The sequence below is a fragment of the Pseudomonas sp. P1_F1_2 genome, from assembly GCF_056405815.1.
Genome location: NZ_JBFUBK010000044.1, coordinates 1 through 56,483 on the forward strand (window position 1 = coordinate 1; position 56,483 = coordinate 56,483).

At 57.9% G+C, this 56,483-nt stretch carries 52 protein-coding genes (1 of these 52 running past the window's edge); 27 read left to right on the top strand and 25 right to left on the bottom strand.

Going from position 1 to position 56,483, the window contains the following annotated elements; all coding sequences use genetic code 11:
* Nucleotides 1-60 precede the first annotated feature (60 nt).
* Complete coding sequence (gene sfnG / locus AC1D2P_RS14870) at nt 61-1,155, bottom strand: dimethylsulfone monooxygenase SfnG (RefSeq protein WP_109784790.1); 1,095 nt, start codon at nt 1,153-1,155, stop codon at nt 61-63.
* A 268-nt stretch (nt 1,156-1,423) separates the two neighbouring features.
* Between sfnG and AC1D2P_RS14875 the strand changes: the two genes are divergently transcribed.
* The gene (locus tag AC1D2P_RS14875; protein ID WP_477757305.1) at nt 1,424-2,203 is read left to right on the top strand and encodes a TSUP family transporter; all 780 of its coding nucleotides are present in this window, start codon (nt 1,424-1,426) and stop codon (nt 2,201-2,203) included.
* Here AC1D2P_RS14875 and nudC read toward each other — a convergent pair.
* The 3 genes from nudC to AC1D2P_RS14890 form a co-directional block, all read right to left on the bottom strand.
* On the bottom strand, nt 2,171-3,001 hold the full coding sequence (gene nudC / locus AC1D2P_RS14880) for an NAD(+) diphosphatase (protein ID WP_477757304.1): 831 nt from the start codon (nt 2,999-3,001) through the stop codon (nt 2,171-2,173). The genes AC1D2P_RS14875 and nudC overlap by 33 nt on opposite strands.
* Nucleotides 3,002-3,007: 6 nt before the next feature.
* A complete protein-coding gene (locus AC1D2P_RS14885) occupies nt 3,008-3,820 on the bottom strand; it encodes a crotonase/enoyl-CoA hydratase family protein (RefSeq protein WP_223525294.1) in 813 nt (270 codons plus the stop codon).
* Nucleotides 3,821-3,980: 160 nt separating this feature from the next.
* The gene (locus AC1D2P_RS14890) at nt 3,981-4,751 is read right to left on the bottom strand and encodes a class I SAM-dependent methyltransferase (protein WP_477757303.1); all 771 of its coding nucleotides are present in this window, start codon (nt 4,749-4,751) and stop codon (nt 3,981-3,983) included.
* A gap of 159 nt (nt 4,752-4,910) precedes the next feature.
* Here AC1D2P_RS14890 and AC1D2P_RS14895 point away from each other — a divergent pair, with 159 nt between their 5' ends.
* The 3 genes from AC1D2P_RS14895 (at nt 4,911) to AC1D2P_RS14905 (ending at nt 6,769) form a co-directional block, all read left to right on the top strand.
* Nucleotides 4,911-5,453, top strand: coding sequence for a tetratricopeptide repeat protein (locus AC1D2P_RS14895; protein WP_046027345.1), 543 nt, complete (start codon nt 4,911-4,913; stop codon nt 5,451-5,453).
* A gap of 66 nt (nt 5,454-5,519) precedes the next feature.
* Nucleotides 5,520-6,005 carry a sigma-70 family RNA polymerase sigma factor gene (locus AC1D2P_RS14900; RefSeq protein ID WP_080942989.1) on the top strand — a complete coding sequence of 162 codons (486 nt, stop codon included), beginning with the start codon at nt 5,520-5,522 and terminating at the stop codon, nt 6,003-6,005.
* Nucleotides 6,002-6,769 (top strand): anti-sigma factor family protein, encoded by a 768-nt coding sequence (locus tag AC1D2P_RS14905; RefSeq protein WP_109784785.1) that lies wholly within the window; start codon nt 6,002-6,004, stop codon nt 6,767-6,769. Before AC1D2P_RS14900 ends, AC1D2P_RS14905 begins: the two co-directional genes overlap by 4 nt.
* A 298-nt stretch (nt 6,770-7,067) precedes the next feature.
* Here the strand turns inward: AC1D2P_RS14905 and AC1D2P_RS14910 are convergent, their stop codons facing one another.
* Nucleotides 7,068-8,369 carry an ATP-binding protein gene (locus AC1D2P_RS14910; RefSeq protein WP_046027347.1) on the bottom strand — a complete coding sequence of 434 codons (1,302 nt, stop codon included), beginning with the start codon at nt 8,367-8,369 and terminating at the stop codon, nt 7,068-7,070.
* Nucleotides 8,370-8,373: 4 nt separating this feature from the next.
* On the bottom strand, nt 8,374-9,075 hold the full coding sequence (locus AC1D2P_RS14915) for a response regulator (RefSeq protein WP_109784784.1): 702 nt from the start codon (nt 9,073-9,075) through the stop codon (nt 8,374-8,376).
* Between the two features lie 293 nt (nt 9,076-9,368).
* Between AC1D2P_RS14915 and AC1D2P_RS14920 the strand changes: the two genes are divergently transcribed.
* The 6 genes from AC1D2P_RS14920 (at nt 9,369) to AC1D2P_RS14945 (ending at nt 16,900) form a co-directional block, all read left to right on the top strand.
* Nucleotides 9,369-10,526: an efflux RND transporter periplasmic adaptor subunit gene (locus AC1D2P_RS14920; protein ID WP_477757302.1), complete on the top strand. Its 1,158-nt coding sequence runs from the start codon at nt 9,369-9,371 to the stop codon at nt 10,524-10,526.
* A 15-nt stretch (nt 10,527-10,541) separates the two neighbouring features.
* Nucleotides 10,542-13,631 (top strand): efflux RND transporter permease subunit, encoded by a 3,090-nt coding sequence (locus AC1D2P_RS14925; RefSeq protein WP_109784782.1) that lies wholly within the window; start codon nt 10,542-10,544, stop codon nt 13,629-13,631.
* Nucleotides 13,632-13,975: 344 nt separating this feature from the next.
* Nucleotides 13,976-14,611: a DUF1345 domain-containing protein gene (locus tag AC1D2P_RS14930; RefSeq protein ID WP_477757301.1), complete on the top strand. Its 636-nt coding sequence runs from the start codon at nt 13,976-13,978 to the stop codon at nt 14,609-14,611.
* Between the two features lie 76 nt (nt 14,612-14,687).
* Nucleotides 14,688-15,527, top strand: a complete 840-nt coding sequence (locus tag AC1D2P_RS14935) for an AraC family transcriptional regulator (RefSeq protein ID WP_109784779.1) — start codon at nt 14,688-14,690, stop codon at nt 15,525-15,527.
* A 51-nt stretch (nt 15,528-15,578) separates the two neighbouring features.
* Nucleotides 15,579-16,196 (top strand): LysE family translocator, encoded by a 618-nt coding sequence (locus AC1D2P_RS14940; RefSeq protein ID WP_109784778.1) that lies wholly within the window; start codon nt 15,579-15,581, stop codon nt 16,194-16,196.
* Between the two features lie 212 nt (nt 16,197-16,408).
* On the top strand, nt 16,409-16,900 hold the full coding sequence (locus AC1D2P_RS14945; protein ID WP_146206144.1) for a hypothetical protein: 492 nt from the start codon (nt 16,409-16,411) through the stop codon (nt 16,898-16,900).
* Nucleotides 16,901-17,176: 276 nt separating this feature from the next.
* Here AC1D2P_RS14945 and AC1D2P_RS14950 read toward each other — a convergent pair whose 3' ends face one another.
* The 7 genes from AC1D2P_RS14950 to AC1D2P_RS14980 form a co-directional block, all read right to left on the bottom strand.
* Nucleotides 17,177-19,420, bottom strand: a complete 2,244-nt coding sequence (locus AC1D2P_RS14950; RefSeq protein ID WP_109784777.1) for an autotransporter outer membrane beta-barrel domain-containing protein — start codon at nt 19,418-19,420, stop codon at nt 17,177-17,179.
* Between the two features lie 228 nt (nt 19,421-19,648).
* Nucleotides 19,649-21,640 carry a hypothetical protein gene (locus AC1D2P_RS14955; protein WP_477757300.1) on the bottom strand — a complete coding sequence of 664 codons (1,992 nt, stop codon included), beginning with the start codon at nt 21,638-21,640 and terminating at the stop codon, nt 19,649-19,651.
* 176 nt (nt 21,641-21,816) lie between these two features.
* Nucleotides 21,817-22,548, bottom strand: a complete 732-nt coding sequence (locus AC1D2P_RS14960) for a hypothetical protein (protein ID WP_477757299.1) — start codon at nt 22,546-22,548, stop codon at nt 21,817-21,819.
* Nucleotides 22,549-22,992: 444 nt separating this feature from the next.
* Nucleotides 22,993-24,180, bottom strand: coding sequence for a pyridoxal phosphate-dependent aminotransferase (locus tag AC1D2P_RS14965; RefSeq protein WP_477757298.1), 1,188 nt, complete (start codon nt 24,178-24,180; stop codon nt 22,993-22,995).
* A 43-nt stretch (nt 24,181-24,223) separates the two neighbouring features.
* Nucleotides 24,224-25,849, bottom strand: coding sequence for a methyl-accepting chemotaxis protein (locus AC1D2P_RS14970; protein ID WP_477757297.1), 1,626 nt, complete (start codon nt 25,847-25,849; stop codon nt 24,224-24,226).
* Nucleotides 25,850-26,389: 540 nt separating this feature from the next.
* On the bottom strand, nt 26,390-27,526 hold the full coding sequence (locus AC1D2P_RS14975) for a glycerate kinase (protein WP_109784772.1): 1,137 nt from the start codon (nt 27,524-27,526) through the stop codon (nt 26,390-26,392).
* A 279-nt stretch (nt 27,527-27,805) separates the two neighbouring features.
* A complete protein-coding gene (locus AC1D2P_RS14980; RefSeq protein ID WP_477757296.1) occupies nt 27,806-28,918 on the bottom strand; it encodes a sugar diacid recognition domain-containing protein in 1,113 nt (370 codons plus the stop codon).
* 168 nt (nt 28,919-29,086) lie between these two features.
* On the opposite strand from AC1D2P_RS14980, the gene AC1D2P_RS14985 reads away from it, so the two are divergent.
* The gene (locus AC1D2P_RS14985) at nt 29,087-30,397 is read left to right on the top strand and encodes an MFS transporter (RefSeq protein ID WP_077430212.1); all 1,311 of its coding nucleotides are present in this window, start codon (nt 29,087-29,089) and stop codon (nt 30,395-30,397) included.
* A 142-nt stretch (nt 30,398-30,539) separates the two neighbouring features.
* Here the strand turns inward: AC1D2P_RS14985 and AC1D2P_RS14990 are convergent, their stop codons facing one another.
* Nucleotides 30,540-30,905 (bottom strand): DUF6124 family protein, encoded by a 366-nt coding sequence (locus AC1D2P_RS14990; protein WP_223525285.1) that lies wholly within the window; start codon nt 30,903-30,905, stop codon nt 30,540-30,542.
* Between the two features lie 457 nt (nt 30,906-31,362).
* Here AC1D2P_RS14990 and AC1D2P_RS14995 point away from each other — a divergent pair, with 457 nt between their 5' ends.
* Together AC1D2P_RS14995 and rarD are read left to right on the top strand one after the other, a co-directional pair.
* On the top strand, nt 31,363-32,376 hold the full coding sequence (locus tag AC1D2P_RS14995; RefSeq protein WP_223525284.1) for an aldo/keto reductase: 1,014 nt from the start codon (nt 31,363-31,365) through the stop codon (nt 32,374-32,376).
* Between the two features lie 194 nt (nt 32,377-32,570).
* Nucleotides 32,571-33,458: an EamA family transporter RarD gene (rarD, locus tag AC1D2P_RS15000; RefSeq protein ID WP_109784766.1), complete on the top strand. Its 888-nt coding sequence runs from the start codon at nt 32,571-32,573 to the stop codon at nt 33,456-33,458.
* Nucleotides 33,459-33,511: 53 nt separating this feature from the next.
* Here rarD and hppD read toward each other — a convergent pair whose 3' ends face one another.
* Nucleotides 33,512-34,588, bottom strand: coding sequence for a 4-hydroxyphenylpyruvate dioxygenase (gene hppD / locus AC1D2P_RS15005; protein ID WP_477757295.1), 1,077 nt, complete (start codon nt 34,586-34,588; stop codon nt 33,512-33,514).
* Between the two features lie 249 nt (nt 34,589-34,837).
* Nucleotides 34,838-35,776, bottom strand: a complete 939-nt coding sequence (locus AC1D2P_RS15010) for a DMT family transporter (RefSeq protein WP_477757294.1) — start codon at nt 35,774-35,776, stop codon at nt 34,838-34,840.
* Between the two features lie 77 nt (nt 35,777-35,853).
* On the opposite strand from AC1D2P_RS15010, the gene AC1D2P_RS15015 reads away from it, so the two are divergent.
* The 3 genes from AC1D2P_RS15015 (at nt 35,854) to AC1D2P_RS15025 (ending at nt 38,977) form a co-directional block, all read left to right on the top strand.
* Nucleotides 35,854-36,726 carry a LysR family transcriptional regulator gene (locus AC1D2P_RS15015; protein ID WP_258668271.1) on the top strand — a complete coding sequence of 291 codons (873 nt, stop codon included), beginning with the start codon at nt 35,854-35,856 and terminating at the stop codon, nt 36,724-36,726.
* Between the two features lie 115 nt (nt 36,727-36,841).
* Nucleotides 36,842-38,377 carry an EAL domain-containing protein gene (locus tag AC1D2P_RS15020; protein WP_109784763.1) on the top strand — a complete coding sequence of 512 codons (1,536 nt, stop codon included), beginning with the start codon at nt 36,842-36,844 and terminating at the stop codon, nt 38,375-38,377.
* 234 nt (nt 38,378-38,611) lie between these two features.
* On the top strand, nt 38,612-38,977 hold the full coding sequence (locus AC1D2P_RS15025) for a histone-like nucleoid-structuring protein, MvaT/MvaU family (protein WP_046027370.1): 366 nt from the start codon (nt 38,612-38,614) through the stop codon (nt 38,975-38,977).
* A 176-nt stretch (nt 38,978-39,153) separates the two neighbouring features.
* Here AC1D2P_RS15025 and AC1D2P_RS15030 read toward each other — a convergent pair whose 3' ends face one another.
* Complete coding sequence (locus tag AC1D2P_RS15030) at nt 39,154-39,678, bottom strand: DUF4946 domain-containing protein (protein ID WP_109784762.1); 525 nt, start codon at nt 39,676-39,678, stop codon at nt 39,154-39,156.
* A 146-nt stretch (nt 39,679-39,824) separates the two neighbouring features.
* On the opposite strand from AC1D2P_RS15030, the gene gloA reads away from it, so the two are divergent.
* Nucleotides 39,825-40,346, top strand: coding sequence for a lactoylglutathione lyase (gene gloA, locus AC1D2P_RS15035; RefSeq protein WP_223525279.1), 522 nt, complete (start codon nt 39,825-39,827; stop codon nt 40,344-40,346).
* A 71-nt stretch (nt 40,347-40,417) separates the two neighbouring features.
* On the opposite strand, the gene ahpF is transcribed toward gloA, so the two are convergent.
* From ahpF to AC1D2P_RS15050, 3 genes are all read right to left on the bottom strand, one after another.
* Nucleotides 40,418-41,983: an alkyl hydroperoxide reductase subunit F gene (ahpF, locus tag AC1D2P_RS15040; protein ID WP_223525278.1), complete on the bottom strand. Its 1,566-nt coding sequence runs from the start codon at nt 41,981-41,983 to the stop codon at nt 40,418-40,420.
* Nucleotides 41,984-42,122: 139 nt separating this feature from the next.
* Nucleotides 42,123-42,686, bottom strand: a complete 564-nt coding sequence (gene ahpC, locus AC1D2P_RS15045; RefSeq protein ID WP_007975937.1) for an alkyl hydroperoxide reductase subunit C — start codon at nt 42,684-42,686, stop codon at nt 42,123-42,125.
* Between the two features lie 150 nt (nt 42,687-42,836).
* The gene (locus tag AC1D2P_RS15050; RefSeq protein WP_109784759.1) at nt 42,837-43,775 is read right to left on the bottom strand and encodes a site-specific integrase; all 939 of its coding nucleotides are present in this window, start codon (nt 43,773-43,775) and stop codon (nt 42,837-42,839) included.
* Nucleotides 43,776-43,952: 177 nt separating this feature from the next.
* Here AC1D2P_RS15050 and AC1D2P_RS15055 point away from each other — a divergent pair, with 177 nt between their 5' ends.
* On the top strand, nt 43,953-44,963 hold the full coding sequence (locus AC1D2P_RS15055) for a DNA-binding protein (RefSeq protein ID WP_109784758.1): 1,011 nt from the start codon (nt 43,953-43,955) through the stop codon (nt 44,961-44,963).
* Here AC1D2P_RS15055 and gorA read toward each other — a convergent pair.
* Both gorA and galU read right to left on the bottom strand, forming a co-directional pair.
* Nucleotides 44,960-46,318 carry a glutathione-disulfide reductase gene (gene gorA, locus AC1D2P_RS15060; RefSeq protein ID WP_223525277.1) on the bottom strand — a complete coding sequence of 453 codons (1,359 nt, stop codon included), beginning with the start codon at nt 46,316-46,318 and terminating at the stop codon, nt 44,960-44,962. The genes AC1D2P_RS15055 and gorA overlap by 4 nt on opposite strands.
* Before the next feature lie 130 nt (nt 46,319-46,448).
* Nucleotides 46,449-47,288, bottom strand: coding sequence for a UTP--glucose-1-phosphate uridylyltransferase GalU (gene galU, locus AC1D2P_RS15065; protein WP_046027377.1), 840 nt, complete (start codon nt 47,286-47,288; stop codon nt 46,449-46,451).
* Nucleotides 47,289-47,569: 281 nt separating this feature from the next.
* Here galU and AC1D2P_RS15070 point away from each other — a divergent pair, with 281 nt between their 5' ends.
* Both AC1D2P_RS15070 and AC1D2P_RS15075 read left to right on the top strand, forming a co-directional pair.
* Entirely contained in the window at nt 47,570-47,761 is a 192-nt protein-coding gene (locus tag AC1D2P_RS15070) for a hypothetical protein (protein WP_109784756.1), read from the top strand.
* A gap of 139 nt (nt 47,762-47,900) precedes the next feature.
* Nucleotides 47,901-48,182, top strand: a complete 282-nt coding sequence (locus tag AC1D2P_RS15075; protein WP_109784755.1) for a hypothetical protein — start codon at nt 47,901-47,903, stop codon at nt 48,180-48,182.
* Nucleotides 48,183-48,192: 10 nt separating this feature from the next.
* On the opposite strand, the gene AC1D2P_RS15080 is transcribed toward AC1D2P_RS15075, so the two are convergent.
* Nucleotides 48,193-48,423, bottom strand: a complete 231-nt coding sequence (locus tag AC1D2P_RS15080; protein ID WP_046027380.1) for a hypothetical protein — start codon at nt 48,421-48,423, stop codon at nt 48,193-48,195.
* A gap of 75 nt (nt 48,424-48,498) precedes the next feature.
* Nucleotides 48,499-48,855: a hypothetical protein gene (locus AC1D2P_RS15085; RefSeq protein ID WP_109784754.1), complete on the bottom strand. Its 357-nt coding sequence runs from the start codon at nt 48,853-48,855 to the stop codon at nt 48,499-48,501.
* A gap of 212 nt (nt 48,856-49,067) precedes the next feature.
* Here AC1D2P_RS15085 and AC1D2P_RS15090 point away from each other — a divergent pair, with 212 nt between their 5' ends.
* The 5 genes from AC1D2P_RS15090 (at nt 49,068) to ada (ending at nt 52,192) form a co-directional block, all read left to right on the top strand.
* Nucleotides 49,068-49,370 (top strand): DUF1883 domain-containing protein, encoded by a 303-nt coding sequence (locus AC1D2P_RS15090; protein ID WP_008065357.1) that lies wholly within the window; start codon nt 49,068-49,070, stop codon nt 49,368-49,370.
* Nucleotides 49,371-49,399: 29 nt separating this feature from the next.
* Nucleotides 49,400-49,576, top strand: a complete 177-nt coding sequence (locus AC1D2P_RS15095) for a hypothetical protein (protein WP_158283912.1) — start codon at nt 49,400-49,402, stop codon at nt 49,574-49,576.
* 126 nt (nt 49,577-49,702) lie between these two features.
* Nucleotides 49,703-50,371: a 2OG-Fe(II) oxygenase gene (locus tag AC1D2P_RS15100; protein ID WP_477757293.1), complete on the top strand. Its 669-nt coding sequence runs from the start codon at nt 49,703-49,705 to the stop codon at nt 50,369-50,371.
* A gap of 3 nt (nt 50,372-50,374) precedes the next feature.
* Nucleotides 50,375-51,040, top strand: coding sequence for a DNA oxidative demethylase AlkB (gene alkB / locus AC1D2P_RS15105; RefSeq protein WP_258668266.1), 666 nt, complete (start codon nt 50,375-50,377; stop codon nt 51,038-51,040).
* An 87-nt stretch (nt 51,041-51,127) separates the two neighbouring features.
* Nucleotides 51,128-52,192 carry a bifunctional DNA-binding transcriptional regulator/O6-methylguanine-DNA methyltransferase Ada gene (gene ada, locus AC1D2P_RS15110; protein WP_477757292.1) on the top strand — a complete coding sequence of 355 codons (1,065 nt, stop codon included), beginning with the start codon at nt 51,128-51,130 and terminating at the stop codon, nt 52,190-52,192.
* Here the strand turns inward: ada and acuI are convergent, their stop codons facing one another.
* Complete coding sequence (gene acuI, locus AC1D2P_RS15115) at nt 52,193-53,176, bottom strand: acrylyl-CoA reductase (NADPH) (RefSeq protein WP_109784750.1); 984 nt, start codon at nt 53,174-53,176, stop codon at nt 52,193-52,195.
* Nucleotides 53,177-53,352: 176 nt separating this feature from the next.
* Here acuI and AC1D2P_RS15120 point away from each other — a divergent pair, with 176 nt between their 5' ends.
* Together AC1D2P_RS15120 and AC1D2P_RS15125 are read left to right on the top strand one after the other, a co-directional pair.
* The gene (locus AC1D2P_RS15120) at nt 53,353-55,803 is read left to right on the top strand and encodes an autotransporter (RefSeq protein WP_477757291.1); all 2,451 of its coding nucleotides are present in this window, start codon (nt 53,353-53,355) and stop codon (nt 55,801-55,803) included.
* Between the two features lie 111 nt (nt 55,804-55,914).
* A protein-coding gene (locus AC1D2P_RS15125; RefSeq protein ID WP_258668263.1) for an NAD(P)H-dependent flavin oxidoreductase crosses the window boundary here: on the top strand, nt 55,915-56,483 show its 5' portion. It continues 496 nt past the right edge of the window; the window shows 569 of its 1,065 coding nt (coding positions 1-569); its start codon is at nt 55,915-55,917; the stop codon falls past the right edge of the window.

Here is a 56,483-nt window from a genome sequence, read left to right on the forward strand (position 1 = left end):
CAACTGAAGTGTTGAATGTGATGCCGCCATCGCGGGCAAGCCCGGCTCCTACAGGGGGAATTATGCGGCTGCGGTGGCTGGCCTGGATTGGGCCTTGGCTTCTAGCTCGCGCACCAACGGCAACACGCGCTGGCCGAAATATTCCACCTCTTCCTGAAAATGTAGAAACGCCGCCAGCACAAGATCCACCCCGACCGCCTTCAATGCCACAATCCGCTCGGCAATCTGCTGCGGTGTGCCGATCAGATTGGTCTTGAAGCCATCGTTGTACTGCACCAGATCCTCGAACGTCGACTTCGCCCAATTGCCCTCGCCTTCCGGCGATGCCCTGCCCGCTTGTTTCGCCGCATCGCCAAAGGCGTTCACCGCGTCTGGATCAGCCTGATCGATGATCTGCGCCAGCACTGCTCGCGCTTCTTCTTCCGTGTCCCGGGCGATGACAAACGCATTGACTCCGATTTTTACCGAATGGTGGTTGGCGGTGGCTTTGGCCCGGATATCGTCTACTTGGGCCTTGATGCCTTCCGGCGTATTACCGTTGGTGAAGTACCAGTCCGAGACCCGCGCAGCCATGTCTCGCGCCGCGCGAGAACTGCCGCCCTGGAAGATTTCCGGTTGGCCCAAGGGCTTGGGTTTGAGGCTGTAGTTGTCGAAACGGTAGAAATCCCCGCGAAAGGTGAAATTGTCCTGGCTCCAGATGCCCTTGAGCGAGCGGATGAACTCTTCGGAACGGCGATAACGCTCATCGTGCTCCAGCCAGTGTTCGCCTATCGCTTGAAACTCACCTTTGAACCAACCGCTGACGATGTTCACCGCGACTCGCCCATGGGTCAGTTGATCGATTGTGGCCAACTGCTTGGCCGCCAGCGCCGGTTGCCAGGGACCTGGCAGGATTGCAGCGATCACTTTCAATGTGGTGGTGGCCGCGAGCAGCGCATGGCTGAAGGCGACCGACTCATGCTGGTATTCGGCGCCGTAACCGGCAGTAAAGCGAATCTGGGTGAGCGCGTATTCGAACCCGGCTGACTCGGCCAATTGCGCGAGTTTGCGGTTGTAGTCGATGCCCCAGTGGGTGCGTTGTTCGATTTTACTGACCACCAGCCCGCCGCTGACGTTCGGTACCCAGTAGGCAAATTTGACGGCTTGCTGACTCATTGGCGTGTCCTCGGGATTCAGGGATGTCCCATGGACAGAGCAGCAAGCGTGCCAGGGCTGAAATCGCGGGTTTGTCGGGATATTCGGGGGGATTTTACTGTTAGTCCACATCCTGTTTGTCGGCGGGCTGTTGGCTGAGCAACAGTTTTAGTGGCTGTAGCGCCTGCTAACGAAGCGGCCTGACGGCTCGCCGCTAAGTCCGGATATGGGTAAGATACCGGCCCTTCCCCGCAGCCCTTTCCTGCACCCCGCCGAATAAGCCGACTCCATGCCTTTCGAACTCAGCGTTGACCTCACTACCCTGGCCATTCTGGCCGTCGTTGCCTTCATTGCCGGCTTCATCGACGCGATTGCCGGCGGTGGCGGCCTGCTGACCACGCCGGCACTGCTGACCGCCGGCCTGCCACCGCACCTGGTGCTGGGCACCAACAAGTTGAGTTCGACGTTCGGCTCGGCCACCGCCAGTTTCACCTTCTACCGGCGCAAGCTGTTCCATCCCCGGCAGTGGGTGCATGCCATCGTCGGCACCCTGGTCGGCGCATTGACCGGCGCCATCGTCGCGCATTACTTGCCCGCCGAATGGCTGAACAAAATGCTGCCGGTGATCGTGTTCGCTTGCGGCCTGTACCTGTTGTTTGGCGGCACACCGAAAGCACCGTTGAACAGCGATGCACCGATCAAGAAAAAGTGGCAATCGACCCAAGGCTTCAGCCTCGGTTTCTACGACGGCGTGGCGGGTCCAGGCACAGGTGCATTCTGGACCGTCAGCAGTCTGCTGATGTACCCGATCGACCTGGTAAAGGCCAGCGGCGTGGCGCGCAGCATGAACTTCGTCAGCAACATAGCGGCGCTGTCGGTGTTTGTGTTTTCCGGGCAGGTGGACTGGATCATCGGCCTGAGCATGGGCCTGTCGGTGATGGTCGGCGCATTCTTTGGTGCTCGCACCGCCATCAGCGGCGGCGCGAAATTCATTCGGCCGGTGTTCATCACCGTGGTACTGGGCTTGACCGTGCGGTTAGCCTGGCAGCACTGGTTCAGCGTGGCCTAAGCGGCGCGCCACATAGACATCGATCAGGTAACGGGCAATCGAGCGCGACGCCGGCAACGGCGGCAGCGCGTGGACGTTGAACCACTGGGCGTCTTCGATTTCGTCCTCCTGACAGACAATCTCGCCACCGGCGTACTCGGCATGGAAGCCGAGCATCATCGAGTGCGGGAACGGCCAGCACTGGCTGCCCAGGTACTGGATGTTCTTGACCTCGATGCGCACTTCTTCGCGCACCTCGCGAATCAGGCAGTCTTCCGCCGACTCCCCCGGCTCGGCAAACCCCGCCAACGTGCTGTAGACCCCGCTGACAAAGCGTGGCGAACGGGCCAGCAAGACTTCATCGTCACGGGTGACCAGCACGATCATGCTCGGCGAGATCCGTGGGTAATAGCGCAAATCACAGGGCTCGCAATACATCGCCCGCTCACGCGGAACCTGCGTTGCCGCCTGCCCACAGTTGCCGCAGAAGCGATGCTCGCGATACCAGGTGCCAATTTGCGCGGCATAGCCGAGCACCTTGTACACCGTGTGATCGCCTTCCAGCATGAACGCCCGCAGGCCTTTCCAGTTGCAACCCGGCACGTCGCTGTGACTGCGCAATTCCAGCAGATAGACCGGCTCGCCGTCGAGATGGCCAATGCCGTGCTCGGCGAGAATCGACAAGTCCTGACGCTTGAGCCACTCACGCGGGAACAGCGCGCCATTGTCATCGAACAGAAAACCTTCGGGGCTACGGGCCACAGCCCAGCCGCCGGGTAGATCGGTGTCCAGTACTGCGGTGGTCCAGCGTGAAGTCATTTTTAATCAATCCAGAAATTCGGGTTTCTGTTTGCTCATATGGGCGGCCATCGCCACGCGCAAGTCGGTGGATTGCAGCATGGCGGCGTTCCAGGTGGCGACATATTCGAGGCCGTCGTCAATACGATGGTCGCGCATGTAGCTGATCATTTCCTTGGTGCCGGTGACGGCAATCGGCGACTTTGCGGCGATCTCGCGGGCAATGCCCATCACGCCATCCAACAGGCTGGCTTTGTCGCTGTAGACGCGATTGACCAGGCCTATGTTACGCGCTTCGTCGGCGCCAAAAGTGCGACCAGTGTAAGCCAGTTCACGCAGCATGCCGTCACCGATGATGCGCGGCAAGCGTTGCAAGGTGCCAACGTCGGCGGCCATGCCGATGTCGATTTCCTTGATCGAGAATTGTGCGTCTTCGGCGGCGTAACGCATGTCACACGCGGCAATCAGATCAATTGCGCCGCCCAGGCAATAACCCTGGATAGCCGCCAGTACCGGCTTGCGGCAATTATCGACGGCATTGAAAGAGGCTTGCAGGGCGAGAATCTTGCGGCGCAGCAGGCGCGCGTTGCGGCCGACGTCCTTGCCCAGTTCATTGGCCACGCCGGCCAGCATCATCAGGTCGATACCGGAGGAAAAATGCTTGCCGGCGCCGCTAAGGACCACGACGCGCGCTTCATCGGTGTCGTCGATCCACTGGAAAATCTCGATGATTTCGCTCCAGAACGCGGTGTTCATCGAATTAATCTTTTCCGGGCGGTTGATCTGCACATGGGCGATGTTGTCGGCGAGTTCGACGGTGAACGCGGTGTACTGAGTCATGGCAGGGATCCTTTACCGGGCAAAAAAAGAGGCCCGGACTATAACAAGGCATCAGGGTGGACAGTAAGGCAGTGGTTCGGCCAAAAGCGGGACTGGCTTCTGGATCGCCAGTGACTGGGTGGGCTTCATCGCGGGCAAGCCGAATCGTCGCACCGCCCGCTTAACTGGCCTTCACCACCACAAACGCCGCCGTCTCATACGGAACCGTCACCACCTCTCGTCCACGCAATTGCGGTTCTGAAGCAATCAACGCACGAATCTGCTCATCCACTTTCGCCCGCTGGGCCTGCGGCAGCGCCGCAATAAAACTGGTGGAGCGCACCCGATTGAAGATCACATCCTCAGGCGATCCCGTGTGTCCATGGTTGAAGTGCTGCACCTGCAATGGCCCGAACGCTGGATGTGGAAACGCCCGGCGCCAGGCGCCGGTGTAATAACGCGGCGTATCGCCTTCCAGCGCGTTGACGATCGCATCCAGTTTCGGCACCCAACTGACCTTGGTATCGCGCAGGTTCCACACCAGCCCCAGCTTGCCGCCCGGCTTCAGGACCCGGGCTATTTCGGTCAGCGCCCGGGCGTTGGCGAACCAGTGAAAGGCCTGGGCGCAGACCACCACGTCCACACACGCATCCGGTAGCGGCAAATCCGTAGCGGTGCCGTTGACCGCCAGCACTTCGGGATAGGCCTGAGACAGCTTCTCCAGCATCTGCGCCACCGGTTCCACGGCAATCACCTGCGCTCCGGTCGCCAGCAACCGGCCGGTGAACTTGCCGGTGCCGGCGCCCAGGTCCACCACGCTTTTGTCGGCGCTCAAGCCCAACGTACCCGCCAGCCAGTCAGCGACCGCTGGCGGGTAGTCCGGGCGGCCGCGCACATAGGTTTCGGCGCTGGTTTTATAGCCCGCCGTCGCGTGATGAACGTGGTCTGTCATGGCAGTTCTCCCGGTGGACAACGAATGCTGTCGAGCATAGCGCCAAGGTTTGAGCTTTCGTTGCAATGTTCTCCAGAAAGAAATGAATAATTGTTCACGCTGCGGTGTTTTCAATTCATCACCCCACATTATCGTGATTCAAACCCTGGAGCCTTGCCCATGAACGTGCGTTTTGCTGTTTTCACCGCCCCGCTGCTGCTTGCCGGTTGCCTGACGGCAGCATTGACCAGTTCGCTCGCCCAGGCCCATGGCGAAGAAGACGCACCCGCCAGGCCCAACTGCCCGAAAGGCCAGGTGTTCGACTCCAGATCGCAAAAATGCCTCAAGCAAACCAGCAACCTCGTGCCGGACGCCGACCGAACCAGCTACGCTTATCGTCTGGCCAAGGACGGACGCTACGAGGAAGCCTTGGCCCTGCTCGACACCCTGAAAGAGCCGAACACCGCCATCGCCTTGAACTATCGGGGCTACGCCACGCGTAAACTGGGGCGCACCGACGAAGGCATCGGTTACTACCTGCAATCGGTCAAACTTGACCCGCAGTATGCGAAAGTGCGCGAGTACCTCGGCGAAGCGTACGTGATCAAGGGTCGACTGGACCTGGCCCAGGAACAGTTGCAGCACATCAAATCGATTTGCGGCAACACCTGTGAGGAGTATCAGGACCTGGCCGAAGCCATCAACGACTCATCGAAAACCTGACAACCGAGATAGACGGAGTTCGTCATCGCCAACGATCAAGCAATCAGGGCCGAACTGGGCCAGCACTTGGCGCGTTTGTGGCGCTATGGCTTGTTGCTGTCCCGGCAACGGCATGTGGCCGAAGACCTGGTGCAGGCGACTTGCGTGCGGGCGCTTGAGCGTGCCGGGCAGTTTATCCCGGGTACGCGTATGGACCGCTGGTTGTTGAGCATTCTTCACTCGATCTGGCTCAACGAAGTGCGCAACCGGCGCGTGCGTCAGGGCCAGGGATTGGTGGATGCCGACAGTCACTTGTCGTTTGACGGCGAACACGCGGCGCAAACCCATGTGCTCGCCGCTCAAGTGATCCGGCGTGTCGACGCGTTGCCAGAAGCACAACGCGAAACGGTGTACCTGGCGTATGTCGAAGGTTTGGCGTATCGCGAAGTCGCCGAGGTGCTGCAAGTGCCCATCGGCACGGTCATGAGCCGGCTGGCCGCGGCACGGGTGAAACTGGCCGAGTATCCGCCGCTGCACGCGGTACCGAACCCTTCCACGGGAGAACGTCGATGAACGAGCGTGGCATACCGTCGGATGAGCAACTGGTGGCGTACCTCGACGATCAACTCGATATCGAGCAACGCAGTCGCATTGACGCGGCCATCGCCGAGGATTCGACGCTCAACCTGCGCCTGCAATGGCTGGCCCGCAGCTGCCTGCCGTTCAAGGAAGCCTATGCCGAACTGGGCCAACAGGCGCCCCTGGATCGCTTACAGTCGATGCTCGACACCTTGCCTTCCCCTGAACGCCCGTCGATGAATCGTCGCTGGTTTCTCGCGGCAGCTGCCGGGTTGGTGCTCAGCAGCGTGGTGGCGGACCGTTTGTTCCTGGGCTGGCAATTGAGTCAGGAAAAAACCAATTGGCGCGGCCTGGTGGCGGACTACATGTCGCTTTACGTGCCGCAAACGCTGGAGCACCTGCCCAGCGATGAAGCCAGCCAAAGTGCGCAACTGCGCATCATCGACACGCGCCTGGGCCTGAACCTGACGCCGGCCCAACTGGTCCTGCCAAGGTCCGAGTTCAAGCGCGCGCAAATCCTCGAATATGACGGCGTGCCCATTGCGCAGATTACGTACCTGGATCCGGTGCACGGCCCGATTGCCTTGTGCGCCACCCGCTCCAACAGCGGCAGTCGCCACCTCGCCCATGAGCGCCGGCACGACATGAACGTGGTTTATTGGGCGGACATGGAGCATGCCTGGATGCTGATCGGACACAACCCGGCAGCCGAGCTGGAGGGCATGGCCACCGTGTTGCGAACCCGGCTTGGCGCATAGTTTTGTAGCCGCTGCCGAGCCCGCGAGGCTGCATTCGCCGTAGCAGCTGTCGAGCCTGCGAGGCGGCGTCCGCCGTAGCAGCTGTCGAGCCTGCGAGGCTGCGTCCGCCGTAGCAGCTGTCGAGCCTGCGAGCCTGCGAGGCTGCGTCCGACTGCGAAGCAGTCGTAAATCAGACGGTGCGGTGCTTCATAAAGAATGCTTGTGCAGGTTTTACGACCGCTACGCGGCCGGACGCAGCCTCGCAGGCTCGACAGCTGCTACGGCAGACGCAACTTTGCGGGCTCGACAGCTGCTAAATTCAGGATTGGGTCGGCAACCACAAACGAAAGCGCGCGCCACCCAGCGGCGACAGTTCGACGGTCAGTGTGCCGCCCTGCGCTTCCAGTGCCCGACGGCTGATCGCCAGCCCCAGGCCGAACCCGCCCGTCGCCCGGTCCCGACTTCGGTCCAGTCGATAAAACGGCTCAAAGACCCGCTCGCGCTCGTCATCAGGAATGCCAATGCCGTCGTCATCGACCCAGATTTCACAGCCCTTGGTACAGACCTGAACGCCAATTTGAATGCGTTTTTCGCAATAGCGCATGGCATTGCGCAGCAGGTTCTGAATTGCGCGAGCGGTCAGGCGCGGGTCGAGCGTGAAGCGTTCGAGCTGGCCTTGAAGCAGGACGTCTATCACGATGTGCGGCGACTCCAGTTCTTCATCGACGCTCCCCAGGATGCTGTCGATAAACTCGTCCAGCGACACTTCAACCCGCTCTGGCAGGCGAGCCGGGTTTTGCAGGCGGCTGTAGGAAAGTAACTCCAACACCAATTCATCGAGTTCGCGGATGTGTGCCACCAGGCCTTGCAAGCGCTCGCGGCTGGCGGCGGGCAAGTCGTCGGACAGCGCCAGCGCCAGGCCAAAATCCAGGCGGGTCAGCGGCGTGCGCAGTTCGTGGGAGACCGCGTTGAGCAAGTCGCGCTGCTGGTTGAGCAGGCTTTCGATGTCGCCGGCCATGGTGTCGAAGACATTGGCCAGGCTGCCGATGTTGGAGTGTCGGGAAATCAGTGTGCGTTCGCTCAGGTGGCCTTTGCCGAAACGTTCGGCGGTGCCTTTGAGGCGTTCCAGATCGCGCCAGTGCGGACGCAACCATAGCAACAGGCACGCCAGCATGGTTGCCCCGATCAGAACGTTGATGCTCCAGTACAGCAAGCTGACGTCCATCGGGTCCGGCGGCACGATCATTTGCACCACTGTCTGCTCGTTCAGGGGGGCCACGGCGAGCGTGCGCCAGCCCCAGTCGCCGATGCGCACCACGTTCTCGCCGCGCTGCAGGCGTTCGCGCTCAAACAGGGTAAATTCGGGATCATCATTGCGTGTCAGAACGATGTGCAGCGGGGCAAACTCCTTGTCCATCTCGACCGCCAAGGCCGGCCACTGCGCGTCGGGCACCGCATGGAACTGTTTGACGATGAGGGTCTGCAAACCTCGCGAATAGTCGAGGTTGTAGGTGATAAAGCGTTCATGGAAGACCTTGACCACGATATCTGGCACCAGATAGATCGCCGCGCTGAAGGAGACGATGGTTACCAGGTACAGGCGAAACAGAATTCTGAACATCGTTTCAGCATTCCCACTCGGAACGGCTGAACAGATAACCCTTGCCCCAGACAGTCTTGATCTTGCGCGCCTCGCCGGCGTGGTCGTCGAATTTGCGCCGCAACTTGGAAATCGCCACGTCCACCGAACGGTCTGTGCCGTTGAATTCGATACCGCGCAAACGCTGCAGGATCTGGTCGCGGCTCAGCACTTCGCCAGCATGCCGGGCCAGCACCACCAGCAGGTTGTACTCGCCGCTGGACAGTTCAACCAATTGCTCGCGCCAGGTCACGGTGCGCTCGGACAGGTCAATGCACAGGTTGCCCATGAGGATGCGGTCGTTGGCGGTTTGCGGATCGGCAAGGCTGCTGCGGCGCAGCAATGTACGCACCCGGGCCAGCAAAACCCGGGGCTCGCAGGGCTTGGTGACGTAGTCGTCGGCGCCCATTTCCAGGCCCAGCACCTGATCGTGACTGTCGTCGCGGGCGGTGAGCATGAGGATCGGCAGCGTGGCCGAATCCGCCCGCAGCAAGCGGCAGACTTGCAGGCCATCGAGGCCCGGCAACATCAAGTCGAGGATCACCAGGTCCGGCGGATTGACCCGCGCGCGCTCACGTACGTGGTCGCCACGACTGATCACACTGACCGAGTAGCCGTTGCGTTCCAGGTAGCTGGCAATCAGTTCGGAGAGGGCGGTGTCGTCTTCGACCAAGAGGATGTTGGGCATGGGTGTTTCCAGAAAGTGCAGTGGCTACTGTTAAGGCCTCATCGCGGGCAAGCCCGCTCCCACAGTGGTCGGTGGTATTCACAAATGCTGTGTCCACATTAGATCCCTGTGGGAGCGGGCTTGCCCGCGATGACGGCGTAACAGTCGCAAAAAATATCAAGTCGCCAAGGATATACGCCCTCACGCCCGCCCGAGCAAAACCCTTACACAATTTCACACAGCACCAACAAAGCTTCACCGCTACCCTCGTCGGCGCCCCGTAGGATGCGGGTGGTCATTATTGGGGTATTTCCATGTCAAAGAATCTGTTTGCCACGCTCGGCGTGTTTGCGCTGGCGCTGACGCTGAGCGCCTGCGACAAGTCCTCCAACGCCGAAGAACAGGCGCCGCTGGCCACCGTGCGGATCGAAACCATCGAAGCCCGGCCGTTGTCGATCACCAGCGAATTGAGCGGGCGGATTGCCGCGCCACGGATTGCCGAAGTCCGTGCCCGAGTCGCCGGCGTCGTGTTGCAACGCACCTTCAATGAAGGCAGCGATGTGAAAAAAGGCGACGTGTTGTTTCGCATTGATCCCGCACCGTTCAAGGCCGACCTGGACAGCGCCGAAGCGGCATTGCGCAAGGCCGAGGCCAACGCCTTCCAGGCCCGGCTGCAAGAGCAGCGGTATGCACGATTGATCGAAGGCAACGCCATCAGCGGCCAGGACTACGACAACGCCCGCGCCAGCGTCCGGCAAACCGCGGCCGACGTGGCCGCCAACAAAGCCGCCGTGGAACGGGCGAAACTGAACCTCGGCTACGCCACCGTCACCGCGCCGATTTCCGGGCGGGTCGGCCGCGCACTGGTGACCGAGGGCGCCCTGGTCGGCCAGAACGAAACCACGCCAATGGCGCTGATTCAGCAGCTAAACCCTATTCATGCCGACCTGACCCAGTCGACCCGCGAACTCAACGACCTGCGCCGGGCCTTCCGCTCCGGCCAGTTGCAGCAAGTCGGACAGGGCCAGGCCAGAGCGACATTGATCCAGGACGACGGCAGTCTCTATCCGCTGCCGGGCAAGCTGTTGTTCACCGACATTACCGTGGACCCGGGCACGGGCCAGATCATCTTGCGCAGCGAGTTTCCCAACCCGGACCTCGATTTGCTGCCGGGCAGTTTTGTGCGTGTGCGCCTGGAGCAGGCGGTGAACCAACAAGGCATCAGCGTGCCGCAACGGGCGATCCAGCGTGACAGCGCCGGTATTGCTCAAGTGTGGCTACTCGACGCCGAGCAACGCGTGGGTCTGCAACCGGTTGAACTGGGCGCGGTGCAGAACGATCGCTGGATCGTCACCGGAGGTCTCAAGCCCGGCGACCGCATCGTCATCGAAGGCCTGCAACACGCGCGCCCCGGCGAGCAAGTCCAGATCGACAACACCCCTCTTCCACTTGCCCAGGTTTCTGGTCAGTAAGCAGGACGCTTTTTTATGCCGCAGTTCTTTATCGATCGCCCGGTGTTCGCCTGGGTGGTTGCCCTGTTCATCCTGTTGGCCGGTGCGCTGGCCATTCCGCAGTTGCCGGTGGCGCAGTACCCCGACGTCGCGCCACCGCAAATCGAAATCTATGCCACGTACCCGGGTGCCTCGGCGCAAACCGTGGACGAAAGCGTGGTCAGCCTGATCGAGGAGGAGCTCAACGGCGCTGATCACCTGCTGTATTTCGAATCCCAGAGCAGTCTCGGCAGCGCCACGATCAAGGCGACCTTTCAACCGGGCACCGATCCGGAAATGGCTCAGGTCGATGTGCAAAACCGCCTGAAAGTCGTGGAATCACGTCTGCCGCAAGCGGTAAACCAGCAAGGTTTGCAGGTGGAGAAAGTCTCCGCCGGTTTCCTGTTGCTGATCACCCTTACTTCCAGCGACGGCAAGCTCGACGACGTGGCGCTCAGCGATTACCTGGCGCGTAACGTGATGAACGAGATCAAGCGTCTGGACGGTGTCGGCAAGGCTCAGTTGTATGGTGCCGAACGGGCGATGCGCATCTGGATCGATCCGCAGAAACTGATCGGCTTCAACTTGACTCCAGCCGATGTCAACGCTGCCATCGTGGCGCAGAACGCTCAGGTATCGGCCGGCAGTATCGGCGACTTGCCGACCCGCGCCACCCAGGAAATCACCGCGACCATTCTGGTCAAAGGCCAATTGTCGACACCGCAAGAGTTCGCCGACATCGTCCTCAAGGCCAATCCCGACGGCTCCACCGTGCGCATCGGCGATGTGGCACGGGTCGAGATCGGCAGCCAGGACTACAACTTCTCCACCCGCCTGAACGGCAAACCGTCGACCGCCGTCAGCGTGCAATTGGCACCGGGGGCCAATGCCCTGAGCACGGCAACGCTGGTGCGGGCGAAGATGGATGAACTGTCGCGCTATTTCCCGGCCGGGGTGGAATACAAGATCCCGTACGACACTTCGCCTTTCGTCAAAGTCTCGATCACCAAAGTGGTCTACACCCTCGGCGAAGCGATGTTGCTGGTGTTTGCGGTGATGTTCCTGTTCCTGCAAAACATCCGCTACACACTGATCCCGACCCTGGTGGTGCCGGTCGCGTTGATGGGCACGTTTGCGACCATGCTGGCGCTGGGTTTCTCGATCAACGTGCTGACTATGTTCGGCATGGTGCTGGCCATCGGCATTCTGGTGGACGATGCCATTGTGGTGGTGGAAAACGTCGAGCGGATCATGGCCACCGAGGGCCTGTCACCCAAGGAAGCGACGCGCAAGGCAATGACACAGATCACCGGCGCAATTATCGGCATTACGCTGGTGCTGGTGGCGGTGTTTATTCCGATGGCGTTCATGCAAGGCTCGGTCGGGGTGATTTACCAGCAGTTCTCGTTGTCGATGGCCACGTCGATTTTGTTCTCCGCGTTCCTTGCGCTGACGTTGACCCCGGCGCTGTGTGCGACGTTGCTCAAGCCGATTGCCAAGGGTGAGCATCACGAAAAGACCGGCTTCTTCGGTGGGTTCAATCGTGGCTTCGAACGGTTGACCGAACGTTATCAAGGCTGGGTCGCCTATGCGTTGAAACGCACCGGTCGATACCTGCTGATCTATGGCGTGTTGCTGATCGGTCTGGGCGTTTGTTTCAGTCGTTTGCCCTCCTCGTTCCTGCCGGTTGAAGACCAGGGGTACACCATCACCGACATTCAATTGCCGCCGGGCGCGAGCAAGAACCGGACGGTGCAGGTTGTTGAGCAGATTGAAGCGCATAACGCCACGGAACCGGGCATTGGCGACAGCACGATCATTCTCGGCTTCAGTTTTTCTGGTAGCGGGCAGAACGCGGCGCTGGCGTTTTCCACGCTCAAGGATTGGTCTGAACGCAGCAGTGACGACTCGGCGACTTCGATTGCCGACCGGGCCAATATCGCGTTGAGCCAGATCAAGGACGCCGTGGCTTTTTCGGTGCTGCCACCACCGGTTGACGGCCTGGGCACCTCCAGCGGTTTCGAGTTCCGCTTGCAGGACCGTGGCGGTCTCGGCCACACCACACTGATGCAGGCGCGCAGTGAATTGCTCGCCGCCGCCGAGAAAAGTCCGATCCTGATGAACGTGCGTGAAAGCGCTCTGGCTGAAGCGCCGCAGGTGCAACTGGAAGTCGACCGCAAACAGGCCAACGCACTGGGCGTGTCCTTTGCTGACATCGGCAACCTGCTGTCCACCGCCGTCGGCTCGGCCTACATCAATGACTTCCCCAACCAGGGCCGAATGCAACGGGTGGTGGTTCAGGCTGAAGGCGATCAGCGCAGCCAAGTGGCTGATCTGCTGAAAATGCACGTGCGCAACGACGCCGGAAAAATGGTGCCGCTGTCGGCCTTCGTCCAGGCCAAATGGACCCAGGGCCCGGCGCAACTGACTCGCTACAACGGTTACCCGGCGGTGGCCATTTCCGGCGAACCGGCGCCGGGCCACAGTACCGGCGAAGCCATGGCTGAAATCGAGCGGCTGGTGGCACAAGGGCCGGCGGGATTGGGTCAGGAATGGACAGGGTTGTCATTGCAGGAACGTTTGTCCGGCAGCCAGGCGCCCATTCTGCTTGGGCTGTCGCTGCTGATCGTGTTCCTGTGCCTGGCGGCGCTATACGAGAGCTGGTCAATTCCGACGTCGGTATTGTTGGTGGTGCCGCTCGGCGTACTCGGCGCGGTATTGGCGGTGACCTTTCGCGGCATGCCCAACGATGTGTTCTTCAAGGTGGGGTTGATTACCATCATCGGCCTGTCGGCGAAAAACGCGATTCTGATCATCGAGTTCGCCAAGAGCCTGTACGACGAAGGCCATGACCTGGTCGACGCCACGTTGCAAGCGGCACGGTTGCGACTGCGGCCGATCGTCATGACGTCGCTGGCGTTTATTCTCGGCGTGGTGCCGCTGGCGATTGCCACGGGAGCCAGCTCGGCAAGCCAGCAAGCGATTGGTACCGGGGTGATTGGCGGGATGATCACGGCGACGCTGGCGGTGGTGTTCGTGCCGGTGTTTTTTGTGGTGGTGATGAAGTTAGTGAAAGGACGTACATGACACGCCTGTAATGGATATTACGACATTAAAAAAACGGTTTAATATCTGCCATATTTGACAGTATCGAACAAAACCAATCTTTAATCTGGCTCCTGTCTCGCACGAAGACACCCCCGTCTTATCGAATCGGGAGTCAGTCATGAAAAGACAGTCCAATTGCCAGGGCGACGTGCATCGTCAATGATGGCTCGACCATCACGATTGAAAACGGCCGGTTCTCGATCACCAACTGAATACCCACCTGACTCGTGCCAGCCCTTTTGATCCCCCCAAAAGACCGGGTGCCTGTAAAAGCGCATTGACCTGGGCTATGGTGCTGAAAAGCCCTGAAGCATCGAGCCTCCATGCCCTTCCTCACCCACACCCACCCTCGCCTGTCCGCCGCTACTACGCTCGGCATCGCTGTTGGCATTCTGGTGCCGGCCGATTCGATCATCAGCAAAATCCTCATTGGCTGGAATGTCGCGGTCTGGACCTACCTGATCCTGATGGTTTGGCTCGCCGCCCGCACCCAGTCGCCAGACGTCAAGCGCATTGCCGAGATCGAAGACGAGAACGCCGGGTTGGTGCTGTTCGTGGTGTGCATCGCCGCCATTGCCAGCCTGGCTGCCATTACTTTCGAACTGTCCGGCAACAAGGAAACCACTCACAAGCTGCTGCATTATGCTTTCACCGCAATGACCGTGATCGGTTCATGGCTGCTGATCGGGGTGATTTTCTGCCTGCATTACGCCCGCCTGTTCTACACCTGGAGCGGCAAAGGCCTGGCGCTGCGCTTCGCTGAAGGCCTGGCAAACCCCAATTACTGGGACTTCCTGTATTTCTCGTTCACCATCAGCGCGGCGGTGCAGACCTCCGATGTCGGCGTGGCCACGCGAGAGCTGCGCAAGATCGTGTTGGCGCAGTCGCTGATCGGTTTTCTGTTCAACACGGCGATTCTCGGGTTCTCGATCAACATTGCCGCGGGACTGTTCAACTGATCCGCGCACAAACGTTCTAGTCAGCCTCCTTGGTGCGGGCGTTAAATACGTCGGCAATCCGCCCCACAGGTGCCGCATGAATTCTCACAACTGGATCGACCTGGCCCAGGATGCCGACACCGGCATCGAGACCTTGCGTGCGCATTTCGAGGGCCATGCCTACGATCCGCATTGGCATGACAGCTATCTGGTGGGTGTCACCGAGCAAGGGGTTCAGCAATTCAACTGCCGGCGGGCGAAGCATCAGAGCACGCCGGGCAAGGTGTTTTTGCTTGAACCGGGTGATATCCACGACGGTGAAGCACCGACCGAGGAAGGTTTCACCTATCGCATGCTCTACCTCGACCCGCAGTGGCTTGAGCGCGAACTCAGTGCGGTCTTCGAAAATGCCCCCGACAACAGTCAATTGAGTTTCGCCAATACCCTGGCCAGTGATCCGCGACTGGCCCGCGCCACTAGCCTGGCCTTCCAGACCCTGCATGGCGGCGAACTGAAGATCGTGCGCCAGACTGCCCTCGACGGTTTGCTCGAACGCCTGACCAGCCACCTGCACTGGCGCACCCGCTATGGCGAGGATCCACGCCTGCCGCTGGTCGCGCAAAAAGCCCGGGAGTACTTGCACGCCAATGCCCAAGATGACATTGGTCTCGATCAACTGGCCGCCAGCACTGGCGTTGATCGTTTTCGTCTGACTCGCGCGTTCAAGGCTGCTTATGGCTTGGCACCCCACGCCTATCTGGTGCAATTGCGCCTGTCAAAGGCCCGGCGGATGCTTGCTAGCGGCTTGCAACCGGTGGCGGTGGCAATGGCATTGGGATTTGCCGACCAGAGTCATCTGGGCCGCTGGTTTGTTCGGGCGTATGGATTGACGCCCGCAATGTACCGCAAGCGCTGCTCAAATCTTCCAGACGCGTGACCTAATGCTTGTGAAGATCGACGCATCGATCATTCACGGGAGTTCAAAGTCATGTTTTCCACCTTCCCCACCCTGGTGCCGTTTTTACTGTTTGCGTTTGTCGCGTCTATTACACCGGGACCGACCAACATTTTAGTGCTGAGCAATAGTGTCCGTTATGGATTCAAGGCGTCGTTGCCAATCATCTTTGGTGCATGCTCTAGCGCAGCGCTCATCGTTCTACTGATGGGGTGTGGGTTTGGCGAGTCCTTGAGCCGGGTTCCACTTTTGCAAATGGCTATGCAGTGGATTGGCGTTGCATGGCTCAGTTATCTGGCCTGGCAGATTTTTCACTCACCGTCCGAAACATTCGATACTAGCGTCCACAGCAACCACCCGCGAACAAGTTTTTGGTCCGCAGTGGGCCTGCAATGGATTAATGCGAAAGCCTGGACAATGGCCATGGCGGTCGTCAGCGTATTTGCCGGCAGCGGTCCTGACCGTTTTAATCACGTCATATGTTTGAGTCTGGTGTTTTTTTTGGTGGCCCTGCCTTGCCTGAGCACTTGGGCGCTCCTGGGCTCGGGAATGGCGCAACTAGCTCATTCTACAAAAACGACACGCAGCTTCTATCGAATCATGGGTTTGTTGTTATTTGGTTCAACATGCTTGAGCGCATGGGTCGTCTAATTCAATTTACTGCCTTATAGCGTTAATATTTAAAATGCAGTGGCGATATACAAAAACACGAAAAATCAATATCAACCACATCAAAGCCCACTTTGTAAACTGTCAGAGTTGACAGTTTACAAAGCCACTTCGATAGAGGATTCATAGAGTATCCCGACAGTCTTCCTCAGATAACGGGATACCCTCTTGCCATGACAGTGGAGATCGCATTGATGAGTATCTTGAAAAATAGTATTAAACAATCCGTGGCTGCCGGCTCCTGCATCGGAACAATTGGTTCGGGTGTACCATTTAACGCAGGTTTGGTGGAGTTATCGGAAGGAACCTTCCCATTACCACATGGCGAAGCTCACGTTATGTTTGCCAGGCAGCGAGCCCCTTCGCCGGATTATTCGACAAAAGAAATTAAATTATCATTTTCCAAGGGCCTTGCAGCCGGGCGTTACAATCTGACGCGAGGTGCGTCTGAGGCACGCATTACCTATTTAGACAACACTAATCCGGACAATCCGGTCATTTACACCCAAAACGCCGGTACCGCGCAATTGGAGTATGAAAACGGAGTTTTTTCCGGAGAAGTAAGTGTGCTTGTTGAAAATAACGACGATGACCAACCGAGAACGCTAAATATTTTGATCACGTTCTCGGCCAGCCGAAATACAGTTCGATCCAACCGTCGCCGTGCAGCGTTAGTAGCGGCTTGATAAAGGAAATCCATCATACCGGGTGCAAACAAACCGACGATGTCCCAACAAACGCTCCGACGTGTTCGGGGCGGTTGTTTTTTACTGAAAATAGCCGGTTTTTTTATCCAGACCGGAAACAGACGGGCCAGGCTGCGTGATTATCATAGACGTAAGTCATAACGAAAAATGCTCCGCATTTTTCAATACGGAGCATTTTTTAATTGTCAAACAGACAGCCAGGTTTTTACACAGTCCATACAGTTTGATTTTTATTAATCGTCTATCTGGCTTTATTTACCACGCATAACGGAATCCGATGTTGATCCCGAAAGGCTGCTCAAAGTTTCGTCCGGTGCTGTAATCGAAATCCGCATGCATATTTAACTGCTTGGTCATGGCGACCGCCACACCGGCCCCCAACTCAAGTCGATTGCCAGAAAGATCATTGTTAAAGACATTATTGTTCACTTGGACTTCATTATTTTTTGCGAATTCGTGGGCCCACGCAGCACGAAGATAAGGTTGCACCACACTTCCTTGTTCCATTGCAATATTTTTACCCGCAGTCAGCCCCACTTTGCCCAGCAAGGAACGGGTGGGATCCCCTTCAGCTTGCAAATCGTTGTCCAGAGAATAATCCTTTCCTTCAATGACTACGGCCGACCATTGAGTAAATGGCTCAAGGAAATTACCGTTGGCGAATTCAATATGTCGGCCGAACTCGACGGAACCGCCAAAGCCTGTATTGTCATAATTGCCCTGTGCCCGGGCCCCATCGCTCAAGCCGACTTTCGCGTCGTTTCGAAACCTGTTGGCCTTCAGGACGCCATCGAAGTAGTAACCGCTTTTTGCGTCCAGCCAAGTGGTGTAAGTACCGAGGTAGTAACTGCTCACAGTTCCCGATGTGCCAGCGTCCAGATTCAGGTCGGATTTGCTATGACCTGCCATCACACCCACTAACCATTGACCATCGCCCACCGGCAGCGGCGCATCGGCGCCCAAGGTGAAACCTTGTTGGGTTTGTTGGTAGCCAACCCCGGAGCCATCGGCAATGTTGTACTTGTTGCCATAGGCACGAATCCAGCCTCCCGATTGACCGCCATTGAAGCGCAACTCACCCATTCGAGTCCGTAACGAGGTCAGTTCACCATACCAAGAGGGCAACGCGGTGTTGAACAACGCAAGCACCGAACGGGCGCCAGGACTGACGGTGCGGTTGGTCGGGTCCAGAATCCAGTCGTCACCATTTTTCGCCAGGCTGTAGGAAAACGCCCCAAGGTCTACGGCCTTGTCGATGAAGAACTGCGCATCCCCTCCTGCTGTATGGACAACTCGAATGGGTTCACCTGCCGCCGGATCGACCCCACTGCTGGAAATCAACAGTTCATGCGTGCCCGTCGCGTTCCCCGTTACATTCAGCAGATCGGTCTGACCGGTGCTGAAATCTGTACCCATCACAAACCGGCCATTGCCCGAAAGGTTGGTGACATTCAATTGAAAGAAAGAATCGGCAGGCCCCATCACTACCGTACCGCCGTTGAGGGTCAAGTTGTTGACCTGACTGTCACCCACCAACACCCACTGGGAGCTGTCATTGATGGTTGTATTGGCGACATTTTCCAGACGCCCAGTCAATACCGAGTTGTTCTGCAAGGTCAGTTGAGTCGTGCTGCCCTGTTCCGTCACGATATTGCCATTCAATGTGCTGCCGTTCACCGTCATGGACGTATTGGCGCCGCCTCTGACATCGAGCAGTGTGTCGTTCCCCGCTAACAGCTGCGAATTACTCACCGTGATAGTTGCAGTTGTCGCACCAGCGTTGGCGAAATTCACCAGGATCGCCGAACCGGTTTTACCCTGGACAAGGGTGTTTTCGAGTTGCAGCGCAGCAGGTTGCACGACGTTAGGGTCGAGGTTGATGAGCACGCCGTTTTGCCCCCCGATAATGTTGCTGCCCGTGGCTGTAGCCTGCCCACTCAGTAAACGAAGCCCGTAACTTGTAATGGCGGTTCCTTGTACGGTTGAATTAACAAGGCCGAGTTTGGAGAACGCACTGGCCAGAACGCCCCCCGTAACACCGCTGATGGTGCTACCGGTGACGGCCACGTTGGAGCCGGTTTGGGTGCTGACATTGCGTACCGCCTGCAACCCCACGCTATTACCCGTAATCGTACTGTTGTCGATTGTGCCGGTGCTGTTGCTGAGTAAAACAGCGGCCAAACCACTGACGCCGGATACCGTTGCGCCGCTCAGATTAACGACAGAATTATTGCGCACCGAAATCTGTTGGGTATTGCTGCCCGAGTTAACATTGAGTGTTGAATTGTCAGAAATAATGCCAAGCGTTTGCGCGCCATTGACCGTCAATGTTGCATTCTGGCTGAGGTTCCAGCTTTCAGGCGTACCGCCATTGATCGTCACATTCCCGCCCACGACAGGAGCGGCTGTAGCAAACGACATGAAAACCACAGGAAGTGTTGTAATCAACCAAGACCACTGCGTTGCTTGTTCAGGGAGGAATGATGCTTTGTCGCGCATAGTAGACACCTGCCTTGATAAACTGGAAAGCTGGTACTGAGTCACCAACTTATTGGGGGGGCGCTAGGCTATATGGAGGCGGCTAAACGATCTGTAGGATTTATCCTTTTATTGCCAGGATTAAGTCCGTTAGAATTCTCTCTATCCGTAATAATTACGGCATGGCAACGCGAACCGCGAGTGATGTGCTTCCACTCGCGGCCCTGCGTATGTCTTTGTTACCCAGATTTATGGATTCGCTTCTTCGCAGTATTGCCCTTCACTATTAGTCAACAGTACGCGGTGAACGGCCGGCAAAGAATCAGGCGTCACACCACCACCAGAAAGTGTAATAGTGTAAGTCAACTTGCCATCGGCGCGATTCGCCGGTCTGAAGTGGGCATTATAATCACCGATTTCTATGTCAACACCGTCATCAGGATATACACCCGAAATAACATGATCGACGGTGACTTCAGTCCCTGGGATCAGAACTGGTGGTGAGTCAGCAGTATAGGCCGCCCACTTCAACGTAATAGTTTCACCGTCAACCGTATAGGCACTTTTCGGTACATTCACCATCAGGTTTCGCCGGAGCGTTCCGTCACCGCCAAAGTTCAATGTCGGGCAGCCAATCCGTCGCAGCGGACCTGCAAGGCCCAAAACCAAAGGCATCGGTGTTTCAATCAAATTGGCCTGAACATCGATATCCTTGGGAGGAGACCCCATCGAGTTGGGTCCCGTTAGCGTATACAGTACCCAATGTAGAATTTTTGTTCCGTTTGAGTGGCCGAGTATTGTTGCCCATGGCAACGTTGTTTGAAGGGTTGTGCCTTCCTGCCCATTTGTTAACTCAAGGGTGTCTATTCGTTCATTGTCATAATAGACATCAATTAAAATTCCTTCTTCCGTGGCGGGCGCGTCATAAAGATCAATGAAAATGGTGGCATCTTCACCATAATCTTCATCAAGAATTTGATCGACGTTTCCGTTTGCCGACTCCAGCCTCGGAGCATCAAGTAAAATATTGACAGGATCCGGTTCACCGGGATTGATCGGACCTGGATAAGAAATATCGACATTGATATTTATATCACTCTCTGCAATTTTACGAGCCCCTCTAAACATTTTATAGCTGATGTTCGTCACCACATCTCCATCAGTGACGCCATACACTTTTTTAATGACATCGAACTCAACGTCCCATACTAACGCAGTATTGATCCCTACTCTTTCCTCGCTAAGTTCCTCCGTGCCCCAAAAGGCGATAATCGTGTCCCCCGGCGCGTTGGATGTCGGTACTGTAATCTCAATTTGTACACCCACCCGGCAATCGGCGAGATCGATCCGGTCATCTCCACCAACACCACTTGCCAGCGGCACCAATGGCGGCAATATCGTGGTTGGATCACCAAGGAATTTTACTGTCCGTCTCGCCGGGTTTGATCGTTTGCTCCGATTCGTCGCCAAATCGGTCACGGTATAAACCATCGTATTTACGCCCTCTTCGGAGCCTGAAAATTTATCGATCGGAATAGTGACCGAAAAATTCGAAGGCAATGGACCTTCGAATGCAGGCAGGTCTCGATCGATATCTGGAGCCAGCCCCCAGTAAACCCTGATGTAATCGGTGTCTAACCAAGCGCTGTAAGACGCGGCCCGAATGAGTATCCCGGCCGGGTGCCTGTCGATAACCGTTTCATCGATAGGCACCCCTGGCCCGATGTCAGCAGGAAACGATGGTGCCCCGGGAGAACGGTCCGCTACCGGGTTTTTCACTTTATAAGGAGGTGTAAAATCGATGGCAAACGTTGTCAGCTCGGAAGTCCCTTCATTCGTGGCACCGTACCAATAAATATATTGCACTTCGTATTCTGTAGGATCTTCAGGAGTGGCTGTTTCTACCAGGAAACTCACAGGGATTGTTCGTATCAGCGGCCATACTCGATTCGCCACCGGTCCCAGATCAAGGGAGGGTTCAATATTTTCCCAAAGGGGCGCGCCTTTACGACGAATCTTGAATTCGATCAAGTCATCCGGATCTTCAGGCTCTGAGGGCTGGGGAATGGAATATTCAAGAGGTAACCGTGCGTCAGCCACCGGTATGCGCAGGTCGGGCAATAGCGTTTGCGCAGTAATTGTAACAGCAGGTGGATCTGCAAGAATGCCGCCGATGCGCTGATGATTGTTTTGAAGCACCAGGGCTCTTGAAAGTGTGCCGCGTTCGACTTTAGCGTTCATTTACCGTCTCCATAGACCAACAATCGATAGCGCAACGCTCACACCATACAATGCGTTCAGTGCGCACCTGTTTTTTACTGCTTTATACACTTCGCCCTTTCATCAAGGTCCACAGGGAAGATCAGTTCCGGATATGATTCTGTCTATTCTCACTAACCCCGCTGGAGCTCTTCCCTTTAATCTCCCCCCCGATAAACACTGTATTTCACTATGGCCGACGATTTAATTATCATCGGCTTTATATGAACTTCATAGGGCAATACCACCACCGTGAAACTCTCTCGAAGTTCAGTGTCCGCTTGAATTGTTTTTGTAATTTTTTTATAAGTATTGGCAATAGGAGCACCGCTGCCATTCAAACTATCGAACCCTTCCCACTCCACTTCAATTCGATCACCGATCGCGTATTCACTACCAAGAGGTGCAATTTCAACCGTCACACCACTCCATAAGGGTGGAACCGTTGAGCAATTCAAATATCCGTTTATCGTGGCATGGGGAAAGTGCGCTTCTACAAGGTCGTTTTTAATAGGTGCATGATCGATAGTCAGGTAACGACGAAAGGAATAAGAGTGATTATCAGCCGAATTAAGAAGTTCATACCACAATTCAGCGACGCCATCCCCACGTAAATACTCCGGCCCCAAATGAACAATAAACTCTGGCTGCAGATCCTGCGGGTAGTAGGTATTTACAATCGGAGCCAATACCTGACCTGTACGCTCAAAATACACCGTTAAAATATCGCGCTCATCGGGCTCGGTTGAAGGCTCAGGCCACAATGGAATCACGACATCAATGCCCGTTTGCAACAACTCCGAAGGGATATTGCCCTCCGGATCCACATCGGCGTCATAGACGCCGATGACTTTGGGAGTGTCGAAGATCAGTGGCGTGGCGGCTGGCATTTTTACCTCCGGCTAACTTCGAACTGTGAATTCATGTCTGGATAAATTAGGCGCCAAGTTAATACACTTGCCTACTGTCATATTTGACAGGTTCCAATACCGTTCGTCGGTTACCACTCACTTTTAATGTCACAGAACTTCAACCGTCGTTGAGGATTGGTGTTTTCCGAAAAGGGTTTCAGCGAGCTCACGCCTCCCGTGAAGCCTTCCAATAGACGGCGACCATCGAGAGTGGGGCAAAGTGCGTGTGAGTGTTTGTTCTAGCGGGGTGGGGGAATAACGGACCGGTGCGTAACCTGGATTTTTCGGAGCAGTTGGATGTTCGTAGGGCGGCCCTAGGGGGGGCGGTGAATGTTATGGCGTCTTCGCGGGCAAGCCCGCCCCCACAGCGGAATGCCGCACACCCTCGCTAGCGATGAGGCCATCAAACCCGGCAAAAACCTTTCAGGCTCGCCGCGCCCCCAGCAGGTCCACCGCACACAGCGCAATGCGCCGACACGCCTGAGCCAGTTTCACCTGATCGACCACCAAGCCGATCCGGATATGCCCCGCCGCACTCGGCCCGAACGCCTCCCCGGCCAGCACCGAAACGCCATAGCCTTCCAGCAACCGCTCGGCAAAGCCCTGGGCGCCGAGCCCGGTCTGGCGCACGTCCACCATCACAAACATGCCGCCATCCGGGCGGATCGGGCGCAGCCCCGGGCAATCGCTCAATGCCGCGCACACCAGATCGCGGCGCTGGCGATATTCTTCGCGCATCAGCGCCACTTCCGGCAGGTCTTCATCAAGCGCCACTTGCGCCGCGTTCTGGATGAAGTCCGGAATCCCGAACAGCATGCTCAACGACAGGTTCACAAGGTGCTCGGCCATGGGTTTGGGGCCAATCGCCCAGCCGACCCGCCAGCCGCTCATGGCGTGGGATTTGGACAGACTGTTGATGGTCGCGGTGCGCTCGGCCATGCCGGGCAAACTCGCCGGGCTGGTGTGTTCGCCCTCGAACAACAGATCGCTGTAGACCTCATCGCTGATCAGCCACAGGTCATGGCGCACGCATAACGCCGCGAGCGCTTGCCACGTGGGGAGCGGCAAACTGGCACCGCTCGGATTGTTGGGACTGTTGAGCAGAATGACCCGGGTCTTCGGGCTGATCCGTGCCGCGACATCCGCCGGGTCGACGCGAAAGCCGTTTTCCGGTCGAACCGGCACCGGCACGACTGTCGCGGCGCAGGCGCCGAACACGCCTTCGTAGGTCACGTACATCGGTTCGGCGACGATCACTTCATCACCCGGATCGAGCAGGCATTGCGCGACCGAATACACCGCGCATTGCGCCCCCGGGAACACGATCACATGGTCGCCATCCACCGCTTGGCCGCTGCGCTGGCAATGGCGGCGCGCGATGCTGTTACGCAGCCCTCGACTGCCGCGCACCTCCGGGTAATGGGTGTCGCCGGCCTGCAAACTGTCGATGGCGGCCTGGACAATGGGTTGTGGCGTGTCAAAGTCTGGATCGCCAATCGACAACAGCAGGACATCGACGCCCTGCTCGCGCATTTCCAGCGCTCGGTCATGAATCTGCCAGGCGGCGGCTCCGTCGCCGGCGATTCGTTGGGTCAAGGCTGAATAGCGCATGTGGTTCTCCTGTCGCGCGCGAACTTCCAGCCCTCACCCTATCTCAAATCACGAAACGCGCCACCATGGCATTCAAGTCCACCGCCAGGCGCGACAGCTCATGAGTAGCGGCGCTGGTCTGGTTGGCTCCGGCGGCAGACTGAGTGGCCAGGTCACGGATGTTCACCAGGTTGCGGTCGACTTCACGGGACACTTGCGCCTGCTCTTCCGAAGCGCTGGCGATCACCAGGTTGCGTTCGTTGATCAAATGAATCGACTGAGTGATCTGCTCCAGTGCGATGCCGGCGGCGCGGGCCATTTCCAGAGTGCTTTGGGTGCGCTGATTGCTTTGCTGCATCGACGAGACAGCTTCGCCGGTGCCGCTCTGAATGCCGGCGACCATTTTTTCGATCTCCTGAGTCGACTGCGCGGTGCGATGAGCCAGCGCCCGCACTTCGTCCGCGACCACGGCAAAACCCCGTCCGGCTTCACCGGCACGGGCAGCTTCGATGGCGGCGTTGAGCGCCAGCAGATTGGTTTGTTCGGCGATGGCGCGGATCACGTCCAGCACTTTGCCGATGTCACGACCCTGCGCGGCCAGGCCTTCAATCATCAGCGAAGTGTTTTGCACGTCATGGGTCATGGTCTGGATCGCGTCGACGGTTTCCACCACCCGGTCGCGCCCTTCGCGGGCGGCTTGAGTCGACTGGCTTGACGCTTCGGACGTGGACACGGCGTTGCGCGCCACTTCTTCCACAGCGGCGGTCATTTCGTTGACGGCCGTGGCGGCTTGTTCGATTTCGTTGTTTTGCTGTTGCAGTCCGCGCGAGGCTTCTTGCGTCACGGTGCTCAGTTCTTCGGCAGCGGCACCCAATTGCGTGGCCGAACCGGCAATCTGTTCGATGGTTTTGCGCAGGTTGGCCTGCATCGTGGCCAAGGCACCGAGCAACCGCGCCGGTTCGTCGTTGCCGTCAATGTCGATAACTTTGGTCAGGTTGCCACCGGCGATGGTTTCGGCCGCCTGCACGGCGCGGTTCAGCGGGGTAACGATGCTGCGGGTCAGCAACCAGGCCAGCAACACCGTCAATACTGCTGCCATGATCGAGACGGCGACGATACCCGTAATGGCGCTGCTGTAATGTTCGCCCGCCTCGACACCCGCCGCCTTGGCGTAGCCGTTGTTGAGGGCCACCAGTTTGTTCAACTGCTCGCCCATCTGGTCGGTTCCGTCCTTGATCCGCGTATTGATCAGGGTACGCATCTCGTCGAGCTGGTTCTGGCGCGACAGCTCCATCATCTGGTTTTGCGCTTGCAGGTAGCCGTCCAGTGTTGCCATGAATGTCTTGTACAACGCCGCTTCTTCCGGCTGGGCAGGCAACGCTGCGTAACTGGCTTGGGCACTGTGCAATTTGTCGATGAGCACACCGATGCGTGTTTGCGCTTCCTGCAACGCGGCCGGTTCGCGGTTGGTCAGCACACGGAAAGAAAGGATGCGCAGTCGCAGGACGTTCTCGGTCATGTTGCCCAGGAAACTGACGCTGGGCAGCTGCGTGCTTTCCATATCAATGGAAGCCTGGCGGATGATCGACATGCGGTTGATGGCAAACACGCCCAGCGCGATGACGAGCAAGGCAATAAAGGAGAAACCCAGGAAAGCTCGAGGCGCGATGTTCAGATTACGCAGTGACATAGGATGATTCTCGGAAGATTGAGGCTACGAGCGTCCATGCTGTGATCGCTGACTGGCGGGCGTTGGCGCGCACCTTGTCAGCTTGGCGCCACTGTCGAATCGGGTGTTTGAGCGTCTATTGTGGGTATCGGCTGAAGATGAGGATTTTTGCGGGGATTGGAGAAATATATTTCGGGGGGGGGGCGAGTGCTTCAACCGTGAAACACAATCACCTGTAGCAGCTGCCGAAGGCTGCGTTCGATTGCGAAGCGGTCGCGCTGTTCAAATCCTGCGACTGCTGCGCAGTTCGGACGCAGCCTCGCAGGCTCGACAGCTGCTACGAGCGTTGCGGCGGCGAAGCGGTCGCGCTGTTCAAATCCTGCGACTGCTGCGCAGTTCGGACGCAGCCTCGCAGGCTCGACAGCTGCTACGAGCGTTGCGGCGGCGAAGCGGTCGCGCAGGCTCGACAGCTGCTACGAGCGTTGCGGCGGCGAAGCGGTCGCGCTGTTTAGATCCTGCGACGGCTGCGCAGTCGGACACAGCCTCGCTACGAGCTTTGCGTCAGGCTTTGGCGATCCGCCAGACCCGGGCGATGTCACTGGCTCGATCCTGCAACAACCGAGGTGCCTCGGCGCACGCCTGTTCCAGCGTCATCGGCCCGCTCGCCAAGGCAAACGCGGCATCGATGCCATGTTCGTACAACGCCTGATACCCCTCACCCAAAGTGCCTGCGATCACGATCACCGGCACGCCCTGCTCCCGGGCAACGCGCGCCACGCCAAACGGCGTCTTGCCACGCAAGGTCTGGGCATCGAAGCGTCCTTCGCCGGTAATCACCAGATCGGCACCTTTAACGGCCTCGGCCAACCCGACCAACTCGGCGACCACTTCCACCCCGGCTTTAAATTGCGCACCGAGGAAGGCCTTGGCAGCAAACCCCAAGCCACCTGCCGCGCCACTGCCGGGTTCATCCTTGACATCATGACCCAGCGCATCGGCGCACAGATCGGCGAAGTGCCCGAGCGCGCTGTCCAGTTGCTGCACCTGCTCGGGCGATGCACCTTTTTGCGGGCCGAAAATCGCTGATGCGCCGTGAGGGCCACACAAGGGGTTGTTGACGTCAGCGGCAATGTCGAAGCGCACCCCGCTCAGACGCGAATCCATGTCGCTCAGATCAATGCGATCCAGTTGCGTCAACGCCAAGCCGCCCGGCGCCAGGGGCTGCCCCTGCGCATCCAGCAACTTCACACCCAGCGCCTGCATCGCCCCGGCGCCGCCGTCGTTGGTGGCACTGCCGCCAATCGCCAGAATCACCCGTTGCGCCCCGGCATCGAGCGCCGCGCGAATCAATTCACCGGTGCCGAACGTGCTGCTGGTGCACGCGTCACGCTGGCCTGGCGGGACCAGTTGCAGGCCGCTGGCTTCAGCCATTTCGATGATTGCGGTGTGGTTCTTCGGCAGCCAACCCCATGCGGCGTCGACCATCGCCCCGAGCGGCCCCCGTACATTCGTGCGGCGCAATTCGCCTTCGCACGCGGCCAGAATCGACTCGACCGTCCCCTCCCCGCCGTCAGCCATCGGGCACTTGATCAATTGCGCGTCTGGCCAGACCTCTGCCAGCCCCAGCGCAATGGCGTCGGCCACACCTTGGGCACTGAGGCTGTCCTTGAACGAATCGGGGGCGATGACGATTTTCATGCGAGTTCTCCAGTTCCAATGCGCTCCATGCTGCCAGTCGGCAGAAACAATAACGCCAGTCCGTTGCACAAGTGGCCATGGCGTTTATTGTTCATTTCCACAAAACCCACACAGTCACCGTAGCAGCTGCCGAGCCTGCGAGGCTGCGTTCGGCGGCGAAGCCGTCGTGAAATCATGCGCTGCGGTGTGTCAGGTAAATCATGCTTACCGGTTTTACGACTGCTGCGCAGCCGAACGCAGCCTCGCAGGCTCGGCAGCTGCTACAGGGTTTGTGTTAGGTCAGTTGGTTTGGGGCAGGAGCTGCACGCCGAGATAGAGCGCAAGCATGCCGTCCAGCTTGAGCGGATCAACGCCGCTCAACTCGGCGATTCGCTCCATTCGATAGCGCAAGCTGTTGCGATGAATGCCCAGCGCATCGGCACAGGCCTGGCTTTGGCCATCGTGATCACACCAACTGCGCAACGTCGCGAGCAACTGGCCGTTGCTGTCCTTGGCGATGACTTTGCGCAACGGCTTGAGCAACTCATCCAGTGCGTCGTCGTTACGATGGCGCCAGAGCATCACCGGCAATCGATAACGGGTCAGCGTCAGCAAACGTGATCGCGGCAATACATCGCGCCCATACGCCAGCAAGTCGCCGACCCGCCGGTAGCAGCGCCGCAACCCCGACAAGCCATCGGCCTGCCCGCCCACGGCGATGCGCAGAATGTTCCAGCCCAGGCCATCGAGCTTTTCCAGCAACCGATCATTCTCAATGGTTTGCGCGGCCGGTCGGCACCACAGCAACGACGACTTGGCTGAACTGACGCACCAACTGTCCGGGTAACGCGTGCTCAGCCAGGCACTCAGCGCTTCAACGGTTTGCGTCGGGCCGTGCTCCATACCCAACTCAAACAGGTAAGGCACCCGGGTCATTTGCGGTTTGAGCCCCAATTGCTGTGCTTCATCCAGCAACCGAGGTGAGTCCCCCGCCTCGCTCAGCAACAATGCCAGCAGATCATCGCAACGCTGACGCCGCCATTGCTGCTCGGCCTGCTGATTGCGCTGGCCCACGAGCATTTCCGCGGTCATTCGCACCAGTTCGGCATAGGTGCGCAGCGCCTCGGGTTCGCCGGTAATGCCGAGCACACCAATCAAGCGCCCATCGAGCAACAGCGGCAGGTTGATGCCCGGCTGCACGCCCTTGAGATGAATCGCGGTCTGCGCGTCGATTTCCACCACTCGACCATTGGCCAGCACCAGTTGCGCGCCTTCGTGGCGGGTGTTGATGCGTTCGGGTTCGCCGCTGCCAAGAATCAATCCCTGGCTGTCCATGACGTTGACGTTGTACGGCAGGATGGCCATTGCCCGGTCGACGATGTCCTGGGCCAGGTCGTGATCGAGTTCGAACATAACGGGGATCCTTGAAAACGGGGTGGGACGGGTTGTTCACCCGCACAGGCCTTGGTCGCAAACCCTGTGCTCAGGCACAAAGACAACAACCCGGGGCGTGACCGAGACTCACTGGGCGATCAACGTTACCCTTGCATCGCAAAAAATCATAATAAAGAGAGAGCCGCCATGTCACAGAGCGCCGCCGCTACCCAGGCCATCGTTGACGAAAAAAACGCCGTCTACAAACGCATTACCTTGCGTTTGATCCCCTTCATTTTCATCTGCTACCTGTTCAACTACCTCGACCGGGTGAACGTTGGATTTGCCAAACTGCAGATGCTCGACGCGCTGAAATTCAGCGAAACCGTGTACGGCCTCGGTGCCGGTATTTTCTTTATCGGCTACGTGCTGTGCGGCGTGCCAAGCAACCTGGCCCTGACCAAGTTTGGCCCACGGCGCTGGATCGCGTTGATGATGATCGTCTGGGGCACGTTGTCGACCTGCCTGCTGTTCGTCACCACCCCGACCGAGTTCTACACCTTGCGCCTGTTCACCGGCGCGGCCGAAGCCGGGTTCTTCCCGGGCGTGGTGCTGTACCTCTCGCAGTGGTTCCCGACTTTCCGCCGTGGCCGCATCATGGCGCTGTTCATGTCGGCGATCCCGGTGTCCGGCCTGCTGGGCAGCCCGTTCTCCGGCTGGATCCTCAATCACTTTGGTGCAGGCCAGGGCGGCTTGGCCGGCTGGCAGTGGATGTTTCTGCTGCAAGGCATTCCGACCATCATCCTCGGCGCCCTCGCCTATTTCCTGTTGAGCGACAGCTACGCCAACGCCAAATGGCTGACCCCGTTTGAGCGCTCGGTGCTGGAAGCGGATCACGCTGAAGACCTGGCCAACAAACCGAAAACCACCACCGATTCGTTGTCGGCGGTGTTCAAGAACCCGGCGATCTGGGCGTTCGGCTTGATTTACTTCTGCATTCAGAGCGGTGTCTACGCGATCAACTTCTGGCTGCCGTCGATCATCAAGAACCTGGGCTTCAGCGACAACATGGTGATTGGCTGGCTGAGCGCGATTCCGTACCTGTTGGCCGCCGTTTTCATGCTGATGGTCGGTCGCTCGGCGGATTTGCGCAAAGAACGCCGCTGGCACTTGGTGGTGCCGATGCTGATGGGTGCGGTCGGCCTGCTGATCGCGGTGAACTTTGCGACGACGCCGGCCATTGCGATTCTCGGCCTGACCATCGCCACCATGGGCGCCCTCACCGGCCTGCCGATGTTCTGGCCGGTGCCAACGGCGCTGCTGAGCGCGGGCGCGGCGGCGGGTGGCTTGGCGTTGATCAACTCGATGGGGCAGATGGCGGGTTTCCTCAGCCCGTACCTCGTGGGTTGGGTTAAGGACAGCACCGGTTCGACCGATGCGGCGTTGTACCTGCTGGCAGGCGTGATCGTGTGCGGCAGCTTGCTGGCGCTGCGCATGACGCGCACGTTGCGGGTGTAAGCCTGTTCTACATCGAAAAAAAACGGCCCTTTCGGCTAATGCCGATGAATTTTCAGTAACGCAATTTGTAGCAGCTGGCGCAGCCTGCGTTCGGCTGCGCAGCAGTCGTGAAATCAGACGATGCGGTGTTTCAGGATCGGTGTTAGACATGGGGGTCGACGTTGTCGAGCATCTGGTTCACCGCCAGTTCGCCCAGCATGACCGAGTTTTGAATGCCCAGCAGGGTGTGGCGCTGTGTTCCGTTCAATTGCCCGGCGAAATCACTCAACATGACACTCGCTGACGCCAACGTCTCGCAGGCATTGACCAGCAGGGTTTCGTGATCGGTGTTGGAGCCTACGAAGTAGATCGTGCTGGGTTTGCGTGGGGTGTCTTTGGGGATGACCGGTTTGAGGTAGTAATCGAGGGCTCGGTCGGCGGCGGTGTTGAGCTTTTTGGAGTCGGTGGAATCGTAGGGGGAAACGTCGTCGGTGTCGGTTTCTGGTGGGTTGGGTGTGATCTTGAACATAGATGAAACTCCTTGCGTCGAATAAGGAGCCATCACTTTCGCTACCAAACGAAGAGGTGGTGGCCATACGCAGGTTGGTAGACCGGGACGCAAGGAGACCGGCGCGCCCGAAGACGCCCTGTGCATGACCACCATAAAGTCGAGACGAAAAACGCCACGAAATAGTGATGCTGCGAACCTTACGTAAATCCCGGGCTACCAAACCCGATCGCTGTTTTTCAGCGACGAGCAAACGATAGAACCCAGGCCCAAGGCGCACAAGCCGGCGGATTCTGGCGCAGTCGTAGGTAACGGCGCAAGGTTATGTAGCCTCCAGCCCCATCCATTCCGACCGTTTAAACATTGCTGTTTATTGCCAATGCGCCCACCGATTAATTGAGCGGATATTCCGATTGCTCCCGACGACGGTTCTGGTATTTGATTGAGGCCTTTCTCCCACCGGTAAAAGGATTTCCTCATGAGCTATCGCACGCTGGGTCATTCGGGTTTGCAGGTCTCTACCCTGACCCTGGGCACGATGATGTTCGGCGAACAGACCAGCACCGAAGATTCCCTGCGGATCATCGACAAGGCCTGGGACCAGGGCATCAATTTCATCGACACTGCGGACGTTTACACGGGCGGACGTTCGGAAGAAATCGTCGGCGAAGCGATTGCCGGCAATCGGCATGAATGGGTGCTGGCGACCAAGGTCGGCTTCGGCCCGGTGGACGGTGTGCCGAACCGCAGCGGCTTGAGCCGCAAACACCTGTTCAACGGCATCGACGCCAGCCTGACGCGTTTGGGCACCGACTATCTCGACATCTATTACCTGCACCGCGAAGACCACAACACGCCGTTGGAAGTGACCGTGTCAGCGATGGGCGATCTGATTCGCCAGGGCAAGGTCCGTTACTGGGGTTTGTCGAACTACCGTGGCTGGCGTATCGCCGAGGTGATTCGCGTGGCCGATCAACTGGGCGTCGACCGGCCAGTGATCAGTCAACCGCTGTACAACATCGTCAACCGCCAGGTGGAAACCGAGCAGATGACTGCCGCGCAAAACTACGGCCTGGGGGTGGTGCCTTACAGCCCGTTGGCGCGGGGTGTGCTCAGCGGCAAATACGCGCCGGACGTGAAGCCGGACGCCAACAGCCGTGCCGGGCGCGCCGACAAACGCATTCTGGAAACCGAATGGCGGGTTGAGTCGTTGCGCATTGCCCAGCAGATTCAGCAGTACACCCAGGAACGTGGCGTGGGGATTGTCGAGTTTGCTATCGCCTGGGTGTTGAACAACGGTGCGGTGACGTCGGCCATCGTTGGGCCCCGTACTGAAGAACAATGGGACGCCTACACCAAAGCGCAAGCGGTGAAGATTACGGCTGAAGATGAGGCGTTTATTGATTCGCTGGTGGTGCCTGGGCACTCGTCGACACCGGGGTTTAATGACGTGAGCCACTTCGTGTCGGGCCGTAAACCGCGCAATACCTGAAGAAACACAATCCACTGTAGGAGCATGGCTTGCCCGCGATGGTATCGACGCGGTCTAACTGACGCACCGCGTTGCCTGCATCGCGGGCAAGCCATGCTCCTACGGTTGATAGGTGTTGATCGGTAGATCAGTGTTTAGATTGAAAACCACGTATCCTCTGCGCCCCGTTTCACGTTCAACCTCGCGAGGGCAGTTTGTCTAAAGGTATCGCTTTATCGGTCACAGCCTCGGTGCTGTTTGCCGTCATGTATTACTACACCTCGTTACTCACTCCCCTGAGTGGCGTGGAAATTTTCGGCTGGCGGATGCTGCTGACCGTGCCGTGCATGACCGTATTCATGGTGGTGTCCGGTGAATGGAAGCATGTGGTCGGGATTGCTCGGCGCGTCAAAGCGAATCCGAAACTGGCTGCCGGCCTGATCGCCTCCTCGACCCTGCTCGCGGTGCAACTCTGGCTGTTTATGTGGGCGCCGCTCAACGGCTACAGCCTTGACGTATCGCTGGGTTATTTCCTGCTGCCGCTGACCATGGTGCTCACTGGGCGGATCGCCTACGGTGAACGCCTCTCCTACCTACAAAAAATCGCCGTGTTTTTTGCCTGCCTCGGGGTGGCGAACGAGGTGTATCAAGTCGGTGGCTTTTCCTGGGCGACGTTGCTGGTGTGTATCGGCTATCCGACCTATTTTGTCGTGCGTAAACGCCTGGCAACGGACAACCTGGGCGGGTTATGGCTGGACATGGCGCTGACGCTGCCGGTGGCTTTCTGGTTCGTGCAGAGTGGTGAACAGGGCTTTGGTGTGTTCGATCAACATCCGTGGCTGTCACTGTTGATCCCGATTCTCGGGGTGATCAGCGCTTCAGCATTGGTGGTTTACATCATCGCCAGCCGCTTGTTGCCGTTCAGTCTTTTCGGGCTGTTGAGTTATGTCGAGCCGGTGCTGTTGCTGGGCGTGGCGCTGTTGCTCGGGGAAAGCATCAAGCCTGGAGAATGGCTGACGTACATTCCGATCTGGATGGCAGTCGTGGTGCTGGTGTTTGAAGGGTTCAAGCATCTGATGCGACAGAGCCGCAAACCAATGTAACTGAAATGAAAAAGCCCGATCAATTGATCGGGCTTTTTTACATCTACTGCGGTTTAGTCGGTGGACAGCACGCCACGACGAACCTGGTCACGCTCGATCGATTCAAACAGTGCCTTGAAGTTGCCTTCGCCGAAACCATCGTCGCCTTTACGCTGGATGAATTCGAAGAACACCGGGCCCATCAGGGTTTCCGAGAAGATCTGCAGCAGCAGTCGCTTGTCGCCCGACTCCGACGAACCATCCAGCAAAATACCCCGCGCTTGCAGTTCGTTGACGGGCTCGCCGTGGTTCGGCAAACGGCCTTCGAGCATTTCGTAGTAGGTTTCCGGCGGCGCGGTCATGAAGCGCATGCCGATGCTTTTCAGGTGGTCCCACGTCTTGACCAGGTCCTCGCTGAGGAAGGCCACGTGCTGGATGCCTTCGCCGTTGAACTGCATCAGGAACTCTTCGATCTGCCCGGCGCCCTTGGACGATTCTTCGTTCAGCGGGATGCGGATCATGCCGTCCGGCGCGGTCATGGCCTTGGAAGTCAGACCGGTGTATTCGCCCTTGATGTCGAAGTAGCGAATTTCACGGAAGTTGAACAGCTTCTCGTAGAAGTTCGCCCAGTACGCCATGCGCCCGCGATACACGTTGTGAGTCAGGTGGTCGATGATTTTCAGGCCAGCGCCGACCGGGTTACGGTCCACGCCTTCGATGAACACAAAGTCGATGTCATAGATCGAGCTGCCTTCACCAAAACGGTCGATCAGGTACAGCGGCGCACCGCCAATACCTTTGATCGCCGGCAGGTGCAGTTCCATCGGGCCGGTTTCGATGTGGATCGGCTGGGCGCCGAGTTCCAGCGCACGCTTGTAGGCCTTTTGCGAATCCTTGACGCGGAACGCCATGCCGCACACCGACGGGCCGTGTTCGGCCGCGAAGTACGAAGCGACGCTGTTGGGTTCGTTGTTGAGGATCAGGTTGATTGCGCCCTGACGATACAGGTGCACGTCTTTGGAGCGGTGGGTCGCAACCTTGGTGAAGCCCATGATCTGGAAGATCGGCTCCAGGGTGTTTGGGGTCGGCGATGCGAATTCGATGAACTCAAAGCCCATCAGGCCCATTGGGTTTTCGTATAAATCTGCCATTTTGGCGCCTCATCATGCTTTTAGAATTAACAAATGTTAGTTGCTAGCAATGCTGAGACCGGCGGGTGGCGCACAGGAGATGYCCCGCACGCTGCGGGCGAGGAAGTCACCGTAGATCAATTGAAACCCGAAACTCTTCATTGTCGACCCAAGGCTCTGGCGGGCAAGGCTTCTGCTGCCAGAAGACGTTTATTATTGTATGCGTAAACCGATTCTACACAGCGTAAATCGGTTTGTCCGCCTTCTGTATCAAATCCCCTTTTTCCCTACTCGTGCAAGGGGTTTGTTGCAGAGGAAAATCCCCAGCAGGATCAGCCCTCCTCCCAGGCACATCGCCCACGTCAACGGCTCGCCCAGCAGCAACGCTCCAAGGATGACAGCGGTCAGCGGGTTCAAGGCAATGAACACGCCAGCGCGCGTCGCGCCAATCTGGCGGATGCCGTCGTAATACCCGATGTAGGCCAGCGCCGAGCCCAATACGCCGAGGTACATCAGGCTCAGCCATTGTTGCGGGCCGAGGCTCTGGAGCGCGCCGAGGCTCAATTGGCCACTTGCAGCACTCGTCACCCACAGCATCACCGTCCCCAGCAGGATCGAATAGGTCACGGTCTGCACCGGCCCCAAGGACTGATTCAGGCCTTTGGAAAACAACGAGTAAATGCCCCAGCCGAGCACACAGCCGAAAATCAACAGGTCACCGATCCAGGCATCGGCATGACCGGCCAGCCACTGCGGATTGCGGCTGACAATCACCACACTGGCGCCGCCAATACAGATGGCGATGCCGGCGACTTTCGCCCGACTCAATCGCTCCTTGAACAGCAACCACGAAGCCAGGCCGATCACAGCCGGGTTCAGCGCGACGATTAATGAGGCGCGCGAGGCATTGATGTAATGCAACCCGTAAAAGAAGCACAGGTTGTAGAAGAAGATCCCGAAGAACCCCAGTAGCGCCAGTTGCAGCCATTGCCGTGGGCTCGGCCGGGATAAAGGAATTCGGGCCAGCAGCAGAAACAGTAACAATGCTGCGCTGGCCAGCAAGAACCGAAGGCTGGCGGCGAACAACGGGTTGAGGCTGTCGGCCAGGAAACGCCCCGCAACGAATGTCCCACCCCAGATCATGGTGACGGCAGCAAGTTTCCAATAAACCGCGCTTTGGGATGGCGCTGTTTGCATAAAGGTCGTCATGAGAGAACAAAACCGGACTGAAGTAGATGGCGTATCATCAGACTAATGATCGATCATCGTAAAATGAGTAAACACTCATGACACTCAGTCAACTTGAAATCTTTTCGCTGGTTGCTGAACTGCGCGGCTTTACGGCGGCCGCCAATCGCCTGGGTATCTCCCAATCGGCGGTTTCTCATGCACTGAAGTCGCTGGAACAAGAGTTGGGCGTCGAACTGATGCGGCGTCATCAGTCCCAGGTGGAGTTGAGCGACATCGGCCAACAGCTTTTGCTGCGCGCCAGGGCAATGCTCGGCTTGGCCAATACCTTGCGCCAGGAAGCCGCGGATGCGCGCGGGATGAAACGCGGCACGTTGCGCATCGGCTCGTTTGGCCCGACCTCGTCGATCAAGCTGCTGCCGTTGATCCTGCAGCATTACCGCGTGGCTCACCCGGGCATCGAAGTCCACATAGACGAAGGCCCAGACCTCCAAGTGTTGCAATGGCTTGAGGAGCGACGCGTCGATATCGGCTTCGTGGTGCTGCCGCAGGAGCGTTTTGACACCTTTGCACTGATTGAGGACCAGATGGTTGCTCTGCTTCCAGCCAATCATGCGCTGGCAAGTCATGACGCTTTAAGCCTGAGCGACTTGTGCCACGACCCGTTCGTACTGACGGAAGCCGGGTCGTCGGAACTGGTGTCACGGATGTTCAACGCCGCCCGGCTGACACCGAACATCCGTTACCGCTGCTCACAATTGATCAGTACGCTGGACACGGTCAGTCGTGGCGATGCACTGACCGTCGTCGCTGAAGGCTCGCTACCTGAAGACAACTACTGTCGCTATGTGAAGAAACCGCTGTCGCCCCCCGTCATGCGCCATGTCGGGCTGGCGGTGCTTGATCAGCGCCAGTCTTCACCCGCCACGCTGGCGTTTATCAAACTGGCCACGCGCCTGAACGCCCGTTGAGCAGCACAAGCGTCAAGGGCCAACTATCATGGCCTCTACCTGCACTCTTTTTGGGAGGCGTGTTGTCGTCCTGCCAGCATTTGAGAGCCCTGATTCTTCGTGAGAGGTTTCGCGAATGCCATTGAGCGCCAAAAGTCGTCGCCCGTTCGGCAGCCACACTTTTGTGACACTGCTCTGCGGATTGCTCCCGGTGATATTGGGTTTTGCCATTCTGTATATGCAGGCTGAACGGGTGCTCCGGCAAAGTACCCAATCGACCGCAGACGAAGCGCTGCGCCAGTTCGAACTGATGCTCGACAATACTGCCCAATCCGCACGCGAGTTGCTGCCGCTGGCTGGCCAGGCCTGTAATGACGTCAAGTTGGCCCTGCGCGAACAAGTCACCCGTCGCCCGTTTGTGCGTTCCGCAAGCCTGGTGTTGGACGACAACCTCTATTGCAGCTCGTTGTTCGGCGACGCCCAAGAGAAGGTCAATGCCGGCGACTACACGCAAGGCTCACTGTGGCTGATGAATGGCAACCCGGTCACGCCCGATACCGCGTTGTTGGTGTATCGCCTGAGCAAGGGAAAACAGGGCGCACTGACGACCCTGGACGGCTACCACTTAAGTAACGTGCTGCGCCTGATTGGCCGCAAGACGTTGCTGTTACTGCAAGTCGGCCCGAACTGGCTGTCCACCGACGGCAAGGTCCACGTAGGCGCCCTGCCCGTTTTGCCTGTGGCCGAAAGCAAACTCACGTCCTCGCACTATGCCTTTACCGTCGCAGCCGGTTTCCCCGAGGGGGAAAACTGGCGGTACATGGCCAGTGAATACCCGCCACTGTTCAGCCTGTTGATTTTTTTTGGTGTGGTATCGGGCGCCATCGGACATGTCTTGCAAAAACGTACATGGTCGCCGACACACGAAATGCAGCGCGCGCTAAAGGCGCAAGAGTTTGTCCCGTATTTTCAGCCGGTGGTGCACGGCGATACGAAGAAATGGTCCGGCACTGAAGTGTTGATGCGCTGGAAACACCCGAAGGAAGGCATGGTGCGCCCTGATCTGTTCATCCCGTTTGCCGAACATTCCGGGTTGATCGTGCCCATGACCCGTTCGTTGATGCAACAGACGGCCCAATGCCTGGGGCCTGTTTCACAATCGTTCGATAGCCCCTTTCACATCGGTATCAATATCACCGCCAGCCACTGCAACGACCTGGAACTGGTCAAGGACTGCCGTGCGTTTCTAAGCGCCTTCGCACCCGGCTCCATTCACCTGGTACTGGAACTGACTGAGCGCGAACTGATCAAGCCGAGTGAGATTACGCTTGAGCTGTTCGAACAGCTTCATGCACTGGGTGTGATGATCGCCATTGACGACTTCGGTACCGGTCACTCGAGCCTGGTTTATCTGCGCCAGTTCAATGTGGACTTCCTGAAAATCGACCAGAGTTTTGTCGCGATGATCGGCATCGACGCCCTCTCGCGACACATTCTGGACACCATCATCGAACTCTCGGTCAAGCTCGACCTGGGAATTGTTGCCGAAGGTGTGGAAACCGAAGAACAAAGTGACTATCTGACCGCTCACGGTGTGAACTTCCTGCAAGGTTATCTGTTCGGCCAACCGATGCCCGGTGCCGAGTTCATTAACGCATTAACCCACCATTAACTAACGCCTCTAAAGCGACGAGACATCGACACCGCGCACCAATTTGAATCAAAAGACTACTGTTGTTACATGAAGAAAAAGTCAGGATTTACTCTTGAGCAATTAACTACTACAATTTTTCATGCCTGTGCAAGATTGGCAGGTGAGCCACTATCACCGAGTCGCTTCAAGGCTCTTGGCTTATAGCTTTGTTTGCGGTTGGTATCAGCCAAACACACTATTGGAGTAAAGATATTGTCCAGACTCGCTGAATTTCGTGCAGCTGAAAAGGCCCTTCAGGAACAGCTCAAGCAGCTGGAATCGCTGAAGAATGATGCCGGGCTCAAGAAAGAAATCGAATTCGAAGAAAAGCTCCAGGGGCTGATGAAAACCTACGGCAAAGGCCTGCGTGACATCATCGCCATTCTCGATCCGAACCCGGCAAAATCCGGTCTGCAACAAGCAAAAACACCTAAAACCCGCCGCGCTCGCGTGGTCAAGGTCTATCAGAACCCGCACACCGGCGAACTGATTGAAACCAAGGGTGGCAACCACCGAGGCCTGAAGGCCTGGAAGGAACAATACGGTGCCGCCACCGTTGATTCCTGGCTGCGCGGCTAACAGCTAGCGGTTATAAAAAAGCCCTGCCAATGCAGGGCTTTTTCATGAATACCCTCTAAATGCAACGATTAGTAGGGCTCAACTCGCAACTTGCCGATTAACTTTGCGCTTAATGCCTTTGGGTATCTAAAAATTTCGGTTCAAGCCAAAATCCGCTTCCACGTAAAATCCCGGCACTAAAGTTTCAAGCTGTTTCGTACCCCCTCAATTTCTTCCCGACTTGCCTTATAAGCCTCGGCCTGCCCCGCGAACGAAAGTACATAGGCTTTATCGTCGTCCACCGCACCCACCAATGTTTGCGACAGCACATGTCGCCCGTTTTGGGTGATGGTGCATGTAGTTTCCAGCGCCGACAGACGGCTCAATGTCGCGGGATGAATTTTGTTGCAGACACTTTGATAGCCGCTTTGAAAGAAGTCCTTCTGCACCGCCTTGCGCATCTCCAGCAGCACGCCTTGCACATTCACCTGATGACCGCTTTCAACCTGAGTCATGGTCAACTCCATGACCATCACTGGCGTGCCGCCTTCATCGTTTTTGACCGCACGCTGACGGGAAACAGCAGCGCTGGCACCCTCTTGCGCAAGGGGCTCGACCACCCAGCCACTTGGCCACGTCACTTGGGGCGCCTCTGCCTGTGCGCTGGCAACCGCAGACAAGATGCCCAACAGGACAAACATCGGCTTATAGAATCGAACCATTGCAATAAACACTCACGGATTGAACCGCAAAGTCTGAGCCTCGGCCGCTTGTCAGGCAATAGCAGACTGTTTGGGTTTGGTGATGTCTGAGGCGTTGCGTATCATTGTCGCCATTCGTTAGCCCCACTTATTTTTCCGGAGGGCCCATGAGCCTGCACGAATTGAACACCTTCCCAGGCGTCACCGCCCAGCCTGACACCGCCACCCAGAAGTTCGTCTTCAACCACACCATGCTGCGGGTCAAGGACATCACCAAATCCCTGGATTTCTACACCCGCATCCTCGGTTTCACACTGGTGGAAAAACGCGACTTCCCGGAAGCCGAGTTCAGCCTGTATTTCCTCGCCCTGGTTGACAAAAACCAGGTTCCGGCCGACGCCGCTGCTCGCACCGAGTGGATGAAATCAATCCCCGGCATTCTCGAACTGACCCACAACCACGGCACCGAGAACGACCCTGACTTCGCTTACCACAACGGCAACACCGACCCGCGTGGTTTCGGTCATATCTGCATTTCCGTGCCGGACATTCGTGCTGCCTGCGAGCGCTTCGAAGCACTGGGCTGCGATTTCCAGAAACGCCTCAATGACGGACGCATGAAGAGCCTGGCCTTTATCAAGGACCCGGATGCTTACTGGGTCGAGATCATTCAGCCCGCACCGCTGTAAATCCGCGTCTTCCCGAGGCACAAAAAAACCCCATGATCTCTCATGGGGTTTTGTGTTTTCAGCATCGGCGTTTACGCTGGAGCCGAAGTCCGGATCAAGTGATCGAATGCGCTCAGGGAAGCCTTGGCGCCCTCGCCCACGGCGATCACGATCTGCTTGTACGGCACGGTGGTCACGTCACCGGCGGCAAATACGCCCGGCATCGAGGTTTCACCACGCGCATCCACAATGATCTCGCCACGAGGCGACAACTCGATGGTGCCCTTGAGCCAATCGGTGTTGGGCAACAAACCGATCTGCACGAAGATGCCTTCGAGGTTGACCGTGTTGAACTCGCCTGAATCGCGATCCTTGTAGACCAGCCCCGTAACCTTCTGGCCATCACCTTTTACTTCGCTGGTCAGGGCGCTGGTGATAACGGTGACGTTAGGCAGGCTGAACAACTTGCGTTGCAACACCGCATCAGCGCGCAACTTGCTGTCGAATTCCAGCAGCGTAACGTGGCTGACGATACCGGCCAGATCGATAGCCGCCTCAACGCCTGAGTTACCGCCGCCAATTACCGCGACGCGCTTGCCTTTGAACAGCGGACCGTCGCAGTGCGGGCAGAAACATACACCTTTGGCCTTGTATTGCTGCTCGCCCGGCACACCCATTTCACGCCAGCGGGCGCCGGTGGCAAGGATCAGTGCCTTGGTTTTCAGCGTGGCTCCGCTTTCGAAACGAACCTCATGCAACTCGCCGGGACTCTTCGCCGGGATCAGTGCCGTGGCCCGCTGCAGGTTCATGATGTCGACGTCGTATTGCTTGACGTGTTCTTCGAGGGCGCTGGCCAGTTTCGGCCCCTCGGTTTCCTGCACGGAAATGAAGTTCTCGATGGCCATGGTGTCGAGCACCTGCCCACCAAACCGTTCTGCCGCGACGCCAGTGCGAATACCTTTACGCGCCGCATAGATCGCGGCCGAAGCACCGGCTGGCCCACCGCCGACCACCAGCACATCAAAGGCTTGTTTGGCGCTGATCTTCTCGGCTTGACGCTCGATACCGCTGGTGTCGAGTTTGGCGAGGATTTCTTCCAGGCCCATGCGGCCCTGGCCGAAGTTCACGCCGTTCAGGTACACACTGGGCACCGCCATGATCTGACGGTCATCGACTTCAGCCTGGAACAGTGCGCCGTCGATGGCGACGTGGCGGATGTTCGGGTTCAGCACGGCCATCAGGTTCAGCGCCTGAACGACGTCCGGGCAGTTCTGGCAGGACAGCGAGAAGTAAGTCTCGAAGCTGAATTCGCCTTTGAGCGAGCGGATCTGTTCGATCACTTCAACACTGGCTTTCGAAGGGTGGCCGCCGACTTGCAACAGTGCCAACACTAATGACGTGAATTCGTGGCCCATCGGGAGGCCGGCAAAACGCAGGCTGATATCGGCTCCTGGGCGATTGATCGAGAACGATGGCTTGCGTGCATCATCACCGTTATCGAGCAAAGTAATCTGGGTGGAAAGACTGGCAACGTCTTTCAACAGTTCGAGCATATCCTGGGATTTCGCACCGTCGTCGAGGGAGGCAACGATCTCGATCGGCTGGGTGACCCGTTCCAGGTACGATTTCAACTGGGCTTTAAGATTGGCGTCCAACATACGGGCGATTTCCTTTCTGGTGTTTCATAAAAAGCAGACATAAAAAAACGCCCGAGCGAATCTCGCCCGGGCGTTTTTATTGGGCGGTGCAGCTTACTGAGTAGGTGCGGCGTACCGCCCTGATGAAGCGCTCACAGACTTAGATCTTGCCGACCAGGTCCAGGGACGGTGCCAGAGTGGCCTCGCCTTCTTTCCACTTGGCTGGGCAAACCTGGCCTGGGTGAGCAGCGACGTACTGGGCAGCCTTGATTTTGCGCAGCAGCTCGGAAGCGTCACGGCCAACGCCGCCATCGTTCAGCTCAACGATTTTGATCTGGCCTTCAGGGTTGATCACGAAGGTGCCACGGTCAGCCAGACCGGCTTCTTCGATCAGCACGTCGAAGTTGCGGGAGATGGCGTGAGTCGGGTCGCCGATCATGGTGTACTGGATTTTGCCGATGGCTGGCGAAGTGTTGTGCCAGGCAGCGTGGGCAAAATGGGTGTCGGTGGAAACGCTGTAGATCTCGACGCCCAGCTTCTGGAACGCGTCGTAGTTATCAGCCAGGTCTTCCAGTTCAGTCGGGCAAACGAAGGTGAAGTCAGCTGGGTAAAAGAAAACGACCGACCACTTGCCTTTCAGGTCAGCGTCCGAGACTTTTACGAAGTCGCCGTTTTTGAAGGCGTCAGCTTTGAACGGTTTAACTTGGCTGTTGATGATAGGCATCGATGACTCTCCGTCAGGGTTGAAAAGTTTGGTTGAGAAGTTGATGGGGTGAATCCTACCCAACCGATCCCCGGATGGCTCATTGGCAAACCTGATGCTGCTGATTTGTTTTCGCTATTAGCCGACGGTATTAATAGAAGAAAACGTGATCTACAGCGCCACTGGCTTTTCAGTGACCCGAGCCATTCCGAGAAACGGGCTGGCTTCAACATAGCGCATGGCGGACTTCATATCCTTCCAGCCCACGTAACTCATCAACGACTTCAAGTCCCAACCGCTCTGATGCGCCCAAGTGGCAAACCCGCGCCGCAAGGAGTGACTGGTGTAGTGCTCGGCGGGAATACCGGCACGTTCCAGCGCCTGACGCAGTAACGGGATGACGCTGTTGGCATGCAACCCCTCCTCGCTCAAGTGACCCCAGCGGTCAATGCCGCGAAACACCGGCCCGCGAACCAATGCCGCCTCGGTGATCCAGGCGATGTACGCCTGCACTGGACACAAGCGCTGCAAGGCAGGCGTCTGATAGGTTTTCCCAAGGTTTTCGCGATCGCTTTTGCTGCGCGGCAAATAGACGGTGATGCCCGAGCCGGCGCTGGCATGCACGTGCTCAATCTGTACGCGGCACAACTCATCGCTACGGAAACCACGCCAGAAGCCCAACAGGATCAGAGCCATGTCGCGCCGCGCCCTGAGCAGAGTCGGTTGGTCACCTTGAGATTTGGCGGTTTGTGCCTCCAGCTCAAGCCAGGCCACCACCTGTTCCAGATGCTGAAGCTGCAGCGGCTCGGCCTGTTTCTCTTGAGCCGGGTGCAACGCGCGGATGCCCTTGAACACTTTTTGCACCACCGGCGACTTGGTCGGGTCGGGAAACCCCTGGCTGTTGTGCCACTGCGCCAGCGCCGACAAACGCAGCTTCAACGTATTAATGGACAACACGCCCGCATGCGCCACGAGGTAGCGCGCAACGCTGTCGCTGGTAGCCGGCAAAAAACCGCCCCAACTGACCTCGAAATGCTCGATGGCTGCCCGGTAGCTGCGACGGGTGTTGTCGCGCGTAGCGGCTTGTAGGTATCGATCCAGCTCAGTCATCGGCTCAACTCTCTAAACGTACCGCTTTGGCGGGTCTAATCGCGCTGTGCGGCTGATCACACGGGGTAATACCAGTATATCCCGCATGACAAACTGACATCACTTATCTTTATTTTTCAGATGGTACACTGCGTACTTTAGTGGCATGTACCACAGTACGAAATCGTAGGAGAACTCATGGCTCGTGGCGGCGTAAATAAAGCAGTGGTGCAAGCAGCACGTTTGGCGATCCTCGCCCGCGGCGAAAACCCAAGCATCGATGCAGTACGAATCGAAATGGGCAACACCGGCTCGAAAACCACCATTCACCGCTACCTGAAAGAACTGGATGACGGTCGCGAACGCGCCGAGCCTGCGCCAGAGCCTATCGATGATGAGCTGGCAGGCCTGGTTTCGCGCTTGGCACAACGCCTCAAGGAGAAGGCTCAGGAACCCATCGATCAGGCTCGCGAGCAGTTTGATCAGCAGCGAAAAACACTGGAAAGCCAGCTTACAGAGGCCCGGGAAACCAACGCCGAATTGCATCAGCAATATGAGATGCAAAGCCTGGCGCTGACACAGGAATCGGAATCGCTGCAAGAAACCCGCTCGATGCTGCAAACCGAACAAACCCGCAACGCCGGGCTGAATCAGGCACTGGCCGGCTTCGAATTGCGCCTGCAGGACAAGGACGAACAAATCCGCTCGCTGGAAGAGAAGCACCTGCACGCGCGCGAGGCATTGGAGCACTACCGCAACGCCGTCAAGGAACAGCGCGAACAGGAACAAAGCCGCCATGAAAGCCAGGTGCAGCAGATTCAGATGGAACTGCGTCAGTCGCAACAGAGTGCAATGGTGCGCCAGGACGAAATCACTCAACTGCACCGTGACAACGAGCGGCTTTTCACTGAAAACCGTGGCACCCAGAGAGAGCTGAACCTGTTGCAGGATCAACTCAAGCAAACCAACACGCGGCAAGACCAATTGTTGGAACAGGTCAATCGCATCGACAGCGAGCGCACCCTCCTCCAGGAACGCTTGCGCGTCGCCCTGTTGGAAGGTCAGGCGTTGAAGCAGAGTGTCGACGAGCAGTTGCAGGCGAATAAAGCGCTGGAAATCGAGTTGCTCAAGACTCAGGCGAGCCTGGATGAAAGCTTGCGTCTGGCGGCCGTCGTTGCGACAGCGCCAGACGCAACCAAGGACGATTAACCGGCGACAGGCGTACGCATGGTGACGAACTCTTCGGCGGCCGTCGGGTGCACGCCGATGGTTTCATCGAAATCGCGCTTGGTCGCTCCTGCCTTCAAGGCAATTGCCAACCCCTGAACGATCTCACCGGCATCCGGGCCGACCATGTGGCAGCCCAGAACCTTATCGGTCTTGGCGTCGACCACCAGTTTCATCAGCGTGCGCTCCTGGCATTCCGTCAGGGTCAACTTCATCGGGCGGAAGCGGCTTTCGAAGATCACCACCTCGTGGCCGGCTTCGAGAGCATCTTCCTCGCTCAAGCCAACGGTGCCAATGTTCGGCAGACTGAACACGGCCGTCGGGATCATTTTGTAATCCACTGGGCGATATTGCTCGGGCTTGAACAAACGTCGCGCCACGGCCATGCCTTCGGCCAATGCAACCGGCGTCAGTTGAACACGACCAATCACATCACCCAGCGCCAGGATCGACGGCTCGGCTGTCTGATACTGATCATCAACTTCGACAAAGCCTTTCTTGTCGAGCTTGACGCCCGTGTTTTCCAGACCAAGGTTGTCGAGCATCGGGCGCCGGCCGGTCGCGTAGAACACACAATCGGCTTCCAGCTCGCGGCCATCCTTGAGCGTCACCTTCAGGCTGCCATCAGGCTGCTTGTCGATACGCTCGATGTCGGAATTGAACTGCAGGTCCATGCCGCGCTTGGTCAGCTCTTCCTGCAAATGCTTGCGTACCGCACCGTCGAAGCCGCGCAGGAACAGCTCACCGCGATACAGCAACGTGGTATTGGCGCCCAAGCCATGGAAAATACCCGCGAACTCAACAGCAATATAGCCACCGCCCACGACCAGAACGCGTTTCGGCAGTGCCTTGAGAAAGAAGGCCTGATTGGAACTGATTGCATGCTCGTGCCCCGGAATTTCCGGGATCTGCGGCCAGCCGCCGGTAGCAATCAGGATATTTTTAGCGGTGTGGCGCTCGCCATTGATCTCGACCGTGTTCGGGTCGACGATTTTGGCGTGACCTTCATGTAACGTCACGCCGCTGTTGACCAGCAAATTGCGGTAAATGCCATTCAGGCGATTGATCTCACGGTCCTTGTTGGCGATCAGCGTGGCCCAATCGAACTGAGCCTCACCCGGTGTCCAGCCGAAACCGGACGATTGCTCGAAGTCCTCGGCGAAGTGCGCACCGTAGACCAGCAACTTCTTCGGCACGCAGCCGACGTTCACACAGGTGCCGCCCAGGTAGCGGCTCTCGGCCACCGCCACTTTCGCGCCATATCCGGCGGCAAACCGCGCAGCCCGCACACCGCCGGAACCCGCGCCAATCACATACAAATCAAAATCGTAGGCCATTTTCAATCTCCTCGGCAGTCCACCAGCATACCCGCAGACGCCCACCGGGCAAGCACTGCAAACGATATGGGGCCAGAAAATGAAAAAGCCACCCGAAGGTGGCTTTTCAATACAAGTGGGTCAGGCGCTATCAGTAAGCCTTGCCGGTCTTGTAGAAGTTCTCGAAGCAGAAGTTGGTCGCGTCAATGTAGCCTTCAGCGCCACCACAGTCGAAACGCTTGCCTTTGAACTTGTAGGCAATGACGCAACCGTCCTGCGCTTGCTTCATCAGGGCGTCAGTGATCTGGATCTCGCCACCCTTGCCCGGCTCGGTCTGTTCGATCAGGCTGAAAATGTCCGGAGTCATGATGTAACGGCCGATGATCGCCAGGTTCGAAGGTGCATCTTCAGGTTTTGGCTTCTCGACCATGTTGCGTACACGGTACAGGTCGTCACCAATCAGGTCGCCGGCAATCACACCGTATTTGCTGGTTTCCTGCGGATCTACTTCCATGATCGCGACGATGGTGCAGCGATACTGCTTGTACAGTTTGACCATCTGCTTGAGCACGCCGTCACCTTCGAGGTTGACGCACAAGTCATCCGCCAGTACCACGGCGAACGGTTCGTCGCCGATCAGCGGACGACCGGTCAGGATGGCATGGCCCAGGCCTTTCATTTCGGTCTGGCGAGTGTAGGAGAAGGAGCACTCATCCAGCAGACGACGGATACCGACCAGGTATTTCTCTTTGTCGGTGCCCTTGATCTGGTTTTCCAGCTCGTAGCTGATGTCGAAGTGGTCTTCCAGGGCACGCTTGCCGCGACCGGTGACGATGGAAATTTCGGTCAAGCCGGCATCCAGAGCTTCTTCGACGCCGTACTGGATCAGTGGCTTGTTTACCACCGGCAGCATTTCTTTAGGCATGGCTTTAGTCGCTGGCAGGAAGCGAGTACCGTAACCGGCTGCTGGGAACAAGCATTTCTTGATCATATAAGTCCTTGAAAGGGCTGTGTGTACGAGTTTCGGCGCAGTCTAATCAGGCGGCGTGCACCTTACAATGCCCCGCACTGGCTAACCGATGCCATCATAGAGAAATATTCTGGCGGATAGTTCCGCAAATAGCCGAGCAGCCATTCTGCAGCCTCAATAGATAGCAGAGATCAGCGTACATTCAAACGAGATTGCGAACGCACCACCATACGCCCATCGGCACTCTCCCAGTGCATTTGGCGCTATCATGGCGCAATTGAACCAGCCAACGAGGCAGATAGATGTCGGAAGCAAAAAGCATCAACGGGTTCCTGATCATTCAGGCGAAAGACGGCCAATGGTGGATAAACAACTTCGGCGGCGGCGAGAATATCGCCGGGCCATTCCCTACCGAAGCGCTCGCGATTGAAGTGGCATCCGTATTGCAACTTGAACACCCAACCGTCAAACGCCGTGGTAAAGACAAGACTTGATCTGAAGCGGTTTTTTGACCAGGCCCTGCTTCGCGCAGGGCTTTTTTGTGATTGCCGGTACGAAAGTGGCCCTTCGCTATAACCTTTTGACGCCAGCGCTGTCACAGGCTTAGCCCACCCTTCTGACGACGATAACGACATGAATAGATTTTTGCCGCTGATTGCTGTGTTGACCCTGAGTGGCTGCGCCACCTCGGAAACCACGTATCTGAAGGACGGTAAGCAGGGACTGGCCATCGACTGCTCCGGCGAAGCCAACTCCTGGGCCACGTGCTACGAAAAAGCCGATACCTCCTGCGCTGGCACCGGCTACCGGATTGTCGGCACCGACGGCACACCGTCAACCAAGGAAAGCGACAAGACCCTGGGTGTCGACGTCGGCAATTTCAAGAACCGGAGCGTGGTTGTGGTGTGCAAGTAAGGCGCTGACGCTATATGTGAATTTCAGCAAATTTGATCCCGAGACCGCGCACGGTCTCGATCAAGTCGTCGAGACGACAGAAAGATTCGACTTCATCGTTATCGTCCACCAGAAAATAGCTGCGCCCAGCGCTTTTCTTGAAAAACACGATCCATTCCCCTGAATTCGCCGGATTCTGAATCACATGGGTGGCAGAGATGTGGCCCTCTGCATGGCGCTCCCGAACCTGCTCTCGCTTCATGCCCGACTCCAGAAATGACAATGCCGTCAAAGCAAAACCTTGACGGCATCAATGTTGATTGCAGTGAGTAGTCTATCAGCCGGAAATACAGGTATTGGCTGCTTTCTGCACGTCTTTTGGACGCACTGGCACATTGGACATCCGCTCATGCAGCTTGATGCTGCTACCACCGGAGCGTTCTTCAATGTCAAAGACAGCTGCCGGATCCGAGGAGAACTTCGCCGGAACAATCACGCGCATCCCGTCCTTGTGCGGCTCCACCTGTAGAGCGCCACGGCTCTCGGCCAGTTGTGTAACCAGGCACTGCGCGTACTCATGGGGCTTCTTGCCTGAGATCACGCTCATGGTCGGCAGCGTCTCGTTGATCTCCGAAACACTCGCGCAGCCACTCATGACCAACGCCACCGGCAGGACTAACACACCCCACTTCATACAAAACCTCCGATAAAGACCCTCGGACAGCGCAAATGCTGATTTTCTCCGAGGCGTACCGCTTTTATCGCTCATAGAATTCCGAATAACTGTTTTTAATTGTCAAAGCGGACCCCGACGACCCGATAATAACCTGTTCGGGCTGATAAACTGCGCCAATCGCCCATGCTATCGTTTTGATTTTGTAGAAAAAGCCCTTCTGGAGGCGCCCCATGAAATTTATCCACCAGCGCGAGCACCTCAATGAAGACGACATTGTCGTCATCCAGTGCTCCCAAACGTGCAACATCCGCTTGATGAACGACGCCAACTTCCGCAGCTTCAAAAATGGTGGTCGTCACACTTACCACGGCGGCGCATTCGACACCTTCCCGGCCCGGATCACCGCGCCGAGCACCGGTTTCTGGAACATCACCATCGACACGGTCAACCGCCGCCCGATCAGTGTTACACGTAAACCGACCCTGACTCACTCGATCAAGATCATCCGTCGCTCCAGCTCGAAACTGAGCTGAGCAACGTCCGCAGACGAAGAAAGGCAGACATGACCGTGGCTCAAACGACCAAGTACGTCATCAAATACAAACTCAACGGTGAACGCCGCTTCGAGTTTGCCCAGCTTGAAAACGGCACCGCCGAAGAAGCCAAGGCCGCGCTCGATGCCATTCATGGCCAGAGCGAGGACGTCATCAGCGAGATCAGCGTCAGCAAAGCGCTGTAATAGCCTGCGGAGCGACCACATGGATGTTGGCTCCCGCTTCTGAAATTTGACCGCAAGCGCCGGAGTGTTCGCCTCCTCCCCCCTGTTTAGACTGACTACCTCAACCTTGGGTCAAGGAGTCAGAATATGCTGGAGCAACAACTCGATGAGGATGGCTGGGCCATTATCAGATCGCTCCTCAGCGCCCCGGACTGCGACGAAATCAGCGCCTTTTATGGGGAGCCCGAACGCTTTCGTTCTCAGGTGATAATGGCTCGTCACGGGTTTGGTCGGGGCGAGTACAAGTACTTCAAATACCCTCTACCGGATCCCGTCGCCCGATTGCGCAGCGAGCTCTACCCCGGCCTGGTACCGATTGCCAATCGCTGGCACGAATGCATGGGGCTGCCGAGGCGTTTCCCTGCATCGCATGAAGCTTTTTTGCAACGCTGCCATGCCGCCGGTCAGGAGCGCCCCACGCCCTTGTTGCTGCAATATGGCCCGCAGGACTACAACTGCCTGCATCAGGACCTGTACGGCGAACACGTTTTCCCGTTGCAAGTGGCGATTCTTCTGTCAGAACCGAATGAAGACTTTACCGGCGGCGAGTTCGTGCTGACCGAACAGCGCCCCCGAATGCAATCACGCCCTCAAGTCATTGACCTGAGAAAAGGCGATGCCGTGATCTTTGCCGTCAGCCAGCGGCCGGTCAAAGGTGTTCGCGGGTATTACCGAGTGAACATGCGCCACGGCGTGAGTCGCCTGCACAGCGGAAAACGGCATACCCTTGGAATCATCTTTCACGATGCGTTATGAGTCATGAGCCCAATTACCCTGGATTTGTTTGCTGACGCAGACCCCGAGCAACCGCCCAAACGCTTGCAGATCGGTGAACAATCCTGCGTCCTGCACGGCTTCGCCCTACCCTGGCTGGACCCGTTGCTGATCGCCCTGGACGCAATCCTGGCAGCTGCGCCGTTTCGGCAGATGGTCACGCCCGGCGGCTTTACCATGTCAGTGGCCTTGAGCAGTTGCGGCACCTGGGGCTGGACCACCGACCGAAGCGGCTATCAATACACGCGCGACGACCCACAGACCGGAAACCCCTGGCCCGAGATGCCTGAGGTGTTTTTCGAACTGGCCCAAGCAGCGGCACGTGAAGCGGGATTTGCAGCGTTTGTTCCCGATTCCTGCCTGATCAACCGCTATGTCCCGGGGGCCAAAATGTCATTGCACCAGGACAAAGACGAAAACTCCTACGCAGCACCCATCGTGTCAGTGTCGCTGGGGTTGCCGGCGACCTTCCTCTTCGGAGGCTTCGAACGAGGCGATAAAAGCCAGCGCGTGCCGCTATTCCATGGCGACATCGTAGTCTGGGGTGGCGTGGACCGCTTGCGCTATCACGGCGTACTGCCGATCAAGGACGGGCATCATCCGAGGCTGGGCGAACAACGGATCAACTTCACGTTTCGCACTGCACGATGATGCGCTCGAATTTGACCGCAAGACCCGGAGTGCTGCGCCTCTTCTGTCTGATTAATCTGAATGAAACAGGTCAATGGAAATACCGACATGACAACTCATTCGACTAAAACAGTGACTGAAATCGATCCTCGCTGGGCCGCGGTCGTCGCCCGCGATCCTGCCGCGGACGGGCAATTTGTCTATGCCGTAAAAACCACCGGCATCTACTGCCGCCCCAGCAGCCTCGCACGTTTGCCAAAACCGCAGAATGTGGAGTTTTTCGACACGCCGGAGCAAGCGCAGGCGGCAGGCTATCGTCCGAGCAAACGAGCCGTTAAAGATCAAAGTGATGTCGCCGCTCAACACGCGGCCACGGTGGCCGCAGCCTGCCGGCACATCGAGTCTGCCGAAAATCTGCCTGCGCTCAATGAACTGGCCGACGCAGCGGGCCTGAGCAGTTTCCACTTCCATCGAGTGTTCAAAGCCGTCACCGGGCTGACACCCAAGGGCTACGCCACGGCCCATCGCTCGCGCAAGGTGCGCGAACGCCTGGCTGATGGGGGGACCGTCACCGACGCTCTGTATGAGGCCGGTTTCAACTCCAACAGTCGATTCTATGAAGCAGCCGATCACCTGTTAGGCATGAAGCCTGGAGACTACCGCGCTGCCGGACAGAACAACGACATCCGGTTTGCCGTCGGCCAGTGCTCCCTGGGGGCGATTCTGGTTGCTCAAAGTGAACGCGGCGTTTGCGCGATTTTGCTCGGGGACGACCCGCACCAGTTGGTCTGCGATCTGCAAGACAAGTTTCGCCGCGCGAACCTGATCGGTGCCGACCATGATTTCGAGCAATTGATCGCCAAGGTTGTAGGGTTTATTGAAGCCCCGGCCATCGGCCTCGACTTGCCGCTGGACGTACGCGGCACGGCGTTTCAGGAACGTGTCTGGCAAGCCCTGCGTGAGATTCCCGCCGGCCGTACCGCCAGCTATGCCGACATCGCCCAACGCATCGGTTCGCCGAAGGCGGTGCGCGCCGTGGCCCAGGCATGTGGCGCGAACAGCCTGGCGGTGGCAATCCCTTGCCATCGCGTGGTACGCAGCGATGGCAACCTGTCGGGTTATCGCTGGGGGGTTGAGCGCAAGCGTCAGTTGCTGGAACGCGAGACGCGCTGATCAGCGATTCACATCGACCACCACCCGCCCGCGCAATTGCCCGGCAAGCAAGCGCGGTGCGGCATCGATGGCTTCACTCAAGCCGATTTCATGGCTGATCAGCGGCAACAACGAGAAGTCCAGGTCCTTGGCCAGTCGATTCCAGGCCAACACGCGTCTGGCCTTTGGCTGGGTCACGCTGTTGATCCCGGCCAAGGTCACACCGCGCAAAATGAACGGGGCGACAGAGGCCGGGAAGTCCATGCCTTGTGCCAGGCCACAGGCCGTTACCGTGCCATTCGCCTTCGTACTGGCACAGGCATTGGCCAATGTGTGGCTGCCGACCGAGTCGATGACCGCCGCCCAACGCTCTTTGGCCAGTGGTTTGCCGGGTTCGGACAACGTAGCGCGGTCGATGATTTCACTCGCACCCAGCTGTTTGAGGTAGTCGTGCTCGGACGTGCGCCCGGTGGATGCGACGACGCGATAGCCCAGCTTGCTCAGCAGCGCGATGGCGAAACTGCCGACACCGCCGTTGGCCCCGGTCACCAGCACTTCGCCTTGCTCGGGCGTCACGCCGTTATGCTCCAGCGCCAGGATGCTCAGCATGGCCGTGTAGCCTGCGGTGCCGATCGCCATGGCCTGAGCGGTGGTAAATTCCTTTGGCAACGGGATCAGCCAGTCACCGTTCAGACGTGCTTTCTGTGCCAGCCCGCCCCAATGCCCTTCGCCTACACCCCAGCCATTGAGTACGACTTGATCACCGACCTTGTAGTCCGGGTGATCACTGATTTCGACAGTACCTGCCAGATCAATCCCCGGCACCATCGGAAACTTTCGCACCACCGGACTGCTGCCGGTAATTGCCAATCCATCCTTGAAGTTCAGCGTGCTGTACGCCACGCGTACCGTTACATCGCCCTCGGGCAGTTGATCGTCATTGATCTCTTGCAGTGTGGCCCGGTAGCCGCTGTCGTCTTTGTCGATCAAAATGCCTTTGAACATCACTGCCTCTCAATGGAGTCAATCAGGTGGACCCTTGAAATACCACAAAGAAACATCTCGCCGTACAAGACTTTAAGCTAAAGCGTCTAAGTGCCGAGCGTTTCCAAGCGGTGCGACTATGCTGTTTTTCGCGGTACTGAAATACCCGAAAAGCTGTCTCGTCAATGGAGCTGACAATGCCTCACCCCCGCTTCCGTATCGTTCTGCTGATGCTCTGCCTGTTGTTTTTTACCTCGGTGCAGGCCGCACCGACGACCCATTCCGGGGCCCCTGCCAACGAGGCACCGTCGGCGCCGACCTGGCCTCAAGTTCTGACCAGCGGGGATACCAGGCTAACCGTTTACCAGCCACAGCTCGACAGTTGGGACGGTTACACCTTGCAGGCGCGGGCAGCGGTCGAGGCCACCGGCGCCGATGGAAAATCCACCTACGCAATTGTGCAATTCAGCGCCCATACACTGGTCGACAAAGCCACCCGCTGGGTTGCGCTCGATCAATACACCCTCATCAAAGCCGATTTTCCATCCAGCGCTGCGCAATCTGACACTTGGGTCGCGGCTCTGCAAAAAGACGCGACCGATCGCAAGAAAACCATTTCCCTCGATCAACTGGAAGCCGCTGTGGGGGTGCTTGCCGCCGAGAAAAAGTCCAGTGGCGAACCTATCGAGAACGCGCCGCCGGCAATCATCACCTCTGATGTACCGGCGATCCTGGTGTACATCGACGGGGAACCGGCTTATCGCCCGGTAGACGGCACTTCGCTGGAGCGGGTCATCAACACCCGCCCGCTGCTGCTCAAGGATGCTCAAGGCAAACACTACCTGCATGTATTTGATGGCTGGATGATCGCGGATCAGTTGGGCGGCCAATACACGCCGGTGCCATCGCCCTCGGCCGAACTGGAAACAGCCAGGAAAGCTGCGATCCAGAGCCGTCAGGTCGACCTGCTGACCGGTCAGAGTGATCCAAAGGACAAGATACCGACCCTGGCCAAGCCACCGATCCCGCAGATCCATATCGCCACCGCGCCGACCGAGCTGATCGTCACCGACGGTGCGCCCCAGTGGCAACCGATTCAAGGCACCCAACTGCTTTATGTCACCAACACTACCGGACACCTCTTCAAGGAAATCGGTGACCAGGACAGTTATGTGCTGATCTCCGGACGCTGGTTCAAGGCAACTGACATGAAGGGGCCATGGACCTTCGTCCCCGCCGACAAACTGCCCACCGACTTCGCCAACATTCCCGATGACAGCGCCAAGGAGAACGTGAAGGCCTCCGTCGCCGGCACGCCACAGGCCAAGGAAGCCGCCATTGCGGCCACCATCCCGCAAACCTCGGCGATCAACAAAAGCGCGGTCAAAATGAGTACGCCGCAGTTCGACGGAGAACCGCAACTCCAGGCCATCAGCGGCACGCCGCTGCAATACGTGGTGAACACAGCAACGCCAATCATCATGGTCAACGCCAACAGCTGGTATGCGGTCGAGAACGGCATCTGGTTCAACGCCAGCTCGGTTCAAGGCCCATGGCTGGTCGCCACTTCCGTGCCGTCGGTGATCTACTCGATTCCACCGAACTCACCGATGCACTACATCACTTACGTCAAAGTCTACGAGGCCAATGGCGACACCGTGGTGGTGGGTTATACGCCGGGGTATCAGGGCACCACAATTGATCCGGACAGCGGCGTGGTGGTTTATGGCACGGGTTATCCCTATACGCCGTGGGTGGGCAGCGTCTGGTACGGGCCACCCGTAACCTACGGATTTGGCGTCGCCATGCGCTACACCCCTTGGACCGGCTGGACATTCGGCTTTGGTTTCGGCTGGAGTTGGGGTGGCAGCACCGTGGCCATGGGTTGGGGTTGGGGCGCCTATCCCTGGTGGGGAAATTACGGCTGGGGGTATGCCTGGGGCCCTCACCTTTATCCGGCGCCATTCCCTTGGGCCGGCGGCGCCTATGGCTATCACGGTGGCGCTGTTGCCTGGGGCCCCGGTGGCTGGGCCGGTACAACTGGCAACATCTACCGCCAATGGGGTGATCGAGCGTCAGTCAGTCGATACGGTGCCGGCTACAACGCCTGGACCGGCAATCGCTGGGCGGGTGAGGTTGGCTCTTCCTACAACTCACGGACCGGTGTCGCGGCAGCCGGTCAACGCGGCGCGGTGCACAACGTTTACACCGGCAATTATGCGGCGGGGCGCAGTGGCGTTGCTGTAGGGCCTGATGGCGGCGCGATCGCGGGGCAGCATGTAACAGTCGGCAATGCTCGTTACGGGACGCAGGTCGATGCCAACCGTGGTGCCGTTTACAACCCCAACACCGGAAATACCACCCAGTACGGCGGCATCAGCGGACGTAACTCAGGCGTAGGTCATGTCGGTGACAGCGTCTACGCCGGGCATGATGGCAACGTCTACAGAAAAACCGATGATGGCTGGCAGTCGATGGTCAGGGGCGGCGAAACTCGAGTCAACCCGGTGAACACCACGCAAATGCAAAGCCTGGATCGGGAGTCTGCCGCCCGCGACTTCGGCAACCAACGTTTTAACAACTACCACAGCTCCTCTCAGTTCATGAGTCATTCGTTTGGGGGCGGCGGTGGCCTGCATCGACGTTAAGCGCTGTTTTCCAGCCAGCCGGCCAAAAGTCGGCTGGCCCTGCGCCAGTCATTGCTGGTAAAAACCTGTTCTACCGTCCCTGCCCTGTTTTGATGTCGGAGAATCATTCCAATGAGCCAATGGCCAGACACCCGCATTCTTGACCTGCTTGGTATCGACGTGCCAATCATCCAGGCCCCCATGGCCGGCGCCAATGGATCGGCAATGGTCATCGCAGCGAGTAACGCCGGCGGTCTGGGCTCGATGCCTGCGGCCATGCTGAGCATCGAGCAACTGCGCGAGGAGCTGAAGACGATTCGCCAACACTGCCAGCGCCCATTCAACATCAACTATTTCTGCCATCAACCTCCGGCGCCTGATGAGCAGCGCGCCCGGGACTGGAAGCAACTGCTGGAACCTTACTACCGGGAGCTGGGCGTCGATTTCGAAGCACCGACGCCCGTTTCAAATCGAGCGCCGTTCGATGCCGCCGCCTGTGAGTTGGTCGAAGAGTTTCGCCCTGAAGTCGTGAGCTTTCACTTCGGCCTCCCGGAAAAATCCTTGCTGGATCGGGTAAAAGCCACCGGCGCGAAAATACTTTCCTCAGCCACTACCGTCGAAGAAGCTGTCTGGCTGGAACAGCATGGCTGCGACGCCATCATCGCCATGGGTTACGAGGCCGGTGGTCATCGCGGGATGTT

What these genes read in the sequence shown, in the direction of transcription:
- sfnG (WP_109784790.1), bottom strand. Translation starts at nt 1,155, where the DNA reads ATGAGTCAGCAAGCCGTCAAATTTGCCTACTGGGTACCGAACGTCAGC.
- AC1D2P_RS14875 (WP_477757305.1), top strand. Translation starts at nt 1,424, where the DNA reads ATGCCTTTCGAACTCAGCGTTGACCTCACTACCCTGGCCATTCTGGCC.
- nudC (WP_477757304.1), bottom strand. Translation starts at nt 3,001, where the DNA reads ATGACTTCACGCTGGACCACCGCAGTACTGGACACCGATCTACCCGGC.
- AC1D2P_RS14885 (WP_223525294.1), bottom strand. Translation starts at nt 3,820, where the DNA reads ATGACTCAGTACACCGCGTTCACCGTCGAACTCGCCGACAACATCGCC.
- AC1D2P_RS14890 (WP_477757303.1), bottom strand. Translation starts at nt 4,751, where the DNA reads ATGACAGACCACGTTCATCACGCGACGGCGGGCTATAAAACCAGCGCC.
- AC1D2P_RS14895 (WP_046027345.1), top strand. Translation starts at nt 4,911, where the DNA reads ATGAACGTGCGTTTTGCTGTTTTCACCGCCCCGCTGCTGCTTGCCGGT.
- AC1D2P_RS14905 (WP_109784785.1), top strand. Translation starts at nt 6,002, where the DNA reads ATGAACGAGCGTGGCATACCGTCGGATGAGCAACTGGTGGCGTACCTC.
- AC1D2P_RS14910 (WP_046027347.1), bottom strand. Translation starts at nt 8,369, where the DNA reads ATGTTCAGAATTCTGTTTCGCCTGTACCTGGTAACCATCGTCTCCTTC.
- AC1D2P_RS14915 (WP_109784784.1), bottom strand. Translation starts at nt 9,075, where the DNA reads ATGCCCAACATCCTCTTGGTCGAAGACGACACCGCCCTCTCCGAACTG.
- AC1D2P_RS14920 (WP_477757302.1), top strand. Translation starts at nt 9,369, where the DNA reads ATGTCAAAGAATCTGTTTGCCACGCTCGGCGTGTTTGCGCTGGCGCTG.
- AC1D2P_RS14925 (WP_109784782.1), top strand. Translation starts at nt 10,542, where the DNA reads ATGCCGCAGTTCTTTATCGATCGCCCGGTGTTCGCCTGGGTGGTTGCC.
- AC1D2P_RS14930 (WP_477757301.1), top strand. Translation starts at nt 13,976, where the DNA reads ATGCCCTTCCTCACCCACACCCACCCTCGCCTGTCCGCCGCTACTACG.
- AC1D2P_RS14935 (WP_109784779.1), top strand. Translation starts at nt 14,688, where the DNA reads ATGAATTCTCACAACTGGATCGACCTGGCCCAGGATGCCGACACCGGC.
- AC1D2P_RS14940 (WP_109784778.1), top strand. Translation starts at nt 15,579, where the DNA reads ATGTTTTCCACCTTCCCCACCCTGGTGCCGTTTTTACTGTTTGCGTTT.
- AC1D2P_RS14945 (WP_146206144.1), top strand. Translation starts at nt 16,409, where the DNA reads ATGAGTATCTTGAAAAATAGTATTAAACAATCCGTGGCTGCCGGCTCC.
- AC1D2P_RS14950 (WP_109784777.1), bottom strand. Translation starts at nt 19,420, where the DNA reads ATGCGCGACAAAGCATCATTCCTCCCTGAACAAGCAACGCAGTGGTCT.
- AC1D2P_RS14955 (WP_477757300.1), bottom strand. Translation starts at nt 21,640, where the DNA reads ATGAACGCTAAAGTCGAACGCGGCACACTTTCAAGAGCCCTGGTGCTT.
- AC1D2P_RS14960 (WP_477757299.1), bottom strand. Translation starts at nt 22,548, where the DNA reads ATGCCAGCCGCCACGCCACTGATCTTCGACACTCCCAAAGTCATCGGC.
- AC1D2P_RS14965 (WP_477757298.1), bottom strand. Translation starts at nt 24,180, where the DNA reads ATGCGCTATTCAGCCTTGACCCAACGAATCGCCGGCGACGGAGCCGCC.
- AC1D2P_RS14970 (WP_477757297.1), bottom strand. Translation starts at nt 25,849, where the DNA reads ATGTCACTGCGTAATCTGAACATCGCGCCTCGAGCTTTCCTGGGTTTC.
- AC1D2P_RS14975 (WP_109784772.1), bottom strand. Translation starts at nt 27,526, where the DNA reads ATGAAAATCGTCATCGCCCCCGATTCGTTCAAGGACAGCCTCAGTGCC.
- AC1D2P_RS14980 (WP_477757296.1), bottom strand. Translation starts at nt 28,918, where the DNA reads ATGTTCGAACTCGATCACGACCTGGCCCAGGACATCGTCGACCGGGCA.
- AC1D2P_RS14985 (WP_077430212.1), top strand. Translation starts at nt 29,087, where the DNA reads ATGTCACAGAGCGCCGCCGCTACCCAGGCCATCGTTGACGAAAAAAAC.
- AC1D2P_RS14990 (WP_223525285.1), bottom strand. Translation starts at nt 30,905, where the DNA reads ATGTTCAAGATCACACCCAACCCACCAGAAACCGACACCGACGACGTT.
- AC1D2P_RS14995 (WP_223525284.1), top strand. Translation starts at nt 31,363, where the DNA reads ATGAGCTATCGCACGCTGGGTCATTCGGGTTTGCAGGTCTCTACCCTG.
- hppD (WP_477757295.1), bottom strand. Translation starts at nt 34,588, where the DNA reads ATGGCAGATTTATACGAAAACCCAATGGGCCTGATGGGCTTTGAGTTC.
- AC1D2P_RS15010 (WP_477757294.1), bottom strand. Translation starts at nt 35,776, where the DNA reads ATGACGACCTTTATGCAAACAGCGCCATCCCAAAGCGCGGTTTATTGG.
- AC1D2P_RS15015 (WP_258668271.1), top strand. Translation starts at nt 35,854, where the DNA reads ATGACACTCAGTCAACTTGAAATCTTTTCGCTGGTTGCTGAACTGCGC.
- AC1D2P_RS15020 (WP_109784763.1), top strand. Translation starts at nt 36,842, where the DNA reads ATGCCATTGAGCGCCAAAAGTCGTCGCCCGTTCGGCAGCCACACTTTT.
- AC1D2P_RS15030 (WP_109784762.1), bottom strand. Translation starts at nt 39,678, where the DNA reads ATGGTTCGATTCTATAAGCCGATGTTTGTCCTGTTGGGCATCTTGTCT.
- gloA (WP_223525279.1), top strand. Translation starts at nt 39,825, where the DNA reads ATGAGCCTGCACGAATTGAACACCTTCCCAGGCGTCACCGCCCAGCCT.
- ahpF (WP_223525278.1), bottom strand. Translation starts at nt 41,983, where the DNA reads ATGTTGGACGCCAATCTTAAAGCCCAGTTGAAATCGTACCTGGAACGG.
- ahpC (WP_007975937.1), bottom strand. Translation starts at nt 42,686, where the DNA reads ATGCCTATCATCAACAGCCAAGTTAAACCGTTCAAAGCTGACGCCTTC.
- AC1D2P_RS15050 (WP_109784759.1), bottom strand. Translation starts at nt 43,775, where the DNA reads ATGACTGAGCTGGATCGATACCTACAAGCCGCTACGCGCGACAACACC.
- AC1D2P_RS15055 (WP_109784758.1), top strand. Translation starts at nt 43,953, where the DNA reads ATGGCTCGTGGCGGCGTAAATAAAGCAGTGGTGCAAGCAGCACGTTTG.
- gorA (WP_223525277.1), bottom strand. Translation starts at nt 46,318, where the DNA reads ATGGCCTACGATTTTGATTTGTATGTGATTGGCGCGGGTTCCGGCGGT.
- galU (WP_046027377.1), bottom strand. Translation starts at nt 47,288, where the DNA reads ATGATCAAGAAATGCTTGTTCCCAGCAGCCGGTTACGGTACTCGCTTC.
- AC1D2P_RS15070 (WP_109784756.1), top strand. Translation starts at nt 47,570, where the DNA reads ATGTCGGAAGCAAAAAGCATCAACGGGTTCCTGATCATTCAGGCGAAA.
- AC1D2P_RS15075 (WP_109784755.1), top strand. Translation starts at nt 47,901, where the DNA reads ATGAATAGATTTTTGCCGCTGATTGCTGTGTTGACCCTGAGTGGCTGC.
- AC1D2P_RS15080 (WP_046027380.1), bottom strand. Translation starts at nt 48,423, where the DNA reads ATGAAGCGAGAGCAGGTTCGGGAGCGCCATGCAGAGGGCCACATCTCT.
- AC1D2P_RS15085 (WP_109784754.1), bottom strand. Translation starts at nt 48,855, where the DNA reads ATGAAGTGGGGTGTGTTAGTCCTGCCGGTGGCGTTGGTCATGAGTGGC.
- AC1D2P_RS15090 (WP_008065357.1), top strand. Translation starts at nt 49,068, where the DNA reads ATGAAATTTATCCACCAGCGCGAGCACCTCAATGAAGACGACATTGTC.
- AC1D2P_RS15095 (WP_158283912.1), top strand. Translation starts at nt 49,400, where the DNA reads ATGACCGTGGCTCAAACGACCAAGTACGTCATCAAATACAAACTCAAC.
- AC1D2P_RS15100 (WP_477757293.1), top strand. Translation starts at nt 49,703, where the DNA reads ATGCTGGAGCAACAACTCGATGAGGATGGCTGGGCCATTATCAGATCG.
- alkB (WP_258668266.1), top strand. Translation starts at nt 50,375, where the DNA reads ATGAGCCCAATTACCCTGGATTTGTTTGCTGACGCAGACCCCGAGCAA.
- ada (WP_477757292.1), top strand. Translation starts at nt 51,128, where the DNA reads ATGACAACTCATTCGACTAAAACAGTGACTGAAATCGATCCTCGCTGG.
- acuI (WP_109784750.1), bottom strand. Translation starts at nt 53,176, where the DNA reads ATGTTCAAAGGCATTTTGATCGACAAAGACGACAGCGGCTACCGGGCC.
- AC1D2P_RS15120 (WP_477757291.1), top strand. Translation starts at nt 53,353, where the DNA reads ATGCCTCACCCCCGCTTCCGTATCGTTCTGCTGATGCTCTGCCTGTTG.